Source organism: Gluconacetobacter entanii, assembly GCF_013155425.1.
GTDB classification, from domain to species: domain Bacteria; phylum Pseudomonadota; class Alphaproteobacteria; order Acetobacterales; family Acetobacteraceae; genus Novacetimonas; species Novacetimonas entanii.
The window spans coordinates 173,014-230,684 of sequence record NZ_JABJWD010000003.1 but is presented as its reverse complement, the minus strand read 5'-3'; the positions used below and the strand labels follow the sequence as shown (position 1 = coordinate 230,684).

The window sequence follows — 57,671 nt, the reverse complement described above, 5'->3', positions numbered from 1 at the left end:
CGCACCGGCGACCGACAGTGTGACATTGTCGGCCTGTCCATTTCCCTTGACGCTGGTGGCGCCATTGATCGCCAGCGTGAGGGTGGGTTGGTGGTAATCACGTAAATAGAGTGATCCAAAACCGTTAAGTTTCAAAGTATTGAGTTCTGGTGACGTGACAGTAACGGTCATCCTGTCATTGCGCCATCCAATATCATGGGGTTTATTCCCCTGCATATCCAGACTATCCCCATTTAGCGCGACGGCACGCACCAGACGCTCCGATCCCGTGACGGTGATGCTACTTTGCGGGGCTTGCTGATAGATCACGCGCGCGGGCAGGTTGATCGAAAGCATATGCCCACCCGGCCACGGCAGGACGCGGGTTTCGGCAGGGGAGGAGATGGCGTCACCTGTCCCGTCAAACATGGAGAATGGAAATCCCAGCGGGGCACGGGACGATGCGATACCGAAACATGTCAGTGACAGGGCGGCCCCGCCCAGCGCAATCATTGTAATACCGCGGATCATGACTGTAATTCCTTACACTCAGGCAGGAAAAGAGGGGGCTATCAGGCGATAGTGCGCGCGACCATAGCGGACGAGGAGATTGACCATCCCGACGGTAAAAAGGACACATAACGCCATGAGGGACGCGCCGCCACTTGCCAGTCCAAGGCTGACCAGCAGGCCCTGAAGCCAGTCGCCGCCGAAATCCGGGGCAAGGTGGACAACAGCCAGCGGCAGGAGAAGGCTGCCGATCAGGCAGATGGTAATCCCGGTAACAAAAAAGGCCAGGTCCAGCGCCGCCAGTGTCGTCAGCACCGGAAGCACGACAAGAAAGTCCACGGCCGCCAGACCGAATACTCCCACGACCGCGCCCAGCGCATTCGTCAGGTTCCGTTCATCCTCCCACCGGCGCAACCCCGTTTCGGCCCGCAATTCGCGGGCCAGACGCACAGGATCACCCAGGGCGGCGGCAATATCGCTGTCGGATCGGCCGGCGGCATGCCCTTCACCGAAATGCGTTTCATATTCAGAAACGATATCATCAATCACATGCCGCGGCAGCCCTCTGAGGCCAGCGCGCAATTGGTCAAGGAACATCTGTCTGCTGTTCATGGCTATGTGTTCCCGGTGTTTTTCTGCACGGTGAGCGAGGGGGACCTGTGCATGTCGGCAGGTTCCGCAGGTGAAGAAGATGGTTCAGTCGCACTGTCGGATGTGGGGGGAACGCCAAGGATGGCGGACACCGCCCGGGTAAAGGTCGTCCATGCCCTGCGCTGTGCATGCAGGCTTTCACGTCCTTTTTCCGTCAGGGTATAATATTTTCGCGGTGGACCAGACGAAGATTCAACAAAATATGTCGAAACAAGCCCATCTTTCTGCATTCGCCGCATGAGGGGATAGATGGTGCCCTCGCCCATTTCTATGGCATCGGACAATCGGCTGGCGATGTCATAGCCGTAGGAATCAGCCTGCGACAACAGGGCCAGTACGCATGGTTCCAGCACGCCCTTCTTGAATTGAACAAGGTTGGGTTCCACAGCCTTTCCAGTTTTCAGACCGTTCGCGCATCTTTTCAGGGACGTTCGACCATAGGCCATAAGAATGCATAGACAGTTACCTTATAGTAACCAGAACCATTCATTGCAAGGTACCTGTTTTGAAATTTCTGTTTCGTGTCCGGTGCGGGTGGCGAAGTGGCGGAAGGCCCATGGAAGGCCGGGTTGACAAGACCGCCCCATCCGATCAGAACCGTCCCGACGGTGTCCCCTTTCGGGGGGATGAAAAGGGAATGGAGTGCGGATTGCGATCCAATGCTCCTGCTGTCCCCGCAACTGTAAACGGTCTGGCCTTGCATTACCGGATGTTACCATCCGGGCCACTGGAAACCGCGGTTTTCCGGGAAGGTTGTGCAGGCCCCCACGCCGTGAGCCAGGAGACCTGCCGTCATGATGGTTGCGACCGGGAACTGTCGGGCGGGGTGTCCTGACGGTGTGGTGTTACGGGATCCCGTGCGGATCGGACGGCCTGTGGCAACGCGCTCTCGTGGCAACGATGATGTGACCGCGAGACCTGGACCCGATGAGTTTTTTCCGTAATCTGCTGATTGCCTCGACCATATTGATGACAGCGGGGGCTGCCATGGCGCATGCCGATACGGCCGCCGGGCAGGATACGCCACAAAAACAGGCCGTCAGGCAGTATGTCATCCGGAATGGAAAATCGAAGGCGGTTGTCTTGCCGGGAGCTGATGGCCTGCCCGACCAGATCAGCGTGAGTGCCGCGCGCAGGCCGACATCGGCCGATGATATCGGCACCAGCATGACCATCATCACCGAAAAGCAGATCCAGACCCAGCAACGGCGCAGCCTGACGGATATCCTAACACGCCAGCCCGGCCTGAACGTGGTGCAGACGGGCGGGGCGGGTGGTGTCTCCTTCATCTACATGCGTGGCAATAATCCCAACGAGGTCAAGGTCCGCCTTGATGGCATGGACATCAATGACGGCAGTTCCTCAACTGGTGCATTCGATGCCGGTCAGTTCGTGACCGATGGCATGGGACGGATCGAGATCCTGCGTGGTCCGCAAAGCGGCCTGTATGGCGCGGACGCCATGGCGGGGGTCATCGACGTCACCACGGCGCAGGGGCAGGGGCGTTTCAGGCCGTTTGTCCGTATCGAGGGCGGTGGTTACGGAACCTTCAACCAGACCCTTGGCGTACGTGGCGGCCAGGGGCGCTTTCATTACAATGTTGAATTGTCCCATTACCGGATGGAGGGATTCAATAATATCCCATCCTATATCGAACGGTATTATGGCGCCGATCATCAGCAGCGGCACGAAGGCAACCGCAATGACAACCGGAGCGCCAATATCAGGCTGGGCTATGACGTGACCCGCAATCTTGACCTTGGCCTGACGGCGCGCCTGGTGCAGGGCAACAATCATTCCTATTCATTGTATGACCTGCAGAGTGAAAATCTGTACGGTGATAAAGGTGTGCGGGAACAGACCAACCAGAATGAGGCCATCGTCCGCGGGACGGCGCATCTGGTGTCCTTCCACGGGCTTTTCGATCAGGTGCTGGGCCTTGGTTACATGACCAACCGCAACCGCTGGACGGAGACGGGGACAAGTTATGGCAGTCCGGTCAACCCCGACCCGGATTATTACCGCTCCAGCAGACTGAAGGTGGACTGGCACGGCACGTTCGATTTCAAACGGTATGGTCAGGTGCTGATCGGTGCCGAACATTTCCATGATACGTTCAACACCAGCCATACGGCCGCCGACATGTGGGATAGCGGATATGATACATCCGCCAGCATGGATACGACCGCAGGTTACGGGCAGTATCAGGGAAACTGGAAGCACATCCTCTATGGTGCGGCCAATATCCGCTATGACGCCAATTCACGCTACGGCAACCATGTGACATGGCGTGTCGCGCCCGCAATCCATGTGCCCGGCAGCGGAACCATCATCAAGGCCAGCGCCGGTTCAGGCTTTCATGGCCCCTCCCTGTACCAGCTTTTCGTCAATCAGGTGGGCGTCGGGTATTCGGAAAAAGGCAATCCCGACCTGAAGGCCGAGCAGTTGATCGGCTATGACGCGGGGGTGGAACAGAAACTGCTGCATGACCGCCTGAATTTTGGTGCGACATGGTATGACAACAGGGTCCGGAACCTGATCCAGTCCTCCCTGTCGATAGATTCTTCGTATGATTACAATTATTCCTACGCCAATGTCGCAAAGGCACGGATGTACGGGGTGGAGGCCTTTCTGGACTGGAAGGCACTCAGTAGCCTTGAGTTCAACCTGAGCTATACCTGGACCCATACCCGGGACGAGGCGACCCATGACGAACTCCAGCGTCGCCCACAGCACAAATTCAATTTCAACACGACATGGACCCCCATCCGCGACCTGACATTTTCAGGGAACATCCTGTATACGAGCAGTTGGCGTGACCTGCCGGTCATCGGCAGCGAGTCCTGCAGCACATGCGGCAGGGGGCATGGATATTTTACCATCGACGTGGCCGCCAATTATAAAATCAACCGCTATGTTTCCGTCTATGCCCGGGCGGACAACCTGCTGAACCGCCAGTTTGAGGAGCCAATCGGCTACCTGCAACCCGGTCGCGCCGGTTATGGCGGGTTTACGCTGAATTACTGACATGAAAGGCATGGTGGAAGCAGTTGTGGCCGGTTTCCTGGCCTGTGTCCCATTGACGCAGGCATGGGCGCTGCCGCGCGTGGCCTCGCTGAACCTCTGCACCGATCAGTTGCTGCTGCTGCTGGCCGAACCGGGGCAGATCGTGGGGGTCACGCCACTGGCCCGGGACTGCTGGAACGCGGTATTGTGCGAACAGGCGCAGCATGTTCCGGTCCTGCGGCCCACGGCGGAAAATATCGTGGCGTCCCATCCCGATGTCGTGCTGGGCGGCGTCTATACGGCGGCTGTTGCGATGCAGGCGGGACGGGATGGGGGCGCGCAGGTGATCGCATTGCCGCCCGCCAGGTCCCTGACGGATATTCCGGCCCAGATCATGACGGTCGCCAATGCCATCGGCGTGCCTGAACGGGGGCGGCAACTGGCCACGGCCTTTGCCACGCGCCTGGCCTCCCTTCCGGTCGGGCGCAGTCCCACCGATCCCACGGCGGCGGTCTATGCCGCCAATGGGTTTGTCACCCATGCCGGATCGCTTTCGGATGATGTCCTTGCCCATGCGGGATTTCGCAATTACGCAACGCTCATGGACCATCAGGCCTCTTCACGGTTTTCCATGGAACTGCTGATCGCACGGCCGCCCGACCTGCTGATCCTTGACCGTTCGGGGAAGGGGACGTCCCTTGCCCAGTCCATGCTGGACCATCCGGCGTTGGAGGAAGCCTTTGCAGGCCCCCATCATCTGGACGTGCCCGCGCGGCTATGGCTGTGTGGCCTGCCGCAGACACTCGACAGTGTCGTCATGCTGCGTACCGCGCGCCACAACCTTGAAATGTCCGCCCCGTGAAATCAGCCCCTAAAATCCTGCTGCTGAATGTCGTGCTCCTGACTGGTGTTATGGGACTGTTTGGCGCGTCGCTCATGTGGGGGGAAACCCGCATCATGTTTTCGCATGCGCTGGCGGACATTCTGGCGGGACGGCATGGCGCCGGGGCGATTATCGTGGGGCAACTGCGCCTGCCGCGCACCCTGCTGGCCATCATGGTGGGCGGGACGCTGGGCCTGTCGGGCGCCGTGTTGCAGGGATATCTGCGCAATCCGCTGGCCGATCCCGGCATTCTGGGTGTATCGGGTGGGGCCGCACTCGGGGCGGTCAGCGTGTTCTATACCGGCCTCATGCAGGTTTCCATCGCGGCCCTGCCGCTGGGGGGGCTGACGGGCGCGCTGTGTGCGGCCGCCGTGCTGATGGGACTGGTGGGACGCGGCGGCACGCTGGTGCTGCTGCTGGCGGGGGCGGCGCTCAGCAGTTTTGCGGCGGCCCTGACTGCGCTGGTGCTGAACCTTGTGCCCAGTCCCTATGCGTCATTCGAGATCATGCACTGGCTCATGGGGTCGCTGACGGACCGGACCTTCACCCATGTCTGGATCTGCCTGCCGGGTGTGGTGTGCGGCACGCTGCTTATGCTGTCCGCGGGGCGCGCGCTGGATGCGCTGACACTGGGGGAGGACGTGGCGGAGAGCCTTGGTTTCCGGCTGCATGGCCTGCGGGGCATCCAGACGCGGATCGTGCTGGGGGCGGCGCTGGCCGTGGGATCCTGCGTGGCGGTTTCGGGGGCGATCGGTTTTGTGGGGCTGGTGGTGCCGCACCTGCTGCGGCCGCTGACGGGATATCAGCCGTCACGTCTGCTTGTGCCGTCCTTCCTGGGGGGCAGCCTGCTGCTGCTGCTGGCGGACATGGTGGTGCGTCTGGTGACGGTCGGACCTGAACTGCAACTGGGCGTGCTGACGGCGCTGGTGGGGGCGCCGGTTTTCTTCGCCCGGGTCATCATGCTGAAAAGAGCCGCATCATGATCCTGCTGCAGGCACGTGATGTCTCGCTCCGGCGTGGGGATCGGGCTGTCGTCTCGGCCGCGTCCCTGACCCTTGCGAAGGGACGGGTCATTGGCCTGATCGGGCCGAATGGCGCAGGCAAAAGCACCTTCATGCGCCTGCTGGCGGGGCTGGAGCCCCCCGATTGCGGGGATATCCGGCTCTTGGATCGCGGCATGGGTCAGGTCCCCCCGGCGCTGCGCGCCCGGCAGCTTGCCTTCATCGCGCAGGATGGGGGGACACCACCGCCCATGCCGGTGCGCGCGCTGGTGGCACTCGGGCGTCTGCCGCATGGGCAGGTCAATGACCATGCCGCCCGTCACCCGGCGGTGGACCATGCCCTTGGGGTCACCGGCCTGCTGAACCTGCACACCCGCCCGGCCAGTCACCTGTCAGGGGGGGAACGGGCGCGCATGCACCTGGCGCGTGCGCTGGCGACCGACACGCCGGTCATACTGGCCGATGAGCCGATCGCGGCACTCGACCCGGCGCATGCCCTGTCCATGATGCAGCTTTTCCGCCAGCAGACGGGGCAGGGGAAGGGGATCGTCATCGTGCTGCATGATCTGGTGCTTGCGACCCGCTTCTGTGATGAACTGGTTCTGATGGATGATGGTGCCGTCATCCGTCATGGCCCAGCCATGCAGGTGCTGGATGATGATATCATGCGCACGGTTTATGGGGTCACGGTCCGGCGGGTCGAAAATGCGGTGCTGCCATGGACCCTGTGTCGCTAGCGTGTGCAGCATGTCGCGTCATTCCGCCTCCTGACATCCTGCGCCGCATGGCCCGGGATATAAGCCATGACGACGGCCTTATTCTTTCCGGTAAGTCGCCAGTGCGGCATCAACCCCCGCGCCTGCGGCAAAGGCATGACCTTCGCCGCGCAGCACGGCTTCCAGCGCGCCGAGGGTGAGCAGCACCTTCGATTTCTCCGCATTGTAACCCATGGCCCCGATGCGCCAGATCCGGCCCTGCAACGGGCCGAAGGCGGAACCGATTTCGATCTCGAAATCCTCGCGCATGCGGGCGCGCACCTTCTCGCCATCAACGCCCCTGGGGATGCAGACGCCGGTCACGTTGGTCATGCGGCACTCATCCCCCCCGAACAGGTCCAGACCCATCGCGCGCAGGCCGGCGCACATCGCGCGGGACGCACGGGCATGACGGGCAAAACGGGCCTGCAATCCTTCTTCCAGCACAATGCAGGCGGCCTCGCGCGCGGCGTAGAGCATGCTGGTCGCCTCGGTATGGTGGTTCAGGCGCCGTTCGGACCAGTAATCCATGATCATGGCGAGGTCGAGATAGTTGGACGGGATACGCGCACGCGTACCATCGCGCATGTCGCTGCTGCGGATTCCGGCCTCGACATGGCGACGGGCGAAGATATGTTCCGTCGCGCGGTCGGAAATGGTGACAGGTGCCGAACCCGGCGGTCCCCCCATGCATTTCTGCAGGCCCCCGCTGACCACGTCCACGCCCCAGCGGTCGGTTGCAACCTCCATGCCGCCCAGCGTGGCGGTGGTGTCAACATAGGACAGCACATCGTATTTGCGGCACAATGCCCCCACGCCATCCAGTGGCTGGGCCATGGTGGTGGATGTATCGCCATGGATGCAGGCCAGCACATGCGGGCGATGGGTGAGGATCGCGTCCTCGATCTGTTCCAGCGTCGCGACCTCGCCCCATGGAATGTCCAGTGTTGTGATTTCCGCGCCGCTCCGCTGTGCAATTTCGGACAGCAGCAGCCCGAAACGACCCGCACGCACGATCAGCAGCGTCATGCCCGGTTCAACCAGGGAGACCAGCGACGCCTCGATCCCGGCGCGGGCCGTGCCGTCCACAAGGAAGGTCCAGCGGTTTTCGGTCATGAAAACCTGACGGTAGAGGTCCATCGTCTGGTTCATGTAGCCCGTCATCTCCGGGTCGAACTGGCCCAGCATGTCGGCGGCCATGGCGCGAAGGACGCGCGGGTGTGCATTCACCGGCCCCGGCCCCATCAGAAGCCGGGCGGGAGGATTGATCTGGCCGTAAAATGTCTGGGTCATCCGAAACGTCTCTCAAAAAGTCCGATAAAGCCAATCTTTGCCCGCAGGGCCTTGTCCGTATCCGCATCGGTCATGCGAACCGGTCAGCAGCACCTGCCCCCGTAGCGTGTGACCGCACGGGGACCGCAGGTGTCGTTTCCATCATGCATCCGTATGAATATTTCCTGCCGTCTGTGCCGTCTGTGCCGTTACCAGAACCCGACCTCACTACGTCCTGATGGGTCAGTAAGTGTAGTTGATCCGCGCGCCCACGAAGCGCGGGTTCCCCGGAATGACGGAGTAGAAAGTGGACTGCGTGCCACCTGACAGCCAGTAATGCCGGTCGGCAAGGTTCTGCCCGTAAACGGTCACGGACCAGTGCTGCTGCGGGGCGGAGAATGTCAGGAAGCTGTTGACCAGGAAATAGGCGGGAGCACGATAATACCCGCCATAGCCGATATATTGCGGCTGGGTCTGTGCGCCACGGTAGCTGTAATCGACATCAAACGTCATGCGGTAGTTGCGCAGTACTTTCCATGTATAGGTTGCGGACCCGCTGAGCGTCAGGTTGGCCAGTCCCATGGAGGCGCCATTGTAATTGGTATTGACCGCCGTCCATTGCCCGGTCGCATTATACAGGTCCGTGGTGGCGGATTTGTTGACGCCCTGATACTGGCTGTACACGCCGTGCTGGTAGCCGAAATTCTGCGTCAGCATCATGCCGCGGAAGGGGCGGACCATCGCATTGAATTCCGCGCCATAGATATAGGAGCGCGGCGCATTAACATACGTGCCTTCCGTGCCATATTGCGGCACGACAATCGTGCCCAGAAGCTGCTGGTCACGATAATCATAATAGAAACCGGCCGCATTGAAGCGGATACGGTCATGCATGAAGGAGGTCTTGAACCCGCCTTCGTAGCTCAGCACCTGTTCGGGCTTGAAGGGACGCAACTGCGCGGAGACGCTCGTCATGTTGGCCGAGAACCCGCCGGGCTTGAAACCACGGCGGAAATCGACATAGGTCATGATGTCGGGCGTGACCTGATATTCCAGTCCCACCCGGCCGGAAAACTGGTTGGCCAGCGCACCGCTGGACCCGAATGACTGGATTTTCGGCGCACCTGTGCCCTCATAGGTCGTACCCACCAGGTTCAGAAGCTGCCGATCATCGGATTCATGGCTGATCGCACCAATCAGACGCAGTCCGCGTACCAGACGGTACGAAAGCTGTGCGTACTGGTTGAATGTCTGTTCATCCTGCCCGTAGTCGGTCTTGTAGAAATATTTGCCATCATCACTCGATGCATAGCGATCTGACATGTCATACCAGAAATTGTCATGCGTCCGGCCGCGATTGTAGTACATTCCCACCAGCCACTGCAGGCGGTCCGCCGGATTGCGCGATTGCAGGTTTATTTCCTGCGAAAAGAAGTTGGTCTGGTTGTTGCGGTACATATTGCCATAGGCGAGTGCCGTATTGGTCTGGTCCGACAGTTCATGTTCGTCCAGTGCTTCATACGCGCTGGTGGATGTCAGCTTGCCCCAGTTGAATTCCTTGGTGAAACGAATATTCACCCCCCATGACAGGTTGTTTTCACGCGGCTTCTGGTTGGCCGGGTTGATTCCGATGGCATTGGCGAACTGCTTGCTCAGGCCCCAGTTGGTCTGCATCAGGTCCGTACTGGCCGGCACGCCATAACTGTTGACCATCACCGCGCCCGCCGGGGCATCCGACTGGTCGGTGCTCCAGTGCCCGCCAACGTCGAGGCGCATCGTATCATCAATCTGCCATTTCAGCTTGCCGCGCAGGGCGCCGATATCCGCGTTACCATAACCGACCCCCTGGCTGTTATGCTGGAAGCCGCCACCCGTCATCGACATCCCCGAAATGCGGTATGAAACCGAACGCGATATCGGCCCGGAGATGTAGCCCTCCACACGGTTGCGGCCGTAACTGGCGATATCTTCCGTCACGCCTGCATGAAACTGCGGTGTGGGATCGGCCGTGTGGAAGTTGATTTCGCCGCCGGTGGTGGTCATGCCATGCGTAAAGCCGGATTGTCCCGGATTTACCGAGACATTGTCCATGTCATACATGATCGCGGATGTCATGACCGTGACGGGCAGGGCGACGCCATCGACATATGGCATGACAGAGGGAATGTTGTTCTGTGTCAGATCCGCCATCCCCACGCCGCGCAGCATGAAATTCAGGCCGGCAGACCCGTTGGATGGCTGGATGCTCAGGTTGGGCGCAACCCGGATCAGGTCCGTCATGGCCCGCACGTTCCGTTCCACCAGTTCCGTGCCCGTTATGTGCGTCGCGGAATCCGGCACATGCTGTTCCTGTCGGAACTTTACCGCGCGCGCCGTGCTGACCTTGATGCTTTCCGGCGCGGCAGGGGGCGTGGCGGCATGACCCCTGTGTGAACCCGGCGCGGGTGTTGGACGGGTGTGTGGGCCGGTGGCCTTCTGCACCGCCATCGGTGTCGCGGCGGAAAGAGACGAGACCTGCATGATTGCAATACAGGAAACCGATGCCGCAAGTCCCAGACGTGATTTTACGAAGAATAGACAGGATGACATGAGGTGCCTCGTCTTGTAACGTTATTTTTCCATCGTCAATAAAAAGAACAGTTTATGTCCCGGATTGGAGTTTTTTACTTTATTCGGATGAGGGCGCGCGGGCCTGCCGCAGGGCGCGCTGTGTGGCGACGCCATCAAGACGTCCCTCCCATTTCGCGATCACAAGGGTTGCGACACAGTTCCCCATGATATTGCCCACCGCGCGGGCAATCCCGACGAACCAGTCCACCGCAACCAGTAAAACCAGTCCTGCTTGTGGAATTTCCGGCACGACCGCCAGTGTCGCGGCCAGAATGACAATCCCGACCCCGGGCACGCCATGGGCGCCCTTTGACGTGACCAGGGCGGTGCCCGTGACCAGGAAAATCTGTGTCCATGTCAGGTGAATGCCGGATGCCTGGGCCAGGAACAGCACCGCAAGCCCGAGATATATGGAAAGCGCATCCAGGTTGAAGGAATATCCCGCCGGAATGACCAGTCCCACGACATCACGCGGGACGCCAATGGCAACAAGTTTTTCCATGATCTGCGGAAGTACCGCATCTGATGATGTCGTCGCCATGACAACCGCCAGTTCCGCGCGCAGGTACCAGATGAAGGAGAAAATACCGACCCCGCACAGGCGCAGCAGAACGCCAAGCCCGACAAGGACGAACAGGATGACCAGCAGGAAATACAGCCCGACAAAGGCCCCAAGCTGCCCCATGGAGCGGATGCCGAAATGCCCGACCGTATAGGCAACGGCCCCCAGCACCCCAAGCGGGGCGACCCGGATGACCATGCCCATGATGCGGAACAGGACAGTCGTGATTGAGTCGATCAGTACCGCCGCGGGGTTCCCCTGTTCCCCGGCGATCGACAGTCCACAGCCAAACAGGATTGCGAAAACAAGGATCTGCAACACATCATTATGGACAAACGCAGCAAGGGGAGTCTGGGGAACGAGATGAAGGACGAATCCCACAGGTCCATCATTACGCAGGGCCGCTGCACTTTCCCCGAACTGTGACGCCGGGCCTTGTGTCAGCGTACCGGCGTCGATATGCATTCCGGCCCCGGGCTGAAACACGGCCGCCGTTGCCAAGCCAAGGCACAGGGCGATGGTGGTGACGGCTTCAAAATAGACCAGAGCCTTCAGGCCGATCCGACCCACCGTGCGCAGGCTGCCTGCACCGGCAATACCCTGTACCACCACGCAGAAGACAAGCGGGCCCACAAGCATGGAGATCAGCCTGAGGAACAGGTCACTCAGCGGTTTAAGCAGCACCGCAACATCCGGGGTTGCAAGACCAGACGCGATGCCGAGCACGGTTGCCAGCACAATCTGGAAAAACAGCGATCGGCAAAAACGCATCTCGTTACACTCTACAGCTTTCCAGATGCCGGTGTTTGGTTGCCAGCATCCTTGAACATCAAATGGTCTATCAAAAACCCGACTGCAAAGAATACAATCTTGCATACAAGATATAATGCAAACCGGAACGGGGACATATGAAAAATCGAAACAATTACGAAATCGGATATCACAATATGTTGATAATGCTCTAACTGAAAAATAAACACTTTATAATCAGTATATTATCTTGAATTAAGATGTTTCGGGATCGTTTTTTATGCCCGCGGATTTTATCAGGCATACCGTCCGGAGATGCGTCGCCTGTAACCGGAAGATGCCTGCCTACGCGTTGATTCCGTTGCCAAAGCGGGAGAGGTTGCGCATACTATCTGGTATGCAAGAGCAGGATAAAACGGCCGACAGGAATCCTCACATCATCGAGGATCGTATCATCCGGGCGGCCCTGTCGGGTCAGATCGCCCCGGGGGAGCGGTTGGGCGAAAAGGACCTTTCGCAGATCTTCAATGTCTCCCGCACGCTTGTCCGGGAGGCGATGATGCGCCTGCAGGCCCGCGGCATTGTCGAAGTCTCGCCCCGCCGGGGATGGTTCGTCATTGAACCTTCGGTGGAGGAGGCGCGCCATACGATCGACGCCCGCCGCGCGCTGGAGGTCGGGATGCTTGTCACCATAGACGACATACAGCCATCCCAGATCCGGACCCTGCGGGAGCATGTCCTGTCCGAACAGCAGGCCCTTGCATCCGGTGACCGTGCGCAGCGCAGCTATCTTCTCGGCCATTTCCATGTCTGCCTTGCCGAAACGCTTGGAAATCCCGTGCTGGGTTCCCTGTTGCAGGACCTGACGACACGAACCGTTCTGATTGCCGCCCTGTACCAGTCTACCCATGACGCGCATGAATCATGCTGCGAACATGGCCAGATCATTGATGCCCTCGAAAAGGGGGATCCAACGGAAGCCGCAAGGTTGATGGATGTCCACCTGCGGCATGTCGAGAAGGCACTGAATTACCGTCATGTCTCAAATCGGCTGGAACATCTGAAGGCAGCCCTTCAGGCGGGATGACTTCCGTCTGCATACGCAGGCCCCTTTACGGCAACCGGAAGATGACGGACGTGGCGCGCATAACATGGTGTGACATGACGCCAGTCCCCCGGTTTTCCGAACAGCTTTCCCCCTTGTATCGCCGTCCATGACGATGCCTGTCATGAAGACTGGTGCTTCCCTGTTGCTGCCATACCCCTTATCGACGATCCGACGGCATGCGTCAGGGGGAACAGCACGTCCTTTGTGATTGCGCATCTGCTCCTTGCATTCTCGAAGGCAGTCCGGAGCCTTCTCCAGTCCCATCAGCGTCAACCGATCCTGTTGCGGGACCGGGGGCATGGTCATGAATACTTCGCCTGCGGCAGCATGATTTATCCATTACGGAACATGCGCAGTATTCACTGCCTTGTGATGGGATCGTTTTTCCCGACAGTGACGTTCTGCGTGACAGGATCCCCAAGCGAACCGCGTGCCTGCCTGTGGCCCGACAGAAACAGGCTTTGAAAGTCGCCGTCACGGATGGAACGCAAACAGATGGGAGCGCCATTCACCCCCCGCGCCAATATCATCATGACCACATGCCTGGTTCTTGTTGCCTGTGTCCTCGTCAGTGGATGCCTGCTGTGGTTTGCATGGCCGTATTCGGATTATGACCGGCATGTGGGCTGGGTCGTCGAACAGCCTGTTCCCTTCAGCCACCAGCACCATGTCGCGGGCCTCGGGCTTGATTGCCGCTTCTGCCACAGCAGTGTGGAACGCAGCGCACAGGCCAGCCTGCCGCCAACCTTTACCTGCATGACATGCCATTCACAGATCTGGACAAATGCCGCCGTGCTCGCGGCCGTTCGGGACAGCTTGCTGAGGAACACCCCCATGACATGGCAGCGCGTGACCAATGTGCCGGACTACGTCTATTTCAACCACAGCATCCATGTCGCCAAAGGGGTTGGCTGCGAAACCTGCCACGGCAATGTGGCCACCATGCCGCTGACCTACAAGGCGAAGACACTGACAATGCAGTTCTGTGTGGAGTGTCACCGTAATCCCGGACCGAACCTGCGCCCGGCGGAAAACATATTCGACACGGACTGGCATCGTGGTCCCGGCACACCGGGGATCGCCGCGCTGATGGCCCGGTATCACCTTGGCGGGCGTAACCTGACGGAATGCTCGATATGCCATCGCTAGGGGGGACGCCGCGCCCGCGCGCCATGGTGTCGGATACGGAACTGCTGCAGCACTTTCCACAGTTCGAAAGCGCGCTGTCCCACACGCTGGACCGTCGGCGCGTGCTCAAGTTGCTGGGGCTTGCACTGGCCAGTGGCGGGGTGGCCAGTTGTGATCCCGGCACGCCGGACCGGGGTTTCGTCTCGGCCGTGCGCGCGGCGCAAGGCGTGGTGCCCGGCCTGCCGAACATGTACGCCACGGCCCATGTGCGCGATGGCTATGCGGAGGGCATTGTGGTCACGCACCAGATGGGACGGCCCATCAAGGTGGAAGGCAATCCCGATCATCCCGGCAGTCTCGGCGCGACGGACGTGATGGCGCAGGCGCTGATCTATGATTTCTATGATCCCGACCGGGCGACAGGCCCGCTTCACAAGGGCATGCCGACCTCATGGCCGGACCTTGCCGCCGCCATGCAGAAGATGCGCGCAACCGCCATGGCCCCGCGCCCGGATGGCGCACATGCAGGCGAGGGGCTGCGTATCCTCACCGGTACGGTCACGTCCCCGACGCTGGGCCGGGCGATCGAGCAGGTTCTTGCGGCCTTTCCCGGTGCGGCATGGCATGGGTGGGACGCAATCGGGCGTGAAAATGTCACACGCGGGCTTGGCCTTGCTTATGGCGCGCCCACTGCGGTGGTTGCCGATCTGGGCCGGGCGGACGTGCTGCTTGCGCTCGATAGTGACCTGCTCGACAGTGCACCGGGACACCTGAACCACGCCCGCGCCTTTGCCGCGCGCCGCAATCCGGTCAACGGTCCCATGAACCGGCTTTATGCGGTGGAACCCACGCCGTCATTGACCGGCGTTGCGGCGGATCACCGCTTCATCGCGACGCCGGGCATGATGGACGAGGTGATCGGGAGGCTGTCGGCCCATATCCTGCGGGGGGAGGCTCCCTCGGGCGGGCCTGACTGGCTTGGCCCGGTGGCCGATGACCTGCGCGCCCATCATGGCCGGGCCTTCGTGCATCTTGGCCCCCACTACCCGCCGGAGGCACAGGCCGCCATGCTGGCCATGAACGAGGCGCTGGGCGGGCGGGGGCAGGTGTTCGATGTTGTTGAATCGCCCCTGTACCAATCGCTTGCGCCTGGCGGCACCCTGGACGCACTGATGGATGACATGGAACGTGGCGCGGTTCAGGCGCTGCTGATACTGGATGTAAATCCCGTCCATCAGTCGCCCCGCTTTGCCGCGGCACTGAAGCATGTGCCCACCAGCATTGCCCTGTCGGATCGCCCACATGAAACGGCGCTGGCCGCGCACTGGCATGTGCCGCTTGCGCATATGATGGAGGAATGGGGCGATGCGCGCGGGCATGACGGCACCGTTGCCCTCATCCAGCCACAGGCCATGCCGCTTTATGGCGGCATGAACGCCGTAAGCGCCCTGCATGCCTGCCTGGGCCAGCCATTGCGCCCGGCCATGGACATGGTGCGCGCGACATGGCGCACGCAGCTTCCATCAGCGCGTGACTGGCACGATGCCCTTGCGGCCGGTGTCATTGCGGGAACGGCGTCACGACGGATGGAGGCGCCCCTGCGGCAGGCGGCCATGCGCGTGGCATCCCCGGCCCCGTCGCAGCAGAAGCCCACAGGGCCCGTACTGCTGCTGCGGCCGGATCCGTACCTGTGGGACGGGCGTGGGGCCAACAATCCATGGCTGCAGGAACTGCCCCGCCCCCTGAGCAAGGTGGTGTGGGACAATCCGCTGCTGATCCCGCCCGACATGGCGCAGGCGATGAACCTGCGCAATGGCGACAGGGTAAGCCTGACCCGTGGCGCCACCCGGACGCAGCTTCCCGTATGGATACAGCCGGGGCAGGCGGCAGGCTGTGTGGTCGGTCTGCTGGGATGGGGACGCCGCCACGCGGGCGAGACGGGCAGTGATGTCGGCTGCGACCTGTATCCGTTCCGCGAGGCCGCTGGCCCCGTCAGGATCGAGGCGGCGCATGGCGGCGGCGTGCCTGTCGCCAGTACGGAGCATCACGCCACGCGGGTCGATGCATCCCCATCCGACGTGGCGCGGCATGGCACGCTGGCGCAGTTCCATGAGCGCGCGGATTTCCTTGGCAACATATCCGGGATGCAGGACACGCTGTACCGCCGCGAACCCGATGCCCCCGTGGCATGGGGCATGAGCATCGACCTCAATGCCTGCATCGGCTGCAACGCGTGTGTAACCGCCTGCCAGGTGGAGAACAACATCCCCGTGGTGGGCCGTGAGGAGGTACTGCGCCAGCGCGAAATGCACTGGTTGCGGATTGACCGTGTGTACGAAGGAACGCAGCACGCGCCCGATACGTTCTTCCAGCCGATGCTCTGCATGCATTGCGAACAGGCCCCGTGCGAAACCGTCTGTCCGGTGGGGGCGACGACGCATGATTCTGAAGGCCTGAATGTCATGGTCTATAATCGGTGTATCGGCACGAAATTCTGCTCCAACAACTGCCCCTACAAGGTCAGGCGGTTCAATTACTTCGCCTTTGCCGAACAGGAGAGCAGGCCCGCCATCAGCCGCAACCCCGATGTATCGGTCAGGGCGCGCGGCGTTATGGAAAAATGTACCTTCTGCGTGCAGCGCATTGCCCAGGCCCGCATTGTTGCCGACCGCGATGGGGTGGGTGAACATGTTGTCACCGCCTGTCAGGCGGCATGTCCCGCACAGGCCATCAGCTTTGGCGATATCAACGATCCCGCAGCAGAAGTGACACGCCGCAAGGACAGTCCGCTGACCTATGCCGCCCTGCCCGAACAGGGCACGCACCCGCGCGTGACCTATGAGGGGCGTATCCTCAATCGCAATCCGGCGATTGCGTCATGACGGGGGGCACAGGTGCGGGGACGGGGGATGATGTCCTCATCCTCCCTACCGAGACCCCGCATTCGCTGACGCAACGCATCTGCGCCATCACCCTGCATGAGGGGGAGGAGGGATGGACGCCGCTGTGGTGGTGGCTGGGGCTGGGCCTTGCCCTTGCACTGCTGGGCATGGGGGTCGTGTCCGTGGCGTGGCTGTTTTACGCGGGGCTGGGCATATGGGGGATCGACTGGCCCGTGGCGTGGGGGTTTGACATCCTCAATTACGTCTGGTGGATCGCCATCGCCTCGGGCGGGACGTTCATTTCGGCCCTGTTCTTCCTGCTGCGCGCGCCGTGGCGTACCTCGCTCAACCGCCTGGCCGAAAGCCTGACCCTGTGCGCGGCGCTCTGCGCGGCCATATTTCCCATCCTGCACCTGGGGCGGCCGCGTTTTTTCTACTGGCTGTTTCCCTATCCCAACACCATGGGGCTGTGGGCGCAGTTCCGCAGCCCGCTTGTGTGGGATTTCTTTGCCATCCTTGCCTATGTGCTGTGTTCGATCCTGTTCTGGTATTTCGGGCTGCTGCCCGATCTGGCCACCCTGCGCGACCGGGCGCAGAGGCGCTGGCAGCGCGTATTCTATGGCGTGCTGGCGATGGGGTTTCGTGGCTCGGGGCGGCAGTGGCGGCACTATCAGCCTGTCTATGGCGTCATGGCGGCGCTGATGGCGCCACTGGTTGTCTCGGTCCACAGCATCGTCGGCATGGATTTCGCGGGGGGCGCCACACCCGGATGGCATTCGACCCAGTTCCCGCCATTCTTTGTCTTCGGCGCGGCGCTGTCGGGGTTTGCCGTCGTGCTGCTGGCGGTGATACCGCTGCGCCCGGCCATGGGACTGCAGGCCTACATCACGCCGCGGCACATCGACATACTGGGACGCCTGCTGCTCACCAGCAGCCTGTGCGTGGCCTACGCCTATGTGATGGATGTGTTTTCGACATATTACGGCCCCGACCCGGCGGACAGGATCATGTTCGCTTTCCGGCTTCGTGGCCTGTACGCGCCCATCTACTGGGGCACCATCGTGCTCAATATCGTGTTTCCGCAACTGCTGTGGTGGCGCGCGGTCAGGCTGAACCGGCCGGTGGTGTGGCTGGTCTGCCTTGGCGTGCTGGTCGGCATGTGGCTGGAGCGCTTTGAAATCATCGTCACCAGCCTTGCACGCACGCAGCTTCCTTCCGCATGGGGGCAGTACATGCCCACCATGTGGGAATGGAGCCTGCTGTGCGGCAGTATCGGGCTGTTCCTGACCGCCTTTCTCCTGCTGCTGCGCTTCATCCCCATGCTTGCCATGGCGGAGATGCGCGTCATGATCGGGAACCGGCCATGATTGTCGCGGCCTTCGCCACGGAACGCGCCCTGCATGATGCCGTGGCCGACCTGCGGCGTGATGTGACCTGCCGGGTTGAAACCTATGGCGCGTCCCCGCCGGAGGAGGGCGGTTCTTTCTCCATCGTGCCGCTGCTCATGCTGGGCGGGGGCATGGTGGGGGCTGTGGGTGGCTTTGGCATGCAGGTCTATGCCACGACACTGGCTTACCCGCAGGATATCGGTGGCAGGCCGGATCTTTCGTGGCCGTCCTACATCCCGGCCAGTTTCGAACTGGCGGTGATGGGGGCCGTCCTTGCGGGCATGATCGGTTATTTCGCGACCGTGCGCCTGCCACGCCTTCATGATCCGGTGGATGAGGCCGGGGCCATGCAGGGGGTCATGACAGGCGGCCATGTGGCCGTGGTGCGCGGGTTTGATGACAGCGATGCGGTGCGGGCCGTGTTCGTCCGGCATGGTGCACTGACGATCGAGGACATCGCGCCATGAGGCCCGTGTGGCCGCTGCGCATCCTGCCCGGCGCGCTGCTGCTTCTGGCTGCCGGGTGCGATGACATGTCGAAGCAGCATAAGGAAAACCCGTATGCCAGCACCCGCAGCGCGCCGGCGGACGTGGCGCAGGGCAGCGTGGAATATCATGATGCCCCACATCCCGCGCCCGCCCTGACATTGGCCCTGCTGCAACGGGGGCGCAGTGAATATGATGCCTTCTGCGCGCCGTGCCATGCCCGGACGGGGCAGGGGGACGGCATGGTGGTGCAAAGGGGCTTTCCCGCGCCGCTCCCCCTTGCGACCGCCCCGACACGCAGCGCCACGCCGGCGCAGCTTTATGCCATCATCACGTCGGGGCAGGGGATCATGTATGGCTTTGCCCAACGGATCATGCCCGATGACCGATGGGCCATCGTGGCCTACCTGTATGCGCTGCGCCGCAGCCAGTACGCCATGCTGGCCGCACGGCCCGCCTTGCCACAGGCCATCCGGCCATGAACCGCGCCCGGCGCGTGGCGCTCCTGGTTGCGGCTGTCGCGCTGGCTGGCGTGGTTGCCAGCGCCATCCGGATGCCCGCCGCCCTGTTTCCCGCATGGCTTGCAGTTGGGGCGGCATGGCTTGGCTGGCCGCTGGGCAGCATGGCGCTCCTGCTGGTGCATGCCCTGACGGGCGGGCGCTGGGGTGAAATCCTGCATCCCGCCCTGCGCGCGGGGATTGCGACGCTGCCTGTGGGCCTGCCCGCGCTGGGGGGCGTGATGCTGGGCGCGCGTTACTTGTATCCGTGGCTGCACCCGGACGGGACGGTTGTGCTGACAAACGGTTTCTATCTCAATGCGCCGGCCGCACTGGCGCGGGCGGCGCTCTATGGGGTTGCGTGGGGCGTGCTGGGCCTGATCTGCCTGCGCGGGCGGGATCTGGGGCGGGTGGCGCCAGCGGGGCTGATCGTGCTGGGATTTACATCCGGTTTTGCCGCAATCGACCTGACGGAATCCCTTGATCCGCATTTCAGTTCCAGTGCTTACGGGCTTGTCGCCTCTGCCGGGGCGGTGCTGCTGGCATTCGCCGTGGGGATCGTGCTGGCGGGCATGCAGGCCAGCACGGCGGAGCTGCGGGATCTGGCGCGCCTGCTGCTGGGGCTTACGGTGCTGTGGGCCTATCTGGACTTCATGCAGTTCCTGATCGTGTGGCAGTCGAACCTGCCGGTGGAGGCCGCATGGTACGGCCCGCGCCTGCGCGGCGGGTGGGGGATGGTGGCGCTGGGTCTTGTGGGATTGCATTTCATCGCGCCGTTTGTGCTGCTGGCCATACCGTCCCTGCAGGTGCGGCGTCCCGTTGTCGTGGCGGTGGCCGCGTTGCTGGTGGGTATGGAGGTGGTGCGCAATTTCTGGCTTGTGCTGCCCGGCCGGACCTCTGCGCATATGGTGCTGCCGGTGCTGCTGTCGCTTGCCTTCTTCGGCAGCGCCAGTGTCCTTGCGGCGTTCCGCCCCGGCACGCTGGCACCATTCGCGCCATGCAGGGACGCGCGGAGGGATGCCCATGTCTGAGCAGCATCCCGGCGCGCAGCCACCGCCGCGGCATGAACTCCGCGACATCTCCTTTCGCGCGGTCATGGCCGGGGGACTGGCCATCGGTCTGGCAGTGGGGGGGCTTGTGGTGGTGGCGGACATGCTGTTTCCGCAAAAGTCGCTTGATCGCCTGCTCAAGCCGCCTTTCCCGGTCATTGCCGAACCGCGCCTGCAATCCGATCCGGCGGCGGACATGGCGGCGTTTGCGGCACATGAGCGCGATATTCTCAACAGTTCCGGCTGGACGGACAGGGACAGGGGCATCGGGCATATCCCGATCGCGCAGGCGATGCAGGACATCGCGGATGAGGGAATCCCCGGCTGGCCGACAGGCGAAGGGGTGTCACCATGATGGGGCACTGTGCCATCCGTTACGTAATGCTGGCGATTGTGCTGGCCTGTATCGCGCCTGCATGGCGGGCACGATATGCTGATGCAAAGGAAGCATTGCAGGCGCTGGCCTTTACCCCGCGACAGGGCACCGCCCTGCCGCTGGATACGCCCTTTACCGATACATCGGGGCAGACCCGGCCACTCGGGGCCTTTCTGGGCCATGGGGCCACCATCGTCTCGATGGGATATTATGCCTGCCCCAACATGTGCGAACTCGAACGCAGGGACCTGCTGGATGCGCTGGCGCGGGGTGGGCTGAAAACGCCGGCCGACTATACGCTGCTGGTTGTCAGCATCGACCCTGCGGAAACACGTATCATGGCGCGGCAGGCGCTGGAGGAGGATCTGGCGCGATCTGCTGATCCCGGGGCCGGGCAGGGATGGCATTTCGTGACCGGCGCACCCGCCAGCATACAGCGCCTGTCGCGTGCGGTGGGATTTCACGCGCGCTATGACGAAAAACTGCATCAGTACCTGCACCCCATGGGGCTGGTGTTCATCACACCGGCGGGCATCGTCTCGGGCTATGTGCTGGGCATTGGCTACCGGCCGGGCGACATACGCCAGGCCCTGTCCCATGCCGCGCGTGGGGAGCAGGCCCGGGCCGTGCCCATCCTGCTTCTGTGCTTCCATTATGATGAGACGACGGGGCGTTATACGCTGGCGGTGGAAAAACTGCTGAAGCTGGGTGCCGGCCTGACGGTGCTGACGCTTGGCACCCTGCTGGGCATGGCCCACTGGCGGGGGCAGCGATGACCTGGCTGCCCGAAGCCTCGGCCCATGCCGGCCGGGTCGATATCCTGCTGGCGGGGCTGCTGCTGATCAGTCTGGCGGTACTTGGACTGGTGTTCGGGCTGATGATGCTCAACATCATCCGCTTCCGCGTAGGAAGCCGGGTGCCCGTGTCGGAGGAGACGGTGGCCCATAAAAGCTGGCGTTTCGAGATTGGCTGGACCTCGATGACGCTGGCTGTCTTCTTTGCGCTCTTCATCTGGGCGGCGCGGCTTTACGTGGTGGGGTTCCAGCCACCGTCCGGTGCGATCCAGATCTATGTCACCGGCAAGCAGTGGATGTGGAAGGTCCAGTATCCCGGTGGCCAGCGCGAGATCAATGCGCTGCATGTGCCACTGGGGCGGCCGGTGCAACTTCTGCTGACGTCGGAAGATGTCATCCATGATTTCTCCATCCCCGTGCTGCGGATCAAGCATGACGTGCTGCCCGGCCGGTACCAGAGCCTGTGGTTCACCGCCACAAGGGCGGGAGCCTTCCGTTTCTACTGCACGCAGTTCTGTGGCATCGGACATTCGCGCATGACCGGCACCCTGATTGTCCTGACCCCGACGGAGTATGCCGGATGGCTGGGGCAGACCCCCGCGAGCGGCAGCCTTGCCACCAGGGGGGAGGCCCTGTTCATCCGCAACGGATGCAGCGGCTGCCATGTGTCGCAGCCTTATGCCCCCGGTGCGGACGACACCGGCCGCGCGCCGTCCATGGTGGGACTGTATGGCAGCGAGATCACCGGGGCGGATGGCCGGCGCGTACGGGTCGATAGCGCGTTCTTGCACGACGCCATCCTCCATGCCGGGCCTGCGCGCGGGGATGAGGCAGCTTACGCCACCCGGATGCCGTCGTACCGTGGCGTGCTGGGGGAGGAGGACGTGGCGGCCCTGATCGCCTATCTCCAGACCCTTTCGCCCGCCCGTTCATCGGGCATGGGGGTCTCGGCTGTCGGCGTGCGTGAAGGGAACTGACACCATGAACCCCATACCCGGCCCCGACATCATGCAGCGCAGCTACCTGTGGCAGGATGGCACGCTGCGCTCGTGGCTGCTGACAACCGACCATAAACGGATCGCGCTGCTCTACATGGCCACGATCACCGCGTTTTTCGCCCTTGGCAGCTTTGGCGCGGCCCTGATCCGGCTGCACCTGATTTCCCCCACCGGCGCGATCCTGTCCGACGGGACCTACAGCCGCATGTTCACCATGCATGGCATTGTCATGGTCTGGCTGTTCCTTGTGCCGTCCATCCCGGTCACGCTGGGCAATTTTCTCGTCCCCCTCATGCTCGGCGCAGAGGACCTGGCGTTTCCGCGCCTGAACCTGATCAGTTGGTACCTGTTCATCATGGCAGGTGCGCTGGTGGTCTACGGGCTGTTCCGTGGGGGGCTGGAAACGGGATGGACCTTCTATACCCCGCTTTCCACCGATTATGCCGAAGGGCGCGTGCTGCCGGTCGTGGCGGGGGTGTTCCTCAGCGGGTTTTCCTCCATCGCCACGGGCGTGAACTTCATCATCAGCATCCATCAGCTACGCGCGCCGGGGCTGACATGGTACCGGCTGCCGCTCATGCTGTGGGCGCTGTATGCCACCAGCGTCATTTTCGTGCTGGCGACCCCGGTGCTCAGCATCACGCTGCTTTTGCTGGCGTTCGAGCATTTCTTCCATGTCGGGGTCTTTGACCCCGCACTGGGGGGCGACCCGCTCCTGTTCCAGCACCTGTTCTGGTTCTACTCCCACCCGGCGGTGTACATCATGATCCTGCCGGGCATGGGCGTGGTCAGCGAGGTCGTGAGCACGTTCTGCCACAAGCCGGTCTTCGGCTACCGCTTCGTGGCGTGGTCTTCCATTTCCATCGCGGCCATCGGCTTTCTGGTCTGGGGGCACCACATGTTCGTGGCCGGCACATCGCTGTATGCGGCGGTCGTGTTTTCGATGCTGAGTTTCCTGGTCTCGGTGCCATCGGCCATCAAGGTCTTCAACTGGCTGGGCACCATGCATGGGGGGGCCATACGGCTTGACGCGCCGATGCTTTACGCCATGGGGTTCATCGGCCTTTTTACGGTCGGCGGCCTTACGGGGCTGTTCCTTGCGTCCCTTGCCAGTGACGTGCACCTGACGCAGACATATTTCGTGGTGGCGCATTTCCACTACATCATGGTCGGGGGCATGGTCTCGGCCTACTTTGCCGGGCTGCATTACTGGTGGCCCAAGATGACAGGGCGCATGTATCCCGAAATGTGGGGGCGCACGGCGGCGGCGCTGCTGTTCTTCGGCTTCAACCTGACATTCTTTCCCCAGTTCATCCTGGGGTATGAGGGCATGCCGCGCCGGTATGCGACCTATCCCGCGCAGTTTCAGGTGCTCAATGTCCTGTCCTCCGCAGGGGCCAGCATCCTTGCGCTGGCCTATATCCTGCCGCTGGTCTACTTCGCCTGGTCGCTGTTCCGTGGCGCGCGGGCCACCGACAACCCGTGGCAGGCAACCGGGCTGGAATGGCGGACATCCTCGCCCCCGCCGACGCAAAACTTCGCCACCCCGCCCGTCGTCACGCATGAGGCCTATGATTACGCGGCGCTGGACCACCCGGACACCGCCCCGCGTGCGGAGGCCCCGCATGGCTGAACATCTCGCCCCCTATGACAGTGTGCAGCATCGTGACGAGACGGCAATCGCCGGCATGTGGCTGTTCCTTGCCAGTGAAATCCTGCTGTTTGGCGGCCTGTTCCTGATCTTTGTGGTCTATTCCCACACCCGCGCCGCAGGCTGGGCGCTGGGGGTCAGGCAGACCAGCCTCATGATCGGCGGCATCAACACCGCACTCCTGCTGAGCAGCAGCATGCTCTATACTCTTGGGGTTGAATCCGCGCGCAACGGCAATGCGCGCGCCGTCCTGCATGCGGGCCTTGGCGCGGCCGGGCTTGGTGTGGCCTTCCTGTGCCTGAAGGGATGGGAATGGCATACCGAACTGGATGAGCACCTGTTCCCCGGCCCCGGATTTGCCCTTGGCGGTCCGCAGGCGGGCGGGGCGCAGCTTTTCTACAGTTTCTATTTCCTGTCCACCGCGCTGCATGGCCTGCACATGCTGGTGGGGATCGGCCTGATCGCGTGGGTCTGCCTGCGGGTTTACCGGGGCAGGGGGGCGCCGCTCCGGGTCGTGCCGGTGGAGGTCGTCGGTCTTTACTGGAGCTTCGTTGACATGGTCTGGGTCCTGCTGTTCCCCGTCCTGTACCTGATCGGGCGGGTGTGATGGCAGGCATCGTGTCATGCTGGGCCGCGTTGCTGCTGCTGCTGGCGGTGGAACTGCTCCTGAGTGCGGCCGGGGCCAACTGGGGCATTGGCGGATGTGCCGGACTGATGGCGCTGCTGGTGGCCTATGGCTTCATGCGTATTACGCGCGCGCCGGCGCTGGCCACGATCTTTGCCCTTGGCGGCCTGTTCTGGCTGTCCATCCTGCTGGCGCTGGGCAGTCTGGACAGTTTCACGCGCACCAATTTTCCCGTGGGCGACACGTTGTCTTCCACCGCACGGAATCCGCGCACACCGCCCGATACAGCGCCCTGATACGAAATTCCCCGTCGCGCGCCATGAACCGGCCAGCATGACGGGCGTTATCCGAAGCCGGACGGCATAACGAACTCCAGGGCATCATAGCCAAGAGGAAGCAGGCAGGTGGCATGAATGCAATTGTCCAACTGGCACTTGCCCGTCCCTATACATTTGTCGTGATGGCCATCCTGATCGCCATAGCCGGCGTGCTTTCCGCCATCCGCACGCCGGAGGACATCTTTCCCGATATCGGCATTCCCGTCATTGCGGTGGCGTGGACCTACAGCAACCTTTCGCCGCAGGATATGTCCGGGCGCATCGAGCTTCCGTTCCAGCGCGTGCTGACCACAACGGTCAACAATATCGAACATATCGAGGGGCAGTCGCTGACAGGGATCGGGGTTACAAAAATCTTCTTCCAGCCGGGCACCGATGTACGCGTCGCCAACGCGCAGGTCACGGCCATCGCCCAGACCATCCTGCGCCAGTTGCCCATCGGCACCACCCCGCCGCTGATTCTGAACTATAACGCCTCCACCGTGCCGATCGTGCAGCTTGCCCTGTCGGGCGAGGGGATGAGCGAACAGCAGCTTTATGATTACGGCTTCAACTTCATCCGCAACCGTCTGGTCACGGTGCCCGGTGCCGCCCTGCCTTATCCCTATGGCGGCCGCGTGCGCCAGATCCAGATGGACCTTGACCCCGGCAAGCTTCAGTCCCGGGGCGTATCGGCGCAGGATGTGGGCAACGCCCTGAACAGCCAGACACAGATCACCCCCGTCGGTTTCGTGAAGATCGGCGAATACCAGTATAATTTCCGGCTGAACAACGCGCCCCTTTCGGTTGACCTGCTCAACATGCTGCCGGTGCGCACGGTCAATGGCGCGGTGGTGCGGGTGCGCGATGTCGCCCATGTGCGCGACGGCGCCATGCCCCAGCAGAACGTGGTGCATGTCGATGGACAGCGTTCGGCGCTGATGACCGTGCTGAAATCGGGCGCGACCTCCACCATCGCCATCGTCGCCGGGATCAAGGCGATGATCCCCGATGCGACACGCGGCCTGCCAAAGCAACTCAGGCTCAGGCCCGTCAATGACCAGTCGCTGTTCGTCCGGGCCGCCGTGGACGGGGTCATGCGCGAGGGGGCGATCGCGGCGGGACTGACCAGCCTCATGATCCTGCTGTTCCTTGGTTCGTGGCGGTCCACGCTTATTGTCGCGACCTCCATCCCGTTATCGGTCATGGGGGCGATTGCGGCCCTGTCCACGCTGGGCGAGACGCTGAATGTCATGACGCTTGGCGGCCTTGCGCTGGCGGTGGGCATACTGGTGGATGAAGCGACGGTCACGATCGAGAATATCGAGCGTCATCTGGAAATGGGCAGCGATGTCCATGCCGCCATCATCGATGGATCGCGTGAGATCATCGTCCCGGCCTTCCTCTCGCTCATCTGCATCTGCATCGTGTTCGTGCCGATGTTCTACCTGCCGGGGGTTGCGGGATTCCTGTTCGTGCCGATGGCGCTGTCGGTCATGTTCGCCATGGTCATGTCCTTCATCCTGTCGCGCACGCTGGTGCCGACCATGGCCATGTTCCTGCTGCGCCCGCATGGGGATGCACGACAGCATCGGGAGAATATCCTCACACGCTTCCAGCACGGGTTCGAGCGGCGTTTCGATGCGCTGCGCGGGCGCTACGGCGCGCTTTTGCAAAGCATACTGGAGCATCGCGGCCGGTTCGTGGCCGGGTTCCTGTGCTTTGCCGGGCTGAGCATGGGCCTGCTCCCGTTCCTTGGCCGCAACTTCTTCCCGCAGGTCGATGCGGGCACGATGACCCTGCATGTGCGCGGCCCCGTTGGCATGCGGATCGAGGAGACGTCGGCCCTGTTCCAGCGCATCGAAAAACAGATCCGCCAGCGGGTTCCGGCGGCCGAGCTTGAATCCATCGCCGACAATATCGGCCTGCCGACGAGCGCGATCAACACCGCCTATAACGCCTCTGGCACCATCGGGCCGCAGGACGGGGACATCCTTGTCGCGCTGAAGGAAAACCATCGTCCGACGGCGCAGTACATCCATACCCTGCGCCGCGACCTGCCCCGTGCCTTCCCCGAGGCCAGCTTTGCCTTCCTGCCATCGGACATCACGACGCAGATCCTCAATTTCGGCGCACCGGCCCCGATCGACATCCAGGTTTCCGGCCCCAACCCGGACGAGACGCGACAGTTTGCCGAGCGCATATTGCGCGCCATACGCCGCATTGATGGTCTGGTCGATGCCCGCATCCAGCAGCCCGGCCATTATCCCGAACTGCGTTTCGAGGCCGACCGCACCCGCATCAGCCAGCTTGGCCTGACGGAAGGTGATGTCACCACCTCCATCGCCACCTCCATCGCCGGGACCGTGCAGACCGCCCCGCTATACTGGCTGGACCCGCACAGCATGGTCACATATCCCATTGCGGTGCAGATGCCCGAATACCGCATCAGTTCGCTGGCGGATATCATCGGCCTGCCCGTAACCGGGGCGTCAACCACACAGTTGCAGGTGCTCGGCGCGCTGGGCACGATCACGCGCGGCACGACGTCACCGGTCGAGGCACAGTATAATATCCGCCCGCTGGTCGATGTGTTCGCAGGTGGGGACGGGCGCGACCTGGGGGCGATTGCATCAGACGTGCAGGCCGCCCTGCACCGTCTGGAGCATGACCGGCCGGAGACCGTCACGGTCACGCTGCGCGGCCAGTACCAGGCCATGACAACCGCATTTTCGGGCATGGGGTTCGGCCTGCTGGGCGCGATCGTGCTGATCTACCTGCTTATCGTCATCAATTTCCAGAGCTGGACCGATCCGTGCATCGTTGTCCTCGCGCTGCCGGGGGCGCTGGCGGGCATATGCTGGATGCTGTTTGCAACGCATACCCCGCTCTCCGTCCCCGCGCTGACGGGGGCGATCATGTGCATGGGGGTGGGGACGGCCAATTCCATCCTGGTCATCACCTTCTGCCGCGAACAACTGGCGGAACATGGAGATGCGCTCAAGGCGGCGCTGAACGCGGGGAGCACCCGCCTGCGGCCCGTCATCATGACAGCACTTGCCATGATCATCGGCATGCTGCCCATGGCGCTGGGGCTGGGCGAAGGGGGGGAGCAGAATGCACCGCTGGGCCGCGCCGTCATCGGTGGCCTGATCTTTGCCACCTGCGCTTCGCTGTTTTTCGTGCCAACACTCTTTGCCATCATCTACGACCGGCGTGCACGCCGCAGCCCCGACGGGGCACATTCCCATGGCTGAGGGGTCGGCCGCCGTACATGCCGGGTCCCGGCCCCGCCTGCGCTGGATCCTCCTTGGCGGCGCATGTCTTTTCGGGATCATCCTGGTGACGGGAACGCTCACGCGTCTTCATGAACGCCGCAATCTCCATGCCACCAATGTCGCGGCACTGGTGCCCAGCGTGAATATCGCGCATCCGGGTGGACATGCCGTTGATACGCTGGTGCTGCCCGGTATCCTGCAGGCCTGGTACAGCGCCCCCGTCTATGCCCGGACCAATGGCTACCTGCGGCAATGGTATGTCGATATCGGGCAGAAGGTGGAGGCCGGGCAGCTTCTGGCGGAAATCGACACGCCTGATGTTGACCTGCAACTGGCCGGTGCAAGGGCCGCGCTGGGCACCCGCACCGCGCAGCGCGACCTGGCGCGGATTACCTCGCGCCGGTGGGACCGGCTGAATGCCCAGAATGCCGTATCGCAGCAGGAAACGGACGAACGCCGGGGCAACCTTGCCGCAAGCGAGGCCACACGTCATGAGGCGGCGGCGGAGGTTGAACGGCTTGAAACGCTTTCCGCCTTCAAGCGCATCATCGCCCCCTTTGCCGGTGTGGTGACCAGCCGTGCGACCGATATCGGGGCGCTGATCGTGGCGGGCACGGCGGCCAGCCAGCCGCTTTTTACCGTATCGGACGTGACCCGCCTGCGGCTTTATGTCCGTGTGCCGCAGGCCTATGCCGCGCGGATGCATGAGGGGTTTGTCGTGCACTTTACCGTGCCCGATTACCGCAACCGGCAGTTCGAGGCCCATCTGCTTCATTCCTCGGACGCGGTGGATTCCCAGTCGGGTACGATGCTGGTCCAGCTTGTCTATGATAACGGGGAAAATCTTCTCAAGCCGGGGGCCTATGCACAGATCGCCTTTACGTTCCATGGCCCTGGGCCACAGGCGCCGGCCGCCGTGCGCATCCCCGCCAGCAGCCTGCTTTTCCGCCGGGACGGGACAACCGTGGCGCTGGTGGATGCGCATGACCATGTCAGGATACGGCCTGTCTCGATCCTGATCGATTTCGGGACCGAACTGGAGGTCACGGGACTTGCGCCACAGGACAGGATCATAACCAACCCGCCCGATGATATCGGGGACGGGGACCCCGTCAGACCGCGTGAGAGCGGGCATGGTGCCTGAACGGGGCAGGGCGGTCCTGCTCCTTTTCGTGCTGCTGTGTGGCTGCAATCTGGCCCCGCGTTACCACAGGCCCGTATTGCCCGGTATCCCCGGCGCGTTCAGGGAAACGGGCGTGTGGACACCGGCGCAACCCGCGGATACGGCGCCACGCGGTGCGTGGTGGACGGTCATGGGGGATGGGGTTCTGGACCGGCTGGAGGACCGGATCGAACATGGCAGCCCGCAACTGGCTGCCGCCATGGCGCGATATGACGAGGCGCGCGCGCTGGTCAGGCGGGCACGGGCGGAGTTCTTTCCCCAGATTGATGCAACAGCCAGTGCGCAGCGTGAACGCAGCCTGTTTCCTGCCACGGGCAATTATTACGAATATCATGACTTTGAAACCGGCGGCACCGTATCGTGGGAGCCGGACATCTGGGGACGCATCCGCAATCTGGTCAGGGCGGCGCGGGCCAATGCGCAGGCCAGTGCGGCCGATCTGGGCGCGCTCCGCCTCAGCCTGGAGGGGGAACTGGGCGATGACTATTTCCAGCTTCGCGGTCTGGATGCGCGCATCAGCCTGCTGCAAAGGACCATAGCCGCCTATTCCGCCGCGCTGGACCTGACGACAAAGCGCTTTGTCGGTGGGGCTGCGAATGAACTCGATGTCGGCCGTGCCCGCACGCAGTTGACCACGACGCAGTCCCAACTGGAACAGCAGGTGGCGGACCGTGCGCTGGTGGAACACGCCATTGCCGTACTGATCGGGGAGCAACCTTCCACCTTTTCAATCCCGCCAGCAGATGACCTGCCGCCCGTGCCGGTCATTCCCGTCATCGCACCCGCCCACCTGCTGGAACGCAGGCCCGATGTCGCATCGGCGGAGCGGCATATGGCCGCGGCGAACGCGCGGATCGGCGTGGCGCGGGCGGCCTTCTTTCCCAACATCACGCTTGGGGCGACGGGAGGGTCGGAAACCACGACCAGCATGCTCGCCTCGGCCGGGAGTGGTGTCTGGGCGCTTGGCCCGGCGCTGGCGACACTGGCCATATTCGACGGTGGGCGGCGGTTCGCCAATCTGGCGCTCACGCATGCGGAATATGCGCAGGCCGCAGCCAGTTACCGGCAGACCGCCCTGACGGCCTTTCGGGAGGTGGAGGACCAGCTTGCCCTCCTCAATCACCTTGCCGATGCCGCCGCGCGGCAGGAAGAAGGCGTGGTGGCCGCCACGCGCACCGATCATCTGGCAAGTGTCCAGTATCGCGAAGGAGCCGTTGACTATCTTCAGGTTGTCATTGCCCAGACGGCGGAATTACAGGCGCGCGAAGACCTGATCACGGTCAATACGCGTCGCCTGATGAGTGGCATCGACCTTGTGCGGGCCATGGGGGGCGGCTGGGGTGCCCATGATGGGGAAAAGGGAAAATAGCGCTCTGTTGTCAGAAGGTTTTTGAAAAAACACCAGACACTCCTTCATGATCTGGAGGAATCCGTCAAGGGCAGGCGGTCCCCACGATATATGCTGACGACATCGCGGCACATGGCGGCATGGCTGCATCGCGTGCCATGTCCGTAACGGGCCACGAAACTTCGGCAGGAAGGCGTGCTTTATAGCGACAGCGGGCACGGTTCGTATTGCCTGAAAGGAGAGACCATGTCGTTCCTGCATAATCTTGCCTGTCGGCGATGTTTCAACCGCACACTGGCCGCAACCCTTGTCGCCGCCCCCTTTGCGGCAATCGCAGGGCACAGGGCCGGTGCGGCGGACAGGAAGCTGGCGCCCGTGCCCGGTGGCCCGACCTCCCTGCGCAGCAATGTTCTCGACACGGCGGCCGACACCTTGCAGGTCAAGAAACCGATTGATGCGATGAGCGAGTACCTCAACGGTTTCCATTTCTATGCCGATGATCTGGGCCGTCAGGTCGAAGCCAATCATTTCTGCACGCATCTGAGCGAGGATTTCCATCAATGCGTGATTTATGAAGCCAACCAGAAAAATGCTCGGCTGATCGGGATTGAATATATCGTAAGTGAGAAAATATTCAGGACACTTCCTGAAGAAGAAAGGAAATTATGGCATAGCCATGATTACGAGGTAAAATCCGGCATGCTCGTCGCACCCGGCGTACCCGATATCGGGGAGCATGCGTTCATGGCCGATCTTGTCACCACATATGGCAAGACATGGCATACGTGGCAGGTTGACCGGGATCATGACCTGCCCCTGGGGATCCCCCAACTGATGATGGGCTTTACCCGTGATGGCCAGATACGCCAGTCGCTGCTGGAGGATCGGGACAGGCGGTTTGGCATTTCCACCCCGGATGAAAAAAGGAACCGCGCCGATATCCCGATCCCGCAGATCTTACCGGGCGCCAACGCATGGCAGGGCGGCAAGACACCGCAGCTACAGCTTGTTGACATGCCGGTAAAAACCATTGCCCACTAATATGGCGGTAGAAACCTCCTGCCGCTTCATGTGCAGCAGCACACCCGCACAGGAAGGCAGATGCAAAATGTCCGCAGCGGAACCTTCCCCGGCCCCGGATGACCAGGGCGTGATGCTGACCCACCCGGACCGGGTTTACTGGCCGGACGTTGGCATAACCAAGGCAGGGCTGGCCGATTACTATACTGCCGTATGGCCACGCATGGCCCCGTTCATTACCGACCGGCCGCTGGCCCTGCTACGCTGCCCCGAAGGAATCGGGGGGACACGCTTCTTTCAGAAAAATGCGTGGAAAGGCATGAATTCCCACATTCTGGCGCTTGATGATCCGCACGGTGATCCGCATGGCCACCTGATCGGTATCCATGATCTTGGTGGCCTTATGGGACTGGTGCAGGGGGCCGCGCTGGAAATTCATCCGTGGGGTGCATCATGCGCTGATCTGGAGCGACCAGACCAGTTGGTCATGGACCTTGATCCGGGGGAGGATGTGGGATGGGTGGCAGTCATGGCGGCCGCGCGGGAAGTGCGTGCGCGACTTGAGGCCCGTGGCCTGGTGGCTTTCGTCAAGACCTCCGGCGGCAAGGGACTGCATGTCGTGGCCCCGCTTGAGCCTGTGGCGGACTGGGACAGGGTAAAGACCTTTGCCCACACGCTGGCACAGGCCATGGCCGCCGACAGCCCCGAGCGCTTTGTGACAACCGTTTCCAAGGCAAAGCGCCATGGCAGGATCCTGCTCGATTACCTGCGCAACCAGCGGGGGGCGACATCGATGGCACCCTATTCAGCCCGTGCACGCGCCACCGCACCGGTTTCGATGCCGGTGGCGTGGGCGGAACTGGACATGCTCACCGGTCCCGCGCAATTCACGCTAGGCAACACCGTGGAACGGCTTGCATCACAGCAGGCGGACCCGTGGGCGGGGTTTCATGCGGCACGCCGGCCGATCGCACCAGACACGCCCTGAGCGGCTAGCGTTCCTGCCCGGTGGCCATGTTCCGTTCCACGCAATCCAGCAGATCCGTATGTTCCGCACCCCAGCGATAGAGCATTTCCAGCGGCGTTATGAACTGCTGCCCCAATGCGGTCAGGCGGTATTCAACGGCGGGCGGCATGACCTGCATGACCTCACGTGTCACCAGTCCCATCCGTTCAAGTTCACGCAGGGTCTGTGTCATCATCTTCTTTGACAGGCCCGGAATGGTGCGCTGGAGCTGGCCGGGGCGGGATGCACCGCCAAGCAGGTGCAGCGTGTGCAGGATCATGGTGGTCCATTTGCCGCTGAACAGGCGGAGCAGGCGGCGCGGCGCGCAGTCCTCCGAAAAGGGGGCCTGGCGGTAGATGTCGGGCAGGGGGGCGAGGTTCATCTGGAAGCTCCCGGGAACCTTTGGGTGACCAGGGCACGAAAAGGTGCCGGATTGCCTTTTATAGCGTTTGCCAACAGCGTGTGACACCCACAACGACATTCATGGAGGAACAGATGTCTCACAGGGCGCTTGTTATCGGGGCAACGGGCATTGTCGGGCAGAACCTTGCCAACCGTCTCGTGGCCGAAGGCTGGAGCGTCTACGGCCTTGCCAGGCGGGTGGAGCATCTGCCGGGCACCGTCATCCCGGTTGCCGCAGATACGCTTGACCCGGCATCATTGCGCACGGCGCTGGCGGGTGTGGTGCCCACGCATGTATTTTTCACCACATGGACCCGCCGCGCGACGGAAAAGGAAAACTGTGCCGCCAACAGTGCGATGCTGCGCAATGTGATCGCGGCCCTGCCGGAGCCACAGGCCCTTGTCCATGGCAGCCTCGTCACGGGCCTGAAGCATTATCTCGGCCCGTTCGAGGCCTATGCGCAGGGTGCGCCGCCGCAGACGCCCTTCCGCGAGAGCATGCCCAGGCTGGAGGTCGAAAACTTCTATTACGCACAGGAAGACGTCCTGTTCGAAGCAGCGGACCGGCATGGCTTTGCATGGACGGTCCATCGCCCGCATACGGTGATCGGTTATGCCATTGGCAACCTCATGAACATGGGCACCACGCTTGCGGCCTATGCCACGCTGTGCCGTGAGAGGGGACTGCCTTTCGTCTTTCCCGGCTCCCCCGTGCAGTGGAGCAGCCTGACGGATGTCACGGATGCCCGCCAGCTTGCCAGCCAGATCCTGTGGGCCGCCACCAGTCCCGCAGGGCGCAACAGGGCGTTCAACGTGGTCAATGGCGACGTGTTCCGCTGGAACTGGCTGTGGCCTGAACTGGCGGGCTGGTTCGGCATCAAGGCTGCGGCCTATCCCGGTCATGCCACATCTCTGGAACAGGTGCTTGCGGGGAGGGAGGCGGACTGGGCGGCCATTGCGCGCCAGTACGGGTTGCGCGAGGCGGCACTCGACCGTCTGGCCTCGCCATGGCACACCGATGCCGACCTGGGGCGGCCTGTCGAATGCGTAACCGACATGAGCCTGAGCCGCAGGCTCGGCTTTACCGGGTACCGGTACACACCTGACTCGTTCTTCGACCTGTTCGAGCGCCTGCGTACGGAGCGTTACATTCCCTGATCGGGTGTGGGGCAGGGGTCTTGCTGAAATTATCTTGTAAGACCGTGATGGTGACGACCGGGCATAAACACCTTACGGTATGAATGGGTATCGACGGCCTCTGCCGTTACGTTGCGCACGCAGAAGACAGATCAAGGATAGTCATGGAAAAGCAGGTTCATTCACTTCTGGAGCAGGTGGACGGATTACTTCCTCTTGCGCTGGGATATGCAGGTCAGTTCTTTCTGGCCCTGATCGTTCTCTTTGTGGGCTGGAAACTGGTCAACGCAGTCACGCGGGCGACGGGCCGGATGATGGAGGCCAGTCATATAGAGCCGACATTACGCGGCTTCCTGCTGAGTGTGATCGGACTGTTCCTCAAGGCCCTGCTGCTCATCAGCGTGGCGTCCATGGTCGGAATTGCGACAACGTCGTTTGTGGCGGTTCTGGGTGCCGCGGGCCTGGCGGTCGGCATGGCGCTGCAGGGCAGCCTTGCCAACTTTGCCGGTGGCGTGCTGATCCTGCTGTTCCGTCCTTTCAAGGTCGGGGATTCCATTACCGCAGGTGGCAGTTCGGGCACGGTGACATCGATCGAGATGTTCCGTACGGTGCTGCTTGATGCCAATAACGAAATTATTTTCGTCCCCAATGGAACATTGTCAAACAACATCGTGATCAACAGTTCGGAATCAGCGCGGCTTCTGGGCTCGGTCAGCCTGCTGATTGATTACAACGACGATATCGACAAGGCACGGACGCTGCTGCTCGGCCTGACGGAGAATGATGCGCAGGTGCTCAAGGATCCTGCGCCTTCCGTTTCCTTCCTGCCCAAACCGGCAAACATTCAGGTCACGCTGGGGTTCTGGTGTGCGCCGGGGGATGTGTCAGGACTGGTCGCGAAATATTCCGAAGCCTCGATCAAGGTGCTTCAGAAGGAAGGATATCGCCTTGGGGTCACGGCGCGGAACGCCGCATGACCGAAACTGGTTCCGGGGGATTGCCCCGGAACCGGGGCGATGCGTGAACGCGGATCATGCATCTTCTGCCCCGTGAAGGTCATCCATGACCGTCAGGGTCCCATCCGGCAGCGGGCGTTGCAGCCGCAGCGCTTCGCCCGGGGGCGCATTCATCCAGATATCCAGTTCTTCCGCCCGGGTCAGGATGACCGGCATGGCCTTTGGATGGATCGCGCCCACTTCGCGATTGGCCGTGGTGGTCAGGAAGCCGAACAGGTCATCCGTCGTCTCGCCATCCGCCAGTTTCCGCACTGACGTCCACCGGCACCAGATCCCCGCAAAGAAAGCTAGCGGTTCCCCAGCGCTGCGGGTGAACCACACAGGATGCGACTTCCCGTCAGGCAGGCGCGCCGGTTCGGAGAAAGCCGTCAGCGGCACAAGGCAGCGATGCGCCACACCGTCCCAGCGTTTCCACCATGTCGAGGTCGGGTTGCGGATATTGGTCACGCCCCGATCGACCCTGTGACCTTTCAGGTATCCCGGCGGTGTGGGCATGCCCCATCGCGCCATGACCAGTTCACCACCCGCCGGCGCATTGCGCACGATGGGGGCCATGGTGTTGGGCCAGATATCAGGCAGGGGCGGGAGATTGCCGGTATGGTCAGTCATGACCCGGGCCGCCTTGCGGATCGCCTGCTGGCTGCTGGTCATCGCATAAAGATTACACATGCCGCCTTCCTTTCGCGAGTCCGGATATGGGGCCGATACCGGGTATGATCCAGTCGGCGCAGGAGCATGGTGGCAGGGCAGGTCTGGGTCAACTTTCCCGTCTGCAGGGGGATACGCTCGTGTGGGGACGCCGGTTGACGGGGACGCCGGAAATATCTACCGCTCAAGGTTCATTTCGATGACGGAAGGTCTGATCCGATGCTGCGTTCGAAGCCCCTGCTGTTTTCATTGCTGGTGATGTCCATGGGATCAACGGCCTGGGCGGCGGATCGGGGTGTCCCCTTTACCCCGGCGCATCCCGTGTCGCAGACCTATCACGGCGTGCGCGTGACCGACCCGTATCGCTGGCTGGAAAACAGTGATGATCCAAAGGTCATCGCATGGTCAGATGCACAGAACGCACGCACACGCGCCTATCTTGACCACCTTGCGCAGCGGCAGGTGGTGTTTGACCGCCTGATGGCGGCCTATCGGGCGCAGTCGCCTTCCTATTCCGATTTCCACCTTGCGGGCGGTCATGTGTTCGCGCAGGCCGTGCTGCCGCCACACCAGCAGCCAGTGGTGGGTGTCATGAATGGCCGTGCCGATCCGAAAACCTTCCGCACGATCATTGATCCCGACCGGATCGACCCGTCGGGCCAGACCACGATCGACTGGAGCGTCCCGTCACCCGATGGCAGGCTGCTGGCGGTATCCCTGTCGCAAAACGGGACGGAGGACGGGACCGTGCATGTCTTTGACACGAAGACAGGCGCCGAAACCGCCGATATCGTCCCCCGTGCGCAATACCCGACCGCAGGGGGCAGCCTGGCGTGGAAAGCCGACAGCAGCGGGTTCTGGTACACCCGCTATCCCGGTGAGGAACGTCCCGAGGCGGACCGTCATTTCTACCAGCAGGTATGGTACCACCGGCTTGGCACGCCAGTATCGCAGGATGTCTATGTGGCGGGACGGGATTTTCCCAAGATCGCCGAAATCGCGCTGGACAATTATGGCGTAAGCCAGAACGGGCATGCCGTGCTGATCTCGGTTGAGGAGGGGGATGGCGGCCGGTTCCAGCAATATGTCATCAACCAGAAGAGCGGGCAGGTCACGCGCATCAGCGATTTTGATGATCGTGTCGTGGCCGCCGCCATCGGCCCGGACGATCATATCTACCTCGTGTCGCGAAAGAACGCACCGCGTGGCGAACTGCTCGAGACGAGCCTTGAGCATCCGGCAGTGGCGGATGCAAAACGCCTGATCGCGCAAGGTGAGGGCGTCATCATGGGGGGCGCGGAATTCGGCGGCGCGCCGGTGATCGCAACGCGCAAGGCGCTGTATGTGCGCGAAATGGTTGGCGGCCCGAGCCGTGTTGCGGTCTTTTCCCCCGACGGGAAGCCCCGGGGCGACCTGTCCCTGCCTCCGGTGATCTCGGTTTCGGATGTGTCCCCCATCGCCCACGGGGACATGCTGGTTTCCTTCAACAGTTACCTCACACCCCATCAGGTGATGCGCTATCGTCCCGGGACAGGGAAGCTGAAGCCAACCCCGCTGTCGAGCACCAGTCCGGTATCCTTTGCGGACTGCGAAGCCGTGCGGGCCGAGGCGACGTCAAGGGATGGAACCCACGTGCCGATGACGGTCATCCGTCGCAGGGGAACGCATCTGGATGGCCGGAACCCGACACTGGTCTATGGTTATGGGGGATATGGCATTTCGGAGATGCCGCGCTTCATGGGGGCGTGGCTGCGGGCATGGCTGGACGCGGGTGGGGTATATGTCGATACCAACCTGCGCGGTGGCGGGGAATTCGGAGCGACATGGCATGAAGATGGCGCCCTGACGCACAAACAGAATGTCTTTGACGATTTTGCCGCCGTCAGCCGGCAGGTGATTGCGGATGGTTATACCAGTTCCAGCCGGCTTGCAGCCCTTGGCGGCAGCAATGGTGGCCTGCTGATGGGGGCGGCCATGACGCAGACGCCCGAACTTTACCGTGCGGTCGTGTCGCTGGTGGGAATTTATGACATGACGCGGATCGAACTGGACCCCAATGGCGCGTTCAACGTGACGGAGTTCGGAACGGTCCGCGATCCGGCGCAGTTCCACGCCATGCTTTCCTATTCCCCGTATCAGGCTGTCCGGCCGGGCGTGAAATATCCGGCTGTCTTCATGGCGACGGGAACGCATGACGGGCGCGTCAATCCCGCGCAGTCGCGCAAGATGATCGCGAAACTGCAGGCGGATACAGCGTCGGGATATCCGGTCTACCTGTCCATCAGTGACAAGGCAGGGCACGGCATGGGCAGCGCCGTCAATGTGCGCCTGGGACAGACTGCCGATTACGTGGCGTTCCTGTTGGATCAACTGGGGATGAAACTGTAATCCCCCGACCCGGACCGGCGACGGATCATGCGGCCCCACCGTCATGCATGATCCGTCCTGTCGCGTCGGTCACTCGGCTGCGGGGGCAGGGGGCTGGGCCTGTGTGCCGGTCACACGCCAGATGGCGTTTCCCACATCATCGGCGACAAGCAGCGCCCCCTCGCGATCCAGTGTCAGGCCCACCGGACGGCCATGGACATGGTTTTCATCGGCGGTCAGGAACCCCGTCAGGACATCCTTGGGCATTCCGGCGGGATGGCCGTCGGCAAACGGGACATAAATGACGCGATAGCCGCTTTTGGGCTGGCGGTTCCATGACCCGTGCTGCGCAACAAACAGGCCCTGCCGCCAGTCCTGCGGCAACAGGGTGCCGCCGGAAAATGCAATGCCCAGCGAGGCCGTATGCGGCCCGAGTGCATAATCGGGCACGACGGCACGTGCCACAAGTTCTGGCCGCTGGGGCTGTACGCGCCTGTCGACATGCTGCCCGTAATAGCTGTAGGGCCAGCCATAGAAGGCGCCTTCCTTCACGGCGGTGATGTAGTCCGGTACAAGGTCACTGCCGATTTCGTCGCGTTCATTGACGGCCACCCACAGCGCGCCCGTTGTCGGTTCAAAACCCAGTCCATTGGGATTGCGCAGGCCGGTTGCATATTCACGCAGCGTACCCGATGCCAGGTCGTACTGGTAAATTGCCGCGCGACCCTTTTCCGCATCCATGCCGTTATCGGCGGCATTGCTGTTTGAACCCACGGTTATGTAAAGCTGCTTCCCATCCGGACTGGCGATGACGTTCTTGGTCCAGTGGTGATTGTACCCCGCAGGCAGGTCGAGTACCTTCACCCCCGGTCCGGTAATATGTGTCTCGCCCTCGTGATAGGGAAACCGCATCAGGGCGTTGGCATTGGCGACATACAGGTCATCGCCCACCAGCGTCATGCCAAAGGGGGAATACAGGCCATCAAGGAACACCGTGCGGGTGTCGGCGTGGCCATCTCCCTTCGTATCGCGCAGGAGGATGATGCGGTTCGGGCTTTTCTCACCCGCGCCGACCTCTCCCTGGATGAAGCGGGCGATGCGGTTTTTCAGTGTCCTGATGTCCGTGCCCGGTGAATTGCTCTCGGCCACGAGGATATCGCCGTTCGGCAACTGGTAGAGCCAGCGCGGGTGATCGAGGCCGGTGGCATAGGGCGCGACGCTCAGGCCCGGTGCCGCGACGGGATGCGCGTCGCCCTGCCATCCGACAGGTGTCGCGATATTGACGGTGGGCATCATGGTCTGGTTGGGCGCGGGAAGGCGGGGATGCGGACCGATGCCGGCCGCTACCGATTGTGTGGCGTGTTCGGGATGCAGCATGATCTTCCATCCCGCCAGTCCGATCACCACGATGCCAACCACCGCGCCGGTCAGGTAAGTCCTGTATCGTGTCTTCATTCCGCACTCCTCGTTTCTTCCCGCTACTGGCGTGGCGACCATCAGGGGTGTCTGGCCCGTCCTGTCGCGGCCGGGGCGTCCTGTCATGCTCAACAGACAATTCCCTTTGCCGGTTTCGTGCTGGTGGTCACATCATGCGGCCATCCGGCAGGTCCGGCCGGAATATCACGTATGGCGACCGCCTTGCGGAAGCGGTCGCTGCGGCGTCCTTTCTGTTGCGGGCCAGATGACTTTCAGGGCCTGCTCATGCACAGAACCCGATCACCCGGCCTTTTTCGCGACCACGCGTTTCCTCGTCCAGCAGGGCCAGCAGGCGGTGGGGCGAAACGGGTTGCGGCAAGAAGCGCGCGCGTCGGCGCACCAGGGCGAAATCCGATGGGGTCAACGGCCCGACATGGCGCAGTCCGGCAGGGGCGGCGTGGCGGAAAAAACGCATGAAGGCCGCCTCCTTCTGCCGTGGTGTCAGATAATCGAAACGGGCCTTGAACAGGAAACGCCGCAGGCTGGCGGGGTCCAGACGGGTGGCGAGGTTCGTGGTGCAGGCAAAGGGCAAGGGGTGCTGTTCCATCCATGTCAGCATCTCGTTGACCTGACTGACTTCCCATGCGCGTTCGGCGTTGCCACGGTTGCCCAGCAGGCTGTCAACCTCGTCGAAAATCAGGAATGACCCGGTATCGCGCGCCTCGGCAAAGGCTGCGGCGATCTGGCGTTCGGTCTGCCCCACATACTGGCCCAACAGGTCCGATGCCCGTTTCTGCAGCACGGGCAGGTTCATGATCTCGGCCACATGGCGCGCCCACGCACTCTTGCCCGATCCCGGCGGCCCGGACAGCAGCAGCGAAATGGCGCGCGGGCAGTCGGGTGCCGCGAACTGCCGGGACAATTGCACAAGGTCGCAGTCGGCATTGACGAGTGCCGGGTCGTAATCCGCAGGCAGGGGCTGGGCCGCCTGCGGCAGCAGGCCGCCGTTGGTTGCGCGTGCGATGCTCATGGCGATGGTGCTGGCCGTATCCGAATTCCCGCCCGCCAGACGGGTGGAGCGCAGGGCATTGCGAAAAATACCCGGGGCGGCGGGAATGGCGTGCGCCAGGGCTGCGGCGTCCTCCGCACTCAGGCTTACACGCTCCGCCGTGGCCATGTCCTGCCACAGCCGGGTGCGGGCCGTGATGTCGGGGGCGCGCATCTCGATACACAGCGCCATGCGGCGGGCGACGGCAGGGCCAAGGGTCGGCAGGTCATTGGCAATCCAGATGACCGGGGTTTCGGCCTGTTCCAGCAGGCGATGGAAATAGACCCGGCTGCGGCCCTTGCGCTCCATCGACAGGGAGGTGGTGAACAGGTCCTCCGCCTCGTCAAACATCAGGATGGAGGTCGTGCCATCAAGCAGGCGCAAATTGCATCGCAGGTCGGCAAGGCGTTCCATGCGTGAGGGTTCGTCGCCGCTGGCGTTCACCTCTCCCACCGGATAGAGCTTTGCGCCGATCGTGGCGGCAAGGGTCGCCGCGAATTCGGTCTTGCCCGTGCCCGGCGGTCCATAGAGCAGGATGTGCACGCCCTTTTCGCGTTCCGCCACGGCGGCCCGCAGGATCTGGCGCGCGATATCGCCAAGTTCGCCAATATGCGCGAACGCATCCCATGGCAGGGTGGCGTCGCGCGGGCGGGCAACCAGCAGGCTGCGGACATCATGCGTCGGTGAGGTACGACGCGCGATCAGGCCGGCAAGCCGGGGGAGGATGCTGATATCGCCGTCGTCATCAAGGGCAATGATCCCCGTGGTGCGCAGGCGTCCCTCCGGCCCGAGCGCATGGGCAACCGCGACCTCCGGGGCGCCGCTCAGCAACCGGAACAGCGGTATGTCATCGCACAGCGACATGCTGCGCCCGTGGTTGCGCGTCAGGGTATCCCACAACTGCTCGAAGACAGGGGTTGTCGTGTACAGGAACATGATACCCAGAATGAAGGTTTCCGTGTCGTTCAGTCCCAGGATTTCCTGCAGCGGGACAAGCCATGCCCGGATATGGCAGGCGTCGGTGGATGTCTCCGCCCGGCGCCTGTCAAGTTCCGCGCCCATCCGCTTCCATTCATGGGCGGTCAGGGGCTTTTCGCCATCCTGATGGCTGGGGGCGGGCAAGGCGTGGTCGGACAGGCCAAGCGGCCCGCGGTTCTGGACCACATATTGCACCAGGGGCGTCGCATCGCGTTCATGGCGGTCAAGGCCGGAATGAAGATGAACCAGAACATCGAGCATGAAGGCCACGTTGCTGCTGGCGACGGTATCCGATGCTTCGTTGGGAGACATTCTCAAAAGCTTCCTGCGCGTGCGGGCGTTCTTTATGTAATTTGCCATGGTGTAAGGCCCCGGACGGATGAATATCTGAAAATACGTATGATGCTGGCACTATCGCCACAGGCGGCGGGTACGGTGGCCGACCGTAACGATCTGGTCGTCGGCGCTGATGATGGCATAGATGCCCTTCAACCGGTCATCGTCGGTGCAGATGCCTTCCGCCAGCAGTTCCTCGTGGCGGTGGCGGGGAAGGTAGACCATCTCGCTCCCGCTGCCAGCAGGCTTGCGCGCGCCATGTTCCAGAAGCAGGGCGAGGACCATGGGCCGGATGGCGCGCTGCTGGCTGCGTCTGGTGGCATGTTTTGTCATCGCCCCGATGGTATGGGCGCAGGATTTCAGAGTATCGCGGCTATGCTTCTTGCTGACGGTACAGGCCATTGCGGTCTCCTCTGTGCATCTGGCACATGGATACCGTTACGCTACGTCAGAAATGGTCGTCGGTGGAAAAGGCGGGTAAAAAAAGCGATTCAGGGCCGGGGTGTGCGTTCATGGTGTTCCAGCGCCCTGCGCAACAGCCTGCATAATTCCGTACGCAGTTCGATGGGGGCCAGGATTTCCACGGCCGTGCCCCAGGTGAACAGGTAAAAGGCCTGTTCCTGCAGGCCGCCAGCATGATAGCGCACGACCAGCGATCCATCGGGCAGGTGTTCAAGTGTCTGGGTCGGATGGAAATGACGCCGCGCCGCATCCTCTGCCGCGTCGGGGGTGAAACGCAGGATTACGTCGCGTGGCGTACCCTGGTAGATCCCGAATGACCGGGCGGCGAAGGCCTCCAGATTCCAGTCCGCAGGGGGCGGGTTGGTGGGGGCGTCCGACAGCTTTATGTCATGTATGCGGTCCAGTCGCCATAACGCAGGTTCCGTCTTGCCCTCTCCGGGGGCGACGAGATAGTAGGCCACCTGCCCATAGAGCAGTCCCCATGGGGTAATCTGGCGGAGGCGGTTCGACCCGGTCTTGTACAGGAACTTCACCGCGCATCCCGCCTTGAGCGCCGTGCGGATGGTTTCGATGACCGTCGGGTCCTCCGGTGGGCGAAGGCCTGCCTGCATCGCCTGGCTTTCGGTCATGAGCAGCGCATCAAGGTCAGGCGCCATGCGCAACCGGGCGGACGGACGCAGGGCGGCCTGTATCTTGTCATACAGCGTTCCCAGAAGGGCCGCGCGCGTGGTGTCCCCCTTTTTCTGCAACATGGTGATGGCGGCGCGCAGTTCCGCAAGTTCATCGACGCCTGGCATCTGGAGGAAACCGTCAAGGCCCCCGGGAATGTGAAAGCGTTTCTTGTGGCCGTCCGCTATCGTCTCCCACTGGGGAAACATCACTTCAAGCGTGGCGCGCATACGGTCCACCGTGCGGCGGGTCGTCCCCATTTCGGACGCCATTTCATCGAGGGTCATGCCTTCGGCGCTACCCGCCAGTTTGCGGGCCAGTTTCAGAAGCTCATCAAATTTCCCGTAGCGCATTGCCGCAGATACATTCCCGTTATGACCGATTCTGTCATAACAGAAGCCTGCGGCAAGCCAACCCGGCACGGCGCATAAAGCCCCATCGCCATTTTCATGATGGCGTGCCGCGCGGTCTATTTTCTGTAGTCGTCCGGCAGATGGCCGGGACGGGACGTGCGCGGGCGCAGGATGTCCGGCAGTTCCGTGTGGGACTGGTTGCGCCTGTGGATATTGGCAAGCGTATTTGGCCCAAGCAACTGGTTGTCAGGACAGAAAGGCGCGCCGAGATAGTCGGTGCAGATCGTGCGCCGGAGCATGATGTCGCGCTTGAGGAACGTGGCGAACAGGAACGGATGGCCTTTTTCTTCGTCAAGTTCCCGACGGCCGCAACGCAGTTGCAGGCCCTGTTCAAGGTTGATGAACCACCAGTCCAGTGACAGGCTTCGGTAATATTCGATAATCCCGTAAAGGTCGCGCAGCGTGGAGCGGGCGTAATTATGGCTCATGGACCTGAATGCGACTCTTTTTTCAAAATGCGGGGCGAGATCATGCATGGGAAGAAATACCTTTTGCGAAATCATTGGGTGTTCGGCATGTGCATGAAGGGTATGGAACCCGCCTGCGTCAGAAACGGTCGTAATTGGAGGCAAAATTTTCAGGACCGGTTTTTTTTGCGATTGTTGATGCCCTGTCCGGCCTGCCGGGATGTTCCGGCGTCGGACTGGGACTGGCCCCATTGGATGGCCTGCACTGCCTGCCGAACATGCCCCAGATCCACGATCAGGGCTGCCCGTAACGACAGCGTGGCACTGTCCCGCTGTAACAGGTAGGGTTGCCCCGAAGCATGCCATGCAGGAGAACGCGATCATTCGTGCCGTTACATCCATCGATGTCGCCCGGGCGGCCGGAGTATCCCAGTCGGCGGTGTCGCGGGCGTTTTCGCCGGGGTCGAGCATCTCTGCGCGGACCAAGCAGAAGGTGCTTGCCGCTGCGGCCAGCCTTGGCTACCGGCCCAACCGTATCCCGGCGATCATGCTGTCGGGACGTTCCTACATGGTGGGGGTCGTGATCGGGGGGCTGGAAAATCCGTTCTATGCCACGGCGCTGGAGCGTCTGGCGACCGCCCTGCAGGAAAGTGGCCTGCAGGTGCTGCTGATGCATGTGGATGACGCCCTGACCCTTGACAGTGCGCTTGACCGGTTGGTGAGTTACCGGATCGACGCCATCGTCACGTCGCTTGCCATCGGGTCGAAATCCGTTGTACAGGCGCTTTCCCAACTCCGGCTTCCGGTTGTCTGCTTCAACTCATCACATGTGGGGCCATGGATCTCGACCGTGAATTCAAACAATCACGGGGCGGGTCTTGTCGCGGCGCATCTGCTGGGACAGCGCGGTGTACAGCGCCCGCTCTGGTTGGCCGGGCCTGTCCGGAATTCGGCTTCGCGTGCCCGGGGGAAGGGATTTTGCCAGGGATTGCGCGTGGCGGGCCTTGCCCCCGCACTGACCAGAATGCAGGGAAACGACACCTACGACAGCGGATATGACGCCATTGCCTGCCTGCGCAAGCAGGGGATACGGCCAGATGGCATTTTCTCCAGCAATGACATGATGGCCTGTGGTGCGATCGACGCGCTGCGGGAATGCATGGACCTGCAATGTCCGCGTGACGTGGTCATTATGGGGTACGACAACATTCCGCAGGCGGCATGGCGCAGTTATGACCTGACATCCTTTGACCAGCATACCGAACATATGGTTGCCCGCGCCATGGAACTGCTGGACGAGGCCCTTGGCACAAAGGACAGTCCCCTTTCGCGGACATATATCGTTGACGCGCAGTTGATCGAACGCGGCAGCACAGGTTCGGGTCAATAAACGATTAGGGCTTGCGCCCGGGCACCCAAAGCGTGTTGTTTTGCATAGCTATGCAATTTTCTGCCCGTCAGGACCGCTCATGAGCAACCAGAATTTCCGCAGTATCCTTACCGGATCCTTTTCCACGCCCTGCGCGGACAACCCGACCGTCGCGATGATCGAGGCGGCTTACCATCATGCCGGGATCGACGCGCGCTACATCAACTGCGATGTCAAGGCCGCGCATCTGGCGGATGCCGTCAAGGGCGCACTGGCCATGGAGTGGGTGGGATTCAACTGCTCGCTCCCCCACAAGGTGGCCGTTATCGAATATCTTGATGAACTGGCGCAGGCCGCGCGGATCATCGGGGCCGTGAACTGTGTTTCCATCCGCGATGGCAGGCTGGTGGGGGACAATACGGATGGCAAGGGATTCCTGGCCTCGCTGCGTGATGTGATCGACCCTGCGGGCAAACGTGTCTTCCTGCTGGGGGCCGGCGGTGCGGCCCGCGCCATCGCCGTGGAACTGGGACTGGCGGATGCCGCCCACATCACCATCGTCAATCGCGATCCCGAGAAAGCCGGGGTCATCGCGGCCCTCGTGCGTGACAATACCCGGTGTGACGCCACCACCGGTGGGGCATGGGCGGGAAAGGCCCGTATTCCCGAAGGGACCGATATCGTCATCAATGCCACATCGGTTGGCCTGGGCGATGCGCAGGCCATGCCGGATGTCGATCTGGACACGCTGGTAAAGGGGCAGGTTGTTGCGGATGTCATCCCCAATCCCCCCATGACCCGTTTCCTGCGCGAAGCGCGCGGACGTGGCTGCACGCCGCTTGATGGCCTGGGCATGCTGGTCAATCAGGGGGTGATCGGTGTGGAGCTATGGCTTGGCAAAACGCTTGACGCCGGTGTGATGAAACAGACCCTGCGCGATATTTTCGGCGCGTCCGACGCAGGTTGACCCAAGGCCCCCTTGTCACAGGGAAAAAGGAAACCCCCGGCATGACCTCCATCCCGGACATTCAGGACCTTTCACGCTGCCAGACGCATCAACGTGCGCTGACCGCCCTGGCGGACCTTGTGCATCGTGGCGACCAGACCCTGTCCGCGCGCCGGTATGTGTCCATTGCCGCCGCTGTGGCCGCCGTGGGGGGACTGCTGTTCGGATATGATACCGGGATCATCGCGTCCGCCCTGATTTTCGTGACGCAGACATTCTCCCTTTCGACCGCCGGGCAGGAATGGGTGGCGGCGGCCCTGAATATCGGGGCGATCTTTGGCGCCCTGCTGAGCGGTCCCGTGTCGGACCGATGGGGACGGCGGCCGGCCATCATGGGGGCTGCCGGTATTTTCATCGTGGCCTCGCTGGGATGCGGGCTTGCGCCTGATGTCGGCACCCTTGTCGCCGCGCGCCTGTGGCTGGGGGCCGCAATCGGCGCGACCACACAGATCGTACCGGTCTATGTCGCGGAACTGGCGCCTGCGTCCCGGCGGGGGGGACTGGTTTCACTGTTCCAGCTTGTCTTCTCGCTGGGACTGCTGCTGGCGTTCTTTGTGGGATATGAACTGTCCGGCAGTGCGGAGTCATGGCGGGCGATGTTCATGCTGGGGGCTGTCCCGGCCATCCTGCTTGGCCTTGGCATGCTGTTCCTGCCCGAAAGCCCACGCTGGCTGCTGCATCATGAACATGAACGGCGTGCCGTCTCGATCCTGTATAAACTGCGCGGGCATAAGGACATTGTCCGGCAGGAACTGGATGACGTGCTGAAGGTTGATGCGGGGGAGGCCGCGGGGGCCGGTGGTCTGGGCCTCAGGACACGCTGGATCCGTCCCGCCCTGATCGCGGCGCTGGGGGTTGCGGCGTTTTCGCAACTGTCCGGCCCGAATGTCATTGTCTATTACGCGCCCATCATCCTGTCGCAGGCCGGGCTTGGCCATTCGGCGGCGCTGCTGACGTCCGTTTCGGTTGGCGTGACCTCCACGATTACAACGGCGATGGGTATTGCCCTGATCGACCGGATCGGGCGTCGGCGCATGATGCTGTGCATGTTGCCGGTTGCGGCCCTGTCGCTGTTCGTGCTGGGGGCGGTCTTCCTCAGTTCCGCGCCATTGGTGGGCGTGCGTCTGTATCTGATGGTCCTGTCGCTTCTGGGCTACATCTTCTTCAATTTCGGTTCGCTGTCCGTGGCGGTGTGGCTGATCGCGGCCGAGGTCTTTCCCCTTTTCATACGCAGCAAGGCGATGGGACTGGCGAGTGCGACGGTATGGCTGTCCGACACGCTTGTCTCACTCGTCACACTTTCCCTGGTGCAGGCGTTTGGCACGACGGGGACATTCTGGCTGTTCGGTTTCATCAATCTTGCGGCTTTTGCCTTCGTGTGGAAATACGTGCCTGAAACCGCCGGAACCACTCTGGAAGGGATTGAAAGCGCATTGAAGCGCGGAAGTTTTTATAAAAATATCCGCTGAGGGTGTGCCACTGCTTGGCCACTTCCATGATCGTGTAAAAAAAACGGCACTCCTGCACTGCCATCCTGTGCCGATTGCGCGCCGGGCTACGCAGGAAAACCCTTTTGTTCGATATCTCGTATTCCTTTCTGGATCCGACTTCCGTGCAGGAAGGGAACGCTGCCCCCGATGTTAATGTGGCGCAGGTGGTTTCTGAACGAAAGAGACGCATCCTGCCAATATCTCCGCTGTCGCGTTATCTTGTTTTTACTGGTTGGACTGGATGAGCAGGCGGACGTAAACCTGATATGCCCGAAAGATATCGGGGAAGCATTTGCCCGTGATGGCGGGTAAATGCCCGTGACGATACCGCCGGAAAATCATTTGCCCTGCAGGGCTCTGACTTGGGAAATCAGGTCGTAATCCTCCTCATAAATCTTACGGATGCGATAGATCTGATCGACATTGAGGGGAGGTAGATCGTCCTGTGTCCTGTTGGCATGGGGAATGTAGTTCGGGGTGTATTTCTTCATGAACTGCCGTATGCGGTCCATATCCTCCATCATGAACAGGTGATCGACGGCAATCCTGCCATTGCGGTCCGTAAGGTACCATTTCTGTTTGCGGAAAATATGATCGATGTCATAGGGACGGCGTGCCTCACCAATATGGTCGAGGGCGTCATCAATGCAGCGGAAATTCATGTATTGCTGCCGAAAGCCTGCTGTCACGCGCCTGTCGCTGCTTCCGCCCATGCGCGCATATCGATAAGCGGACAGGAAGCGTTGTAACGGATCACGCAGAATGGCAAAGGATGGATATTGCCGCATATTCCACATGCGATTGTGAAAGTAACGGATTGTTTCGTGTCCGATTTCCAAGTCATAGAGCGTTCGGGAAATGGAGGTTCCCGCGTTCTTGGGGATATGAATGAACAGCAGTCCGCACTGGCGGATTTTCTTCATACGCTTCCTGCGCTTGGGACCGGGGGGATAGGGGATGTGCAGTTCCGCAAGACGTTCATGCAGGTCACTGGACATTTTGACACCAACGACCGGCTGCAGAAGGGTTTGCATGCAATCTCTATTCCCATGAAACTGGATCCGGAGGATACCGGGCAATCATGCAGAAAAAAAGATTACATTGTGCAACGAATGGAAACAGGTTGCGTCAATCCGCGCCCCACATATCCGCGCGGGAATATGTCGGAAGGCATGAATGAAACACCAGCATATCGGGACATCTGATCTGCCGGGCCTCGTCACTTTTCCCGATCCCCCGGAGTGGCAGCCTGTTTTTTCCATCCTGACATATCCCAGGCCGGGATGGAAAATCATTCAGTGAGGATGGGTAATTACGGTCACTCCGGCATTTTTATTTTTGCAGATGTTATTTCATGTTTTTTTGTATCTGCGTTTCCGAACACGGTAAATGTGCAGAGCCCATCAGAAGAGCGGTTTACATTGGAGCAGTTGCTGCCAATGTATTTCTTGTTGTCATCATCAAGATCATTGTAATCTATGTTGTAGGAAATGCTTGTCCTTATTCCTCCCGATGAAGGGGATATGTCTATCGGGGTGAAACGGCATGTCCGCAAACTTTGATTGAGATCACAATGTATCTTTCCTGTCCCGATTTCAGTTGTGCTAAAGGTGCTTGCATATTTGTAAACAAATATTCCAAAAATAGAAAATAATATCGCAAAAAACAAAATATTTGATGTAAAACCTAGTGCTCTTTTCAGCATGTCATGCCCTGTGCATTATATCCCGTCCCCTTCATGATAGCATGCCTGAATGTCACTATACCACACCGGGAATCGTTTTTATTTTCCTGAATATTATCTATAGGAAACATGTGCCGTTCAGCCATCCATGATCTTGACAGTACCATCGGGGTTTCGTGTCACGGGATCGACCCTGATGATGGCGTCAGAGGGAAGGGTCCCATAGAAATGTGGAAACAACTGACCCGCGCGGGAGGGTTCCCACCGCAGGGCGGCGCCGAGACCTTTCTGGTCGATTGCGGCAAGCATCAGGCCGGACTGTCCCTTGAAATACAGATCGACCGTGGCGGTCACCTGGGCGGCCGTGGACATGTGAATGAAACCATCGACGATATCGAGCGCAGAGCCGGAGAATTTCTTCTCTCGCATAAGGACGTCATATTCAGGTGCCGTCAGGATTTTATATACAGTCTCTTTTGTCATGGATATTTCTGATCCGGTTCGGGGTGATTGCAGACGTTCATGCAATAAGTCATCAACATATGTGCCGTGGATGATTAAAATAATATCAGGTTTATGGATAGGCCAAATAAAACCATGCACCACAAGGTGACAAGAACCATTCTTCTCTTTATGACATTTCTTGACAGGAGGGAAATGAGCGGGTCATGAAACTCCCTGAACGTTCTTTTGTCTTTTTCCCGGTACAAACCATTATTTTCGCAGATCCCCACGGATTCCATCAGGACAAGACGGAATGCGCCAAGTTCGTCCTCCTTGTACAAAGTTTCCCTGTTGATGGAGATTGTCTTTGGACCGCATCGCAGTACGCGCATAACGAATAAAAGATATTTATTAATGCCAAGATACTGCGAAGCTTCCACCGGCGAGAGAATGGTTTTTCGGGGAAAGCGTATCAGGCCTGTCATGTCATCTTGAAACGAAGTCATCCGAAGCTTCTTTCCTTCATGGTGGGGAGGGATGTACAGGTCCGCCTGATGTTTCGGGTCTGGCCGTCATTCTATATCGACTATGGCTTCGGTCTCAATCGAAAGGCCATACATATGTGGCGGAAGGGCGTTGCGATCGTCTGATATTGACCCGGGGTAGGGGAAAAAGTGGCGGATGGCCGGTCTCTCGCAACGTGTTGTGGTGGCGCGGTGCATATGTTCTTCCCGGTCATCTGTCTCGACAGCGACCGCTATTTTCCTGATGCTGTATAAGGTTTAGAAATGCCTTCTTTTGCAACTGAAGACCACAGGTGAAGAAGGCATGAAACAGTCCCTCCATTCCGGTTCCGACAGCGCACTGTCGCGGCTTGCGCCCACCATGGCGCTGACCGAAGGGCAGGAAGCACTGAAGGCGGAGGTACTGTCTTTCTGCCGCGCCCACCGGACGGATGACCATGCGCTGTTCATCATCGAAGGTGACGCGGGTACCGGCAAGAGCCTGTTGCTCAATACCCTGTTCACCGCCATCCAGCATGCGGCACGGGGGCGTGATGGCCATGATCCCCTGCATGGCAGCCATAATTTCCTTCTGGTGAACCATCCGGAAATGATAAAGCTGTATCGCAATATTTCCGAAACACAGCCCGCCCTGCGCAAAAAGGATTTTGAACGTCCGACAACCTTCATAAATCAGGTCAACGCGGGCGGCAGGCGTGCTGACATCGTGCTGGTGGATGAGGCACACCTGCTGCTGACCCGCCGCGATCCGTATAACCGCTTCCATCAGGACAACCAGTTGGAGGAGATCATCCGTCACGCGCATGTGGTGGTGATCGTGTTCGATGCCCGTCAGGTCCTGAAATTCAAGAGCCTGTGGGATGACGCGTCCCTTGCGCGACTGGTATCCGGCTTCCCCGTCGTGACCCGCAGGCTGGAACATCAGTTCCGCATGCATGCCCATGCCGATGTCATGGACTGGATACGTGCACTGCGTGACGGCGTCCTGCGTCCACTGCCCGCGCCCCAAGCGTTCGATTTCCGGATTTTCGACGATGCGCAGGCCATGTACGAGGCCATCAGGCAGCGTAATGCGCAATACGGCCTGTGCCGCATGCTGGCGACCTACGATTATCCCTATACCCTGAACGGGCAGGATCATTTCATTACGGAGGGACGTTTTCACCTGCGCTGGGACCGGGCCATGCCACAGGCGCGCCTGCCATGGGCGGAACGGCCCGATACGATTGATGAGGTGGGATCGGTCTATACCATTCAGGGATTTGACCTCAATTACGCCGGCGTCATCCTGGGACCGTCCGTCACCTATGATCGTGCGACGGACCGGATCGTGATCGACCCGTCACGGTACGAGGACCGGGCCGCCTTTACCGGTCGTGACGGTGTGGAAAACCCGCACGAGGTCATGGCGCGGATCATCCTCAATTCGATCAATGTCCTCATGACCCGGGGAGTGAGGGGTCTGTATATCTATGCCAGCGACCCCAACCTGCATGCCCGTCTGGCGCAGTTGTGGAAAGAGCGGCAGGCGGGAGGCAACACCCGGCCCGCCGCATGATGTGGCATAAAACCTGACTTTTATATATTCCCGCGATATTAGCGTTTCGGTTCGGCCTGCATGACAAAGTGCAGTTCACCGCCCTTGAGGATATCTTCATGCCGCAGGTGCAACAGGTCCTGTGGCCTGCCGTTGAGCGTCACGGACGCGACATAGGGATGGGCCGCATCCAGACCGGTTGCCACCATGGTGAAGGTCCGGCCATTGGGCAGGTGGAGCACCGCCTGCGGCACAAAGGGACGGCCAATGGTGTATTCATTGCTGCCCGGCGCGATGGGGTAGAAGCCCAGCGCGGTAAACAGGTACCATGCCGATGTCTGTCCCAGGTCATCATTGCCCGCCAGCCCGTCGGGACGGGCATTGTACTGGCTGTCCATGATCTGCCGCAGCCTCTGCTGCGTCTTCCATGGCGCCCCGGCGTAATCATAAAGATAGGCGATATGGTGGCTCGGTTCGTTCCCGTGCGCATACCAGCCGATAAGTCCGCTGATATCCTCGACATTTTTAAACCGCGCCGGATCAACCTTCGTATCAAACAGTTCGTCGAGCTTGGCCGTGAATTTCTCGGCCCCCCCAACCGTCGCGATCAGGCCGGGTACGTCCTGTGGCACGTACCACAGATACTGCCATGCATTGCCTTCGGTATAATCACTGCCATAGGCGGCCGCCCCGGGATCAAAGGGAGTGTGGAATTCCCCCGTGCTCAGCCGTGCGCGCATGAACCCGGTCTGCGGATCCCACTCATTGCGCCAGTTGCGGGCGCGTTTTTCAAAGGTCTCGGCAATGCCGGTCCGGCCCATCGCACGCGCCATCCGCGCAAGGGACCAGTCGTCATAGGCATATTCCAGCGTCTTTGACCCGGCCTCCGCCTCGCGGTCGATCGGGACATAGCCCAGCTTCATGTAATCCGTCAGGTCGCCATAGACGGGTGATGTCGCGGATGCCACCATCGCATCAAGTGCGGCCTTCGCATCAAACCCCCGCACCCCCGCCAGGTAGGCGTCCGCAATGATCGGCACGGCGTGGTAGCCGGTCATGCACCATGTCTCCAGCCCCAGATACGACCAGATCGGAAGCACGCCCACGGGACTGGCCTGCTGTGCCGCGACGAGGGAGCGCACGAACTGCGAACTCATGTCCGGACGCAGCAAAGCCATGAGTGGCTGCTGCGCGCGATAGACATCCCATGTGGACCATGTGGAGTAAAAGCCGAAGCCCTGCGCCCTGTGCACTTCCTGATCCGGGCCGCGATATTCGCCGTTGGCATCCATGCTCAGCGTGGGGGCAAGCATCGCATGGTACAGCGCGGTATAGAATTGCGTGCGCTGGTCCGCCGTGCCGGAAACATCAATGACCGAAAGTGCGCGGTTCCATGCCGCCGTGGCGTCGGCGCGGCGGGCATCGAAATCCCAGCCCTGTCCCCCGGCGTCGAGATTGGCGATGGCGTTCGTCTCGCTGATGGGGGACATCGCCACCTTTACCCCGAGTGGCGCGGAAAGGTTGCCGAAATCGAACACCGCCTCCACCGCGCGGCCCATCTCGACATTCGGGTCCACCGGCGCGTTCCCCGGTCCACGAAACCCGTGATAGGTCAGGTTGGTCTCGTGGTTATAGAGCATGTGCGCACTCATCGGGCGCGAAAAGCGCATCGCAAAGCACGTCGTCCGGCCGGGCGCCCAGCCACGTGTCATGCGACAGCCTGAAACCGTGCCGTCCGCCCGTACGCGCAGGCGTGTCCACAAGACCTTGCCCGGATAGTCGTAGATGCTTGGCCGCAGGTCCAGAAGCACATGCGCGGGCCTGTCCGCAGGGAAGGTGTAGCGATGCCACGCCACGCGCTGTCCGGCCGTCAGTTCGGCGTGGACGCCATAATCATCCAGCGTCACGCCATAATAACCGGGATGCTCCTCCTCGCTGCCATGGCTGAAGCGTGAGCGGTAGCCGCTTTCAGGCTTTGCGGGATCGCCCGGTTCCATCCTGACATCGCCAGAGATGGGCATCAGCAGCCAGTCGCCAAGGTCGGAATGTCCCGCACCGGAGAAATGGGTCTGGGAAAAGCCCATGATGGTCGGGTCATTATATTGATACCCGCCCGCCCAGTCATAGGCATGGCGGAATTCCGGCATCGCGGTATCGGGGGAAGGCTGGACCATGCCGAACGGGACGCTTGCCCCCGGAAACGTATGTCCCGGCCCGCCCGTGCCGATGCGTGGATCCACCATGTCGGCAGGCTGTGTCGCGGCTTTTGTGCTGGCATGTCCGTCTTCCGGCAGGAACGTGGTGGAAACCACCAGCATGATGGAAAAGCCATACAGGAATGGGCGACGCGTCATAAAGGAATTCCGGCCTGGATGTGGAATGTTTCGGATGGGCAAGTTTCGCATGCCATGACGGATGTGTCATCCCGGTGATGACGGCACGAACGCGGACAGGCCATCACGCGGCATATGGTGCCGGGTCACTCCGCCGGGGCCGGTCCTCCCGCAATGGCGAAGGCATGGATGCGGGTCAGGGCAGGGATGGGGTGCTGATGGAAATCAGGGAAGGAGCGGAGAACATATTCCCGGACAAGCCCTGAATGAAACGCATAACACCTTGTCCCCAAACGAAGTTTCACGAGATCTTGAGCATGAAAAGCTTTGTTAAGCGATGACGACTATATATGGTCGTATATAGACAAATCACAGCAGGCCCCTGTCATCCGCCATAGGCAATGCCTGCATATGGCGTGGAATCCAGGCTCGTGTCGGGGCTGGCAGGTGTGTTGCTGACAGAAAAAATCGGGAGGTTACCGTAAGGCCATGCAGTACCAGACGATAAATCCGTACACCGAGGAAACGCTGAAGACCTTCGACCTGCATTCGGATGCGCAGCTTGCGAAGATCATCACCACGGCTGACGCCACCTATACGAACAACTGGCGCAAGAAGAGCTATGCAGAACGCAGCGCCATCCTGCACAGGGCCGCGGAAATCATGCGGCATAACCGCGATGCATTCGCGACCCCCATTACTGTTGAAATGGGCAAGCTGTTCCGCGAGGCACAGGCGGAAGTGGACCTCAGCGCCGACATCCTTGATTATTATGCCGACAACGCCGAGAAGTTCCTCGCCCCCGTTGACCTGAAGGTTGATGACGGCAAGGCCACGATCCTCAGCCAGCCAATCGGCATCGTATTTTGCATCGAGCCGTGGAACTTCCCCTATTACCAGTTGGCCCGCGTTGCCGGGCCGAACCTGATGGCGGGGAACGTGCTGATCGTGAAACATGCGCCCGGCGTGCCGCAGTGCGCCGTCATGTTCGAGGAACTGTTCGCCGATGCCGGTGCACCCGAAGGCACCTATTCAAATGTCTTCATCACGAATGAACAGTCGGCCACGGTTGTCGCGGACCCGCGCGTACGTGGCGTGGCCCTGACCGGGAGCGAGCGTGCGGGCAAGGCCGTCGCCGCAGAGGCGGGAAGTGCCCTGAAAAAGAACACGATGGAACTTGGCGGCAGTGACGCCTTCATCGTGCTGGATGATGCGGACCTTGATGTTGCGGTCAAATGGGCCGTCTGGGGCCGGATGAACAATACGGGGCAGTGCTGTGTCGCGGCCAAGCGCTTCATCGTCCATGAAAAGATCGCCGATGCCTTTACCGCCCGCTTCAAGGCGGAGCTTGAAAAACTGGTCGATGGCGACCCGATGGATGAAAAGACGACGCTTGGACCGCTCTGCAGCGAAAGCGCGCTGAAGCTTGTGCTGGGCCAGATCGAAAGCGCGGTTGAACATGGCGCGCGGATTGTCACTGGCGGCAAGCGTATTGCACGTCCCGGATACTTCCTGCAGGCCACCATCCTTGAAAACATCACCAGGGACAACCCGGCGTTCCATCAGGAATTCTTCGCGCCGGTAGCCATGATTTTCCGTGTGCCGGACGAACAGGCCGCCATCGACCTTGCCAATGATTCCCCTTACGGGCTTGGCGGTTCCGTCATCACGACGGATATCGAACGTGGCAAGCGCGTGGCCAGCCAGATCGAAACGGGGATGGTCTTCATCAACCGCTCCACCTGGACGGCGCCGGGCCTGCCCTTTGGCGGTGTCAAGAATTCCGGCTACGGCCGCGAACTGTCCTCGCTGGGGATCGAGGAGTTCATCAACAAGAAACTGGTCCACGCCCCTGCATGAGTGGACCCTGTCCTGAACGGACAGGCAGTGCGGATAAAAAAACCTCCCACGGCGGACACCGTGGGAGGTTTTTGTCTTTTTGCCGAAAACGGCAGCAGGGCGGTGGCGTCATGGCCCCCGCCCGGATGACCGCATCAGAACGGTGCGTCGATATCGACGATGTTGATCAGCTTGTGGTTGACGAATTCCTTGATGCCAAGGCCAACGAGTTCACGTCCGTAGCCGGAGCGCGCAACACCACCAAACGGCAGGTCGGCCTTGGGGACGAGGGGATGGTTGATGAACACCATGCCGGTGCGGATGGCCTGCGCCACGCGCATGCCGCGTGCCTCGTCGCGCGTGAAGACCGAACCGCCCAGGCCATAGGGGGAGTCATTGGCAATGCGGATGGCATCGGCATCGTCCTTCGCCCGGTAGATCTGGGTGACAGGACCAAAGAACTCCCAGTGGCGGGCCTCGTTCTTTTCGTCAAGGTTCGACATCAGCAGCGGCTGGAAGAACGCGCCCTTTTCGGGAACCGGCGCGCCGATGACCTCGACCTTCGCGCCATGCTCCACCGCCCGCCTGACCTGTTCGCGCAGGTCGTCTGCCGCCCCCTGGGAGGACAGGGGGGCGAGCGTGGTGGCCGGATCCATCGGATCGCCCGCCTTCAGCGCCGCGACACCTTCCTTGTAGATGGAAAGGAACCTGTCATAGATGGCGTCGGCGACGATCAGGCGCTTGGCCGAAACGCAGACCTGTCCGGCATTCCAGTGGCGACCGATAACCGCCCAGCGCGCCGCCTTTTCCACGTCGGCATCGTCCAGCACGACGAACGCGTCGGCACCGCCCAGTTCCATGGTCGCTTTCTTCAGCGCCTTGCCCGCGGTACCGGCGATCACGGTGCCCGCGCCTTCGGACCCCGTCAGGGCGACACCGCACACGCGCGGGTCGTTCAGGATCATGGCAGTGTGGGGACGCGCCGCATACAGGTTGCGGAACAGGCCCTTCGGCAGGCCGGCTTCAAGCATCAG

50 protein-coding genes and 1 riboswitch (2 of these 51 only partly in view) are annotated in these 57,671 nt (G+C 61.5%); of the genes, 31 read left to right on the top strand and 19 right to left on the bottom strand.

Features of this window, described 5'->3' with window-relative positions; genetic code table 11:
* The 3 genes in view from HNH97_RS01040 to HNH97_RS01030 are tightly spaced (at most 18 nt apart) and all read right to left on the bottom strand, a layout consistent with a single transcriptional unit that may run on beyond the window.
* Positions 1-510, bottom strand: partial view of a GIN domain-containing protein gene (locus tag HNH97_RS01040; protein WP_171789537.1) — the 5' portion only. Its footprint begins 276 nt before the window's first position; only the first 510 of its 786 coding nucleotides appear in the window; it begins with the start codon at positions 508-510; its stop codon lies beyond the left edge, outside the window.
* 18 nt (positions 511-528) lie between these two features.
* Positions 529-1,101 (bottom strand): DUF1700 domain-containing protein, encoded by a 573-nt coding sequence (locus HNH97_RS01035; RefSeq protein WP_171789536.1) that lies wholly within the window; start codon positions 1,099-1,101, stop codon positions 529-531.
* A gap of 2 nt (positions 1,102-1,103) precedes the next feature.
* Complete coding sequence (locus HNH97_RS01030; protein WP_171789535.1) at positions 1,104-1,586, bottom strand: PadR family transcriptional regulator; 483 nt, start codon at positions 1,584-1,586, stop codon at positions 1,104-1,106.
* Between the two features lie 143 nt (positions 1,587-1,729).
* Positions 1,730-1,948, top strand: a riboswitch (cobalamin riboswitch).
* Between the two features lie 119 nt (positions 1,949-2,067).
* On the opposite strand from HNH97_RS01030, the gene HNH97_RS01025 reads away from it, so the two are divergent.
* Genes HNH97_RS01025 through HNH97_RS01010 form a run of 4 tightly spaced genes read left to right on the top strand, consistent with a single transcriptional unit; the run spans position 2,068 to position 6,767 of the window.
* Positions 2,068-4,167, top strand: a complete 2,100-nt coding sequence (locus HNH97_RS01025; RefSeq protein WP_171789534.1) for a TonB-dependent receptor plug domain-containing protein — start codon at positions 2,068-2,070, stop codon at positions 4,165-4,167.
* A gap of 10 nt (positions 4,168-4,177) precedes the next feature.
* Positions 4,178-5,008, top strand: a complete 831-nt coding sequence (locus HNH97_RS01020; protein ID WP_407716849.1) for an ABC transporter substrate-binding protein — start codon at positions 4,178-4,180, stop codon at positions 5,006-5,008.
* Positions 5,009-5,058: 50 nt separating this feature from the next.
* Positions 5,059-6,012: a FecCD family ABC transporter permease gene (locus tag HNH97_RS01015; RefSeq protein WP_216657478.1), complete on the top strand. Its 954-nt coding sequence runs from the start codon at positions 5,059-5,061 to the stop codon at positions 6,010-6,012.
* On the top strand, positions 6,009-6,767 hold the full coding sequence (locus HNH97_RS01010; RefSeq protein ID WP_171789531.1) for an ABC transporter ATP-binding protein: 759 nt from the start codon (positions 6,009-6,011) through the stop codon (positions 6,765-6,767). Before HNH97_RS01015 ends, HNH97_RS01010 begins: the two co-directional genes overlap by 4 nt.
* Before the next feature lie 78 nt (positions 6,768-6,845).
* Here HNH97_RS01010 and HNH97_RS01005 read toward each other — a convergent pair whose 3' ends face one another.
* The 3 genes from HNH97_RS01005 to HNH97_RS00995 all read right to left on the bottom strand — a co-directional run bounded on the left by HNH97_RS01005 (position 6,846) and on the right by HNH97_RS00995 (position 12,000).
* Positions 6,846-8,078 (bottom strand): pyridoxal-phosphate-dependent aminotransferase family protein, encoded by a 1,233-nt coding sequence (locus tag HNH97_RS01005; RefSeq protein WP_171789530.1) that lies wholly within the window; start codon positions 8,076-8,078, stop codon positions 6,846-6,848.
* A 222-nt stretch (positions 8,079-8,300) separates the two neighbouring features.
* Positions 8,301-10,577 (bottom strand): TonB-dependent receptor, encoded by a 2,277-nt coding sequence (locus HNH97_RS01000; RefSeq protein ID WP_244949175.1) that lies wholly within the window; start codon positions 10,575-10,577, stop codon positions 8,301-8,303.
* Positions 10,578-10,725: 148 nt separating this feature from the next.
* Complete coding sequence (locus tag HNH97_RS00995; RefSeq protein WP_171789529.1) at positions 10,726-12,000, bottom strand: cation:dicarboxylate symporter family transporter; 1,275 nt, start codon at positions 11,998-12,000, stop codon at positions 10,726-10,728.
* Positions 12,001-12,376: 376 nt separating this feature from the next.
* Between HNH97_RS00995 and HNH97_RS00990 the strand changes: the two genes are divergently transcribed.
* The 18 genes from HNH97_RS00990 (at position 12,377) to ligD (ending at position 33,094) form a co-directional block, all read left to right on the top strand.
* Positions 12,377-13,066 carry a GntR family transcriptional regulator gene (locus tag HNH97_RS00990; protein ID WP_110914115.1) on the top strand — a complete coding sequence of 230 codons (690 nt, stop codon included), beginning with the start codon at positions 12,377-12,379 and terminating at the stop codon, positions 13,064-13,066.
* 516 nt (positions 13,067-13,582) lie between these two features.
* Positions 13,583-14,236: a cytochrome c3 family protein gene (locus HNH97_RS00985; protein ID WP_244949173.1), complete on the top strand. Its 654-nt coding sequence runs from the start codon at positions 13,583-13,585 to the stop codon at positions 14,234-14,236.
* Complete coding sequence (locus tag HNH97_RS00980) at positions 14,224-17,097, top strand: 4Fe-4S dicluster domain-containing protein (protein ID WP_171789527.1); 2,874 nt, start codon at positions 14,224-14,226, stop codon at positions 17,095-17,097. The genes HNH97_RS00985 and HNH97_RS00980 overlap by 13 nt, the downstream gene beginning before the upstream one ends.
* On the top strand, positions 17,094-18,464 hold the full coding sequence (gene nrfD / locus HNH97_RS00975; protein WP_171789526.1) for an NrfD/PsrC family molybdoenzyme membrane anchor subunit: 1,371 nt from the start codon (positions 17,094-17,096) through the stop codon (positions 18,462-18,464). Before HNH97_RS00980 ends, nrfD begins: the two co-directional genes overlap by 4 nt.
* Positions 18,461-18,952 carry a DUF3341 domain-containing protein gene (locus tag HNH97_RS00970; RefSeq protein WP_171789525.1) on the top strand — a complete coding sequence of 164 codons (492 nt, stop codon included), beginning with the start codon at positions 18,461-18,463 and terminating at the stop codon, positions 18,950-18,952. Before nrfD ends, HNH97_RS00970 begins: the two co-directional genes overlap by 4 nt.
* Positions 18,949-19,452 carry a c-type cytochrome gene (locus HNH97_RS00965; RefSeq protein WP_171789524.1) on the top strand — a complete coding sequence of 168 codons (504 nt, stop codon included), beginning with the start codon at positions 18,949-18,951 and terminating at the stop codon, positions 19,450-19,452. The genes HNH97_RS00970 and HNH97_RS00965 overlap by 4 nt, the downstream gene beginning before the upstream one ends.
* The gene (locus HNH97_RS00960; protein WP_171789523.1) at positions 19,449-20,498 is read left to right on the top strand and encodes a hypothetical protein; all 1,050 of its coding nucleotides are present in this window, start codon (positions 19,449-19,451) and stop codon (positions 20,496-20,498) included. The genes HNH97_RS00965 and HNH97_RS00960 overlap by 4 nt, the downstream gene beginning before the upstream one ends.
* Positions 20,491-20,871, top strand: coding sequence for a hypothetical protein (locus HNH97_RS00955; RefSeq protein WP_233043228.1), 381 nt, complete (start codon positions 20,491-20,493; stop codon positions 20,869-20,871). The genes HNH97_RS00960 and HNH97_RS00955 overlap by 8 nt, the downstream gene beginning before the upstream one ends.
* Positions 20,868-21,668: an SCO family protein gene (locus tag HNH97_RS00950; RefSeq protein ID WP_110914109.1), complete on the top strand. Its 801-nt coding sequence runs from the start codon at positions 20,868-20,870 to the stop codon at positions 21,666-21,668. The genes HNH97_RS00955 and HNH97_RS00950 overlap by 4 nt, the downstream gene beginning before the upstream one ends.
* Entirely contained in the window at positions 21,665-22,663 is a 999-nt protein-coding gene (gene coxB / locus HNH97_RS00945; RefSeq protein WP_171789522.1) for a cytochrome c oxidase subunit II, read from the top strand. Before HNH97_RS00950 ends, coxB begins: the two co-directional genes overlap by 4 nt.
* A 4-nt stretch (positions 22,664-22,667) precedes the next feature.
* Positions 22,668-24,317, top strand: coding sequence for a cytochrome c oxidase subunit I (locus tag HNH97_RS00940; RefSeq protein WP_171789521.1), 1,650 nt, complete (start codon positions 22,668-22,670; stop codon positions 24,315-24,317).
* A complete protein-coding gene (locus HNH97_RS00935; RefSeq protein WP_171789520.1) occupies positions 24,310-24,942 on the top strand; it encodes a cytochrome c oxidase subunit 3 in 633 nt (210 codons plus the stop codon). The genes HNH97_RS00940 and HNH97_RS00935 overlap by 8 nt, the downstream gene beginning before the upstream one ends.
* On the top strand, positions 24,942-25,256 hold the full coding sequence (locus HNH97_RS00930) for a hypothetical protein (protein ID WP_216657468.1): 315 nt from the start codon (positions 24,942-24,944) through the stop codon (positions 25,254-25,256). The genes HNH97_RS00935 and HNH97_RS00930 overlap by 1 nt, the downstream gene beginning before the upstream one ends.
* A 113-nt stretch (positions 25,257-25,369) precedes the next feature.
* Complete coding sequence (locus tag HNH97_RS00925; RefSeq protein ID WP_171789519.1) at positions 25,370-28,534, top strand: efflux RND transporter permease subunit; 3,165 nt, start codon at positions 25,370-25,372, stop codon at positions 28,532-28,534.
* A complete protein-coding gene (locus HNH97_RS00920) occupies positions 28,527-29,699 on the top strand; it encodes an efflux RND transporter periplasmic adaptor subunit (protein ID WP_171789518.1) in 1,173 nt (390 codons plus the stop codon). The genes HNH97_RS00925 and HNH97_RS00920 overlap by 8 nt, the downstream gene beginning before the upstream one ends.
* Positions 29,689-31,107: an efflux transporter outer membrane subunit gene (locus tag HNH97_RS00915; protein ID WP_110914102.1), complete on the top strand. Its 1,419-nt coding sequence runs from the start codon at positions 29,689-29,691 to the stop codon at positions 31,105-31,107. Before HNH97_RS00920 ends, HNH97_RS00915 begins: the two co-directional genes overlap by 11 nt.
* Positions 31,108-31,332: 225 nt before the next feature.
* Complete coding sequence (locus HNH97_RS00910; protein ID WP_171789517.1) at positions 31,333-32,127, top strand: OBAP family protein; 795 nt, start codon at positions 31,333-31,335, stop codon at positions 32,125-32,127.
* A gap of 67 nt (positions 32,128-32,194) precedes the next feature.
* Complete coding sequence (gene ligD / locus HNH97_RS00905) at positions 32,195-33,094, top strand: non-homologous end-joining DNA ligase (RefSeq protein WP_171789516.1); 900 nt, start codon at positions 32,195-32,197, stop codon at positions 33,092-33,094.
* Positions 33,095-33,098: 4 nt separating this feature from the next.
* Here the strand turns inward: ligD and HNH97_RS00900 are convergent, their stop codons facing one another.
* Positions 33,099-33,494: a winged helix-turn-helix transcriptional regulator gene (locus HNH97_RS00900; RefSeq protein WP_171789515.1), complete on the bottom strand. Its 396-nt coding sequence runs from the start codon at positions 33,492-33,494 to the stop codon at positions 33,099-33,101.
* Between the two features lie 113 nt (positions 33,495-33,607).
* Between HNH97_RS00900 and HNH97_RS00895 the strand changes: the two genes are divergently transcribed.
* Positions 33,608-34,672, top strand: a complete 1,065-nt coding sequence (locus tag HNH97_RS00895) for an SDR family oxidoreductase (protein WP_171789514.1) — start codon at positions 33,608-33,610, stop codon at positions 34,670-34,672.
* Positions 34,673-34,809: 137 nt separating this feature from the next.
* The gene (locus tag HNH97_RS00890) at positions 34,810-35,628 is read left to right on the top strand and encodes a mechanosensitive ion channel family protein (protein WP_171789629.1); all 819 of its coding nucleotides are present in this window, start codon (positions 34,810-34,812) and stop codon (positions 35,626-35,628) included.
* Positions 35,629-35,682: 54 nt separating this feature from the next.
* On the opposite strand, the gene HNH97_RS00885 is transcribed toward HNH97_RS00890, so the two are convergent.
* On the bottom strand, positions 35,683-36,336 hold the full coding sequence (locus HNH97_RS00885) for an SOS response-associated peptidase (protein WP_171789513.1): 654 nt from the start codon (positions 36,334-36,336) through the stop codon (positions 35,683-35,685).
* Between the two features lie 198 nt (positions 36,337-36,534).
* Between HNH97_RS00885 and HNH97_RS00880 the strand changes: the two genes are divergently transcribed.
* A complete protein-coding gene (locus HNH97_RS00880) occupies positions 36,535-38,703 on the top strand; it encodes a prolyl oligopeptidase family serine peptidase (protein ID WP_227744308.1) in 2,169 nt (722 codons plus the stop codon).
* Between the two features lie 69 nt (positions 38,704-38,772).
* On the opposite strand, the gene HNH97_RS00875 is transcribed toward HNH97_RS00880, so the two are convergent.
* From HNH97_RS00875 to HNH97_RS00855, 5 genes are all read right to left on the bottom strand, one after another.
* Complete coding sequence (locus HNH97_RS00875; protein ID WP_171789627.1) at positions 38,773-40,137, bottom strand: PQQ-dependent sugar dehydrogenase; 1,365 nt, start codon at positions 40,135-40,137, stop codon at positions 38,773-38,775.
* A 244-nt stretch (positions 40,138-40,381) separates the two neighbouring features.
* On the bottom strand, positions 40,382-42,436 hold the full coding sequence (locus tag HNH97_RS00870) for an AAA family ATPase (RefSeq protein WP_244949170.1): 2,055 nt from the start codon (positions 42,434-42,436) through the stop codon (positions 40,382-40,384).
* Positions 42,437-42,535: 99 nt separating this feature from the next.
* Positions 42,536-42,862 (bottom strand): hypothetical protein, encoded by a 327-nt coding sequence (locus HNH97_RS00865; RefSeq protein ID WP_110914302.1) that lies wholly within the window; start codon positions 42,860-42,862, stop codon positions 42,536-42,538.
* Positions 42,863-42,951: 89 nt separating this feature from the next.
* Positions 42,952-43,944 (bottom strand): helix-turn-helix transcriptional regulator, encoded by a 993-nt coding sequence (locus tag HNH97_RS00860; protein WP_171789512.1) that lies wholly within the window; start codon positions 43,942-43,944, stop codon positions 42,952-42,954.
* 116 nt (positions 43,945-44,060) lie between these two features.
* Positions 44,061-44,432 (bottom strand): hypothetical protein, encoded by a 372-nt coding sequence (locus HNH97_RS00855; protein ID WP_146220733.1) that lies wholly within the window; start codon positions 44,430-44,432, stop codon positions 44,061-44,063.
* A gap of 343 nt (positions 44,433-44,775) precedes the next feature.
* Here HNH97_RS00855 and HNH97_RS00850 point away from each other — a divergent pair, with 343 nt between their 5' ends.
* The 3 genes from HNH97_RS00850 to HNH97_RS00840 all read left to right on the top strand — a co-directional run bounded on the left by HNH97_RS00850 (position 44,776) and on the right by HNH97_RS00840 (position 48,255).
* Positions 44,776-45,801 carry a LacI family DNA-binding transcriptional regulator gene (locus HNH97_RS00850; protein ID WP_171789511.1) on the top strand — a complete coding sequence of 342 codons (1,026 nt, stop codon included), beginning with the start codon at positions 44,776-44,778 and terminating at the stop codon, positions 45,799-45,801.
* Between the two features lie 79 nt (positions 45,802-45,880).
* Entirely contained in the window at positions 45,881-46,747 is an 867-nt protein-coding gene (gene aroE / locus HNH97_RS00845; protein ID WP_171789510.1) for a shikimate dehydrogenase, read from the top strand.
* Positions 46,748-46,788: 41 nt separating this feature from the next.
* A complete protein-coding gene (locus tag HNH97_RS00840; protein WP_171789509.1) occupies positions 46,789-48,255 on the top strand; it encodes a sugar porter family MFS transporter in 1,467 nt (488 codons plus the stop codon).
* A 359-nt stretch (positions 48,256-48,614) separates the two neighbouring features.
* On the opposite strand, the gene HNH97_RS00835 is transcribed toward HNH97_RS00840, so the two are convergent.
* Positions 48,615-49,199: a sulfotransferase family 2 domain-containing protein gene (locus tag HNH97_RS00835; RefSeq protein ID WP_244949168.1), complete on the bottom strand. Its 585-nt coding sequence runs from the start codon at positions 49,197-49,199 to the stop codon at positions 48,615-48,617.
* Here HNH97_RS00835 and HNH97_RS17815 point away from each other — a divergent pair.
* Positions 49,161-49,481, top strand: coding sequence for a hypothetical protein (locus tag HNH97_RS17815; RefSeq protein ID WP_244949167.1), 321 nt, complete (start codon positions 49,161-49,163; stop codon positions 49,479-49,481). The two genes, HNH97_RS00835 and HNH97_RS17815, sit on opposite strands and share 39 nt — an antisense overlap.
* Positions 49,482-49,594: 113 nt before the next feature.
* Here the strand turns inward: HNH97_RS17815 and HNH97_RS00830 are convergent, their stop codons facing one another.
* From HNH97_RS00830 to HNH97_RS00820, 3 genes are all read right to left on the bottom strand, one after another.
* A complete protein-coding gene (locus HNH97_RS00830) occupies positions 49,595-49,981 on the bottom strand; it encodes a hypothetical protein (protein ID WP_171789508.1) in 387 nt (128 codons plus the stop codon).
* 117 nt (positions 49,982-50,098) lie between these two features.
* Entirely contained in the window at positions 50,099-50,443 is a 345-nt protein-coding gene (locus HNH97_RS00825) for a DUF952 domain-containing protein (protein ID WP_171789507.1), read from the bottom strand.
* 74 nt (positions 50,444-50,517) lie between these two features.
* Positions 50,518-50,910 carry a hypothetical protein gene (locus HNH97_RS00820; RefSeq protein ID WP_110914294.1) on the bottom strand — a complete coding sequence of 131 codons (393 nt, stop codon included), beginning with the start codon at positions 50,908-50,910 and terminating at the stop codon, positions 50,518-50,520.
* 322 nt (positions 50,911-51,232) lie between these two features.
* On the opposite strand from HNH97_RS00820, the gene HNH97_RS00815 reads away from it, so the two are divergent.
* The gene (locus tag HNH97_RS00815; RefSeq protein WP_171789506.1) at positions 51,233-52,486 is read left to right on the top strand and encodes a DUF2075 domain-containing protein; all 1,254 of its coding nucleotides are present in this window, start codon (positions 51,233-51,235) and stop codon (positions 52,484-52,486) included.
* 38 nt (positions 52,487-52,524) lie between these two features.
* Here HNH97_RS00815 and HNH97_RS00810 read toward each other — a convergent pair whose 3' ends face one another.
* Entirely contained in the window at positions 52,525-54,819 is a 2,295-nt protein-coding gene (locus tag HNH97_RS00810; RefSeq protein WP_171789505.1) for a GH92 family glycosyl hydrolase, read from the bottom strand.
* 468 nt (positions 54,820-55,287) lie between these two features.
* Between HNH97_RS00810 and HNH97_RS00805 the strand changes: the two genes are divergently transcribed.
* Positions 55,288-56,658: an NAD-dependent succinate-semialdehyde dehydrogenase gene (locus HNH97_RS00805; RefSeq protein WP_171789504.1), complete on the top strand. Its 1,371-nt coding sequence runs from the start codon at positions 55,288-55,290 to the stop codon at positions 56,656-56,658.
* A 134-nt stretch (positions 56,659-56,792) separates the two neighbouring features.
* Here HNH97_RS00805 and HNH97_RS00800 read toward each other — a convergent pair whose 3' ends face one another.
* Positions 56,793-57,671: the 3' portion of an NAD-dependent succinate-semialdehyde dehydrogenase gene (locus HNH97_RS00800; protein WP_171789503.1), read on the bottom strand. Its footprint extends 513 nt past the window's final position; 879 of the gene's 1,392 nt are visible here — the last part of the coding sequence; its start codon lies off the right edge, out of view — the gene reads right to left on this strand; the stop codon is at positions 56,793-56,795.

Excerpts from the sequence above, each read along its gene's own strand:
- HNH97_RS00880 (WP_227744308.1), top strand. The coding sequence starts at position 36,535 with ATGCTGCGTTCGAAGCCCCTGCTGTTTTCATTGCTGGTGATGTCCATG.
- HNH97_RS00995 (WP_171789529.1), bottom strand. The coding sequence starts at position 12,000 with ATGCGTTTTTGCCGATCGCTGTTTTTCCAGATTGTGCTGGCAACCGTG.
- HNH97_RS00925 (WP_171789519.1), top strand. The coding sequence starts at position 25,370 with ATGAATGCAATTGTCCAACTGGCACTTGCCCGTCCCTATACATTTGTC.
- ligD (WP_171789516.1), top strand. The coding sequence starts at position 32,195 with ATGTCCGCAGCGGAACCTTCCCCGGCCCCGGATGACCAGGGCGTGATG.
- HNH97_RS01000 (WP_244949175.1), bottom strand. The coding sequence starts at position 10,577 with ATGCAGGTCTCGTCTCTTTCCGCCGCGACACCGATGGCGGTGCAGAAG.
- HNH97_RS00920 (WP_171789518.1), top strand. The coding sequence starts at position 28,527 with ATGGCTGAGGGGTCGGCCGCCGTACATGCCGGGTCCCGGCCCCGCCTG.
- nrfD (WP_171789526.1), top strand. The coding sequence starts at position 17,094 with ATGACGGGGGGCACAGGTGCGGGGACGGGGGATGATGTCCTCATCCTC.
- HNH97_RS00870 (WP_244949170.1), bottom strand. The coding sequence starts at position 42,436 with ATGTCTCCCAACGAAGCATCGGATACCGTCGCCAGCAGCAACGTGGCC.
- HNH97_RS00940 (WP_171789521.1), top strand. The coding sequence starts at position 22,668 with ATGAACCCCATACCCGGCCCCGACATCATGCAGCGCAGCTACCTGTGG.
- HNH97_RS00985 (WP_244949173.1), top strand. The coding sequence starts at position 13,583 with ATGGGAGCGCCATTCACCCCCCGCGCCAATATCATCATGACCACATGC.
- HNH97_RS00815 (WP_171789506.1), top strand. The coding sequence starts at position 51,233 with ATGAAACAGTCCCTCCATTCCGGTTCCGACAGCGCACTGTCGCGGCTT.
- HNH97_RS00930 (WP_216657468.1), top strand. The coding sequence starts at position 24,942 with ATGGCAGGCATCGTGTCATGCTGGGCCGCGTTGCTGCTGCTGCTGGCG.
- HNH97_RS00825 (WP_171789507.1), bottom strand. The coding sequence starts at position 50,443 with ATGACAAAAGAGACTGTATATAAAATCCTGACGGCACCTGAATATGAC.
- HNH97_RS00860 (WP_171789512.1), bottom strand. The coding sequence starts at position 43,944 with ATGCGCTACGGGAAATTTGATGAGCTTCTGAAACTGGCCCGCAAACTG.
- HNH97_RS01035 (WP_171789536.1), bottom strand. The coding sequence starts at position 1,101 with ATGAACAGCAGACAGATGTTCCTTGACCAATTGCGCGCTGGCCTCAGA.
- HNH97_RS01025 (WP_171789534.1), top strand. The coding sequence starts at position 2,068 with ATGAGTTTTTTCCGTAATCTGCTGATTGCCTCGACCATATTGATGACA.
- HNH97_RS00820 (WP_110914294.1), bottom strand. The coding sequence starts at position 50,910 with ATGACTTCGTTTCAAGATGACATGACAGGCCTGATACGCTTTCCCCGA.
- HNH97_RS01010 (WP_171789531.1), top strand. The coding sequence starts at position 6,009 with ATGATCCTGCTGCAGGCACGTGATGTCTCGCTCCGGCGTGGGGATCGG.
- HNH97_RS00960 (WP_171789523.1), top strand. The coding sequence starts at position 19,449 with ATGAACCGCGCCCGGCGCGTGGCGCTCCTGGTTGCGGCTGTCGCGCTG.
- HNH97_RS00850 (WP_171789511.1), top strand. The coding sequence starts at position 44,776 with ATGCAGGAGAACGCGATCATTCGTGCCGTTACATCCATCGATGTCGCC.
- HNH97_RS00980 (WP_171789527.1), top strand. The coding sequence starts at position 14,224 with ATGCCATCGCTAGGGGGGACGCCGCGCCCGCGCGCCATGGTGTCGGAT.
- HNH97_RS17815 (WP_244949167.1), top strand. The coding sequence starts at position 49,161 with ATGAATGAACAGCAGTCCGCACTGGCGGATTTTCTTCATACGCTTCCT.
- HNH97_RS01030 (WP_171789535.1), bottom strand. The coding sequence starts at position 1,586 with ATGGCCTATGGTCGAACGTCCCTGAAAAGATGCGCGAACGGTCTGAAA.
- HNH97_RS00935 (WP_171789520.1), top strand. The coding sequence starts at position 24,310 with ATGGCTGAACATCTCGCCCCCTATGACAGTGTGCAGCATCGTGACGAG.
- HNH97_RS01015 (WP_216657478.1), top strand. The coding sequence starts at position 5,059 with ATGGGACTGTTTGGCGCGTCGCTCATGTGGGGGGAAACCCGCATCATG.
- HNH97_RS00895 (WP_171789514.1), top strand. The coding sequence starts at position 33,608 with ATGTCTCACAGGGCGCTTGTTATCGGGGCAACGGGCATTGTCGGGCAG.
- HNH97_RS01020 (WP_407716849.1), top strand. The coding sequence starts at position 4,178 with ATGGTGGAAGCAGTTGTGGCCGGTTTCCTGGCCTGTGTCCCATTGACG.
- HNH97_RS00915 (WP_110914102.1), top strand. The coding sequence starts at position 29,689 with ATGGTGCCTGAACGGGGCAGGGCGGTCCTGCTCCTTTTCGTGCTGCTG.
- aroE (WP_171789510.1), top strand. The coding sequence starts at position 45,881 with ATGAGCAACCAGAATTTCCGCAGTATCCTTACCGGATCCTTTTCCACG.
- HNH97_RS00955 (WP_233043228.1), top strand. The coding sequence starts at position 20,491 with ATGTCTGAGCAGCATCCCGGCGCGCAGCCACCGCCGCGGCATGAACTC.
- coxB (WP_171789522.1), top strand. The coding sequence starts at position 21,665 with ATGACCTGGCTGCCCGAAGCCTCGGCCCATGCCGGCCGGGTCGATATC.
- HNH97_RS01005 (WP_171789530.1), bottom strand. The coding sequence starts at position 8,078 with ATGACCCAGACATTTTACGGCCAGATCAATCCTCCCGCCCGGCTTCTG.
- HNH97_RS00885 (WP_171789513.1), bottom strand. The coding sequence starts at position 36,336 with ATGTGTAATCTTTATGCGATGACCAGCAGCCAGCAGGCGATCCGCAAG.
- HNH97_RS00805 (WP_171789504.1), top strand. The coding sequence starts at position 55,288 with ATGCAGTACCAGACGATAAATCCGTACACCGAGGAAACGCTGAAGACC.
- HNH97_RS00900 (WP_171789515.1), bottom strand. The coding sequence starts at position 33,494 with ATGAACCTCGCCCCCCTGCCCGACATCTACCGCCAGGCCCCCTTTTCG.
- HNH97_RS00855 (WP_146220733.1), bottom strand. The coding sequence starts at position 44,432 with ATGAGCCATAATTACGCCCGCTCCACGCTGCGCGACCTTTACGGGATT.
- HNH97_RS00830 (WP_171789508.1), bottom strand. The coding sequence starts at position 49,981 with ATGCTGAAAAGAGCACTAGGTTTTACATCAAATATTTTGTTTTTTGCG.
- HNH97_RS00835 (WP_244949168.1), bottom strand. The coding sequence starts at position 49,199 with ATGAAGAAAATCCGCCAGTGCGGACTGCTGTTCATTCATATCCCCAAG.
- HNH97_RS00810 (WP_171789505.1), bottom strand. The coding sequence starts at position 54,819 with ATGACGCGTCGCCCATTCCTGTATGGCTTTTCCATCATGCTGGTGGTT.
- HNH97_RS00970 (WP_171789525.1), top strand. The coding sequence starts at position 18,461 with ATGATTGTCGCGGCCTTCGCCACGGAACGCGCCCTGCATGATGCCGTG.
- HNH97_RS00965 (WP_171789524.1), top strand. The coding sequence starts at position 18,949 with ATGAGGCCCGTGTGGCCGCTGCGCATCCTGCCCGGCGCGCTGCTGCTT.
- HNH97_RS00875 (WP_171789627.1), bottom strand. The coding sequence starts at position 40,137 with ATGAAGACACGATACAGGACTTACCTGACCGGCGCGGTGGTTGGCATC.
- HNH97_RS00910 (WP_171789517.1), top strand. The coding sequence starts at position 31,333 with ATGTCGTTCCTGCATAATCTTGCCTGTCGGCGATGTTTCAACCGCACA.
- HNH97_RS00840 (WP_171789509.1), top strand. The coding sequence starts at position 46,789 with ATGACCTCCATCCCGGACATTCAGGACCTTTCACGCTGCCAGACGCAT.
- HNH97_RS00990 (WP_110914115.1), top strand. The coding sequence starts at position 12,377 with ATGCAAGAGCAGGATAAAACGGCCGACAGGAATCCTCACATCATCGAG.
- HNH97_RS00865 (WP_110914302.1), bottom strand. The coding sequence starts at position 42,862 with ATGGCCTGTACCGTCAGCAAGAAGCATAGCCGCGATACTCTGAAATCC.
- HNH97_RS00950 (WP_110914109.1), top strand. The coding sequence starts at position 20,868 with ATGATGGGGCACTGTGCCATCCGTTACGTAATGCTGGCGATTGTGCTG.